Raw genomic sequence first — 57,671 nt, forward strand, 5'->3', positions numbered from 1 at the left:
CCGATAGATGGATAACCAATTGAACATTCAGGATACCATTTTTCTGGATGAAACGGCTTTAGCCGCTCTAATGAATCCTGACGACCCGCGCCATTTGAAAGCCCGTTCCCTGTTTCTGGATATGCATGATCTTGAACGTAATTACGTGACGACCAACTCCATTATTTTTGACCTGCACCAGTGGCTTCGAAATGAATACAGCTATCAGCAGGCTCAATATTTTCTGAATGCAATTGATAAAGCAGTGAGCAAGGGCAAGCTGGAGATCATCTCATGCGGACCCGAATTTGAGGGGGAATCGCGCAGACTGCTGATCGACAGGCCCGAGCTCCGTTTCTCGCTCAGCGAAGCCTTCACTGCTGTAACGATGTCCTATTATCAGGTAAAACGCATTTTCACTTTTAATCGTAATTTTATGATGCTTGTTAATTTGGACAAAGAGATCCGGATCATCCCATCCAATTAATAGCTTGCATATGCATTTGTACCCATTTACAAAAAACGGCGCAATCGATCATAATATATAGGGTTCCAACTATTACCAAGGAGTGAGTCCATGTCGAAAAAAATTCTATTTCTGACTGGTGATGCTGCAGAGGTTTTGGAAATCTATTATCCGTATTACCGCATTTTGGAGGAAGGTTATGAGGCCGTAATCGCGGCTCCTTCAAAAAAAGTGCTGCATACCGTCGTTCACGATTTCGTGGACGGCTGGGAGACGTATACAGAGAAGCCGGCGCATCAGCTGCAGGCCCATGTCGCGTTCGAGAACGTCGATCCCGCTGAATTTGACGGGCTGATCATCCCGGGAGGCCGGGCGCCGGAGTATATCCGGACCAATGAGCATTTGCCGCGTATTCTCCTCCATTTTCTGGAGTCGGACAAGCCGGTCGGCGCAATCTGCCACGCCGCTCAGGTGTTCGCCGCGCTTAAAGACAAGCGATTTTTCGAAGGGCGCACGATGACGGCATACACGGCATGCAAGCTTGATGTGGAGCAGCTTGGCGCGCGTTATGCGCCGGATACGCTTCATGTGGACGGCAAGCTGGTAACCGGACACGCGTGGCCGGATTTGCCTGGCTTTATGAGAGAGTTTCTGAAGCTTCTCCGCTAAGCGGAAGAAGAGAGAAGCGGAGGTCTGCGTCAATCGCAGACCTCCGCTTTTTAGTTTTTAAATTGATGCTGCTTTCGACCGAGATACGAAGCGGCTGCTCATCTTACTCCTGTTTCCGTTTCAGCCATTTCTGGAATTGCCTTATGTCGCCGTTTTGCCATTCGTGTCCGTTTGCGGCTTTATCGCTGGTTCCAGTGCCATTATTGGCGCCCGCTGGAGCCGGAACGAGGGAAGCATCGATCCCCTTGATGCCGTTATCAAGTTTTTTGCCTTTTGTATCCTCGGAAGGCACCCAAACCCCGAGATAACCGCGTACCAAAGGATCGGTTTTGCCAAGAACAGGCACAGTCAATATTCCGTTTTCGTCTGTTTTCAACGCATCTCCGCTCAAGCCGGTTGCGTCTACGAAAGTTTGATTGGCATGCTGTTTGCCCATATCGACGCTGATAATTGTGTTAACGTTCGGGTTGTTCGCGATAACGGTCGCGACGCCCGTATTGCGGCTCGTTCCGAAGCGTACGCTGGCGAGCAGATCTTTTCCTGCTTCAGACGACGTATTGCTTGGGTAGTACGTCAATTTCTGATCGCCGGAAACGAACTTTTGACGTGCTTCAAGAAGCTTGACAATCGTATCGTAGTAAGGCGTCTTCTCCGACATGTAGGCTTTGTTTCCTTCATACATATCTCCATAGAAAACGGTAGGAACGGTGTCTTTATTCGTCAAAATATAAGCATATTGGCTTGGCACGTTATGAGGAGCAAACTGCTTATCCGCTTTCTCTCTGTCCTTGGCATATTTTTCGAACTGGATTTTCTCATAGGCCAGCGTTTTCGGCTTCACTCCGTTTGCTTCTTCTTCCGTAAGCGGAATCGGCTTAATCGCATTGTGCTCCTGGTCATGGTTGTTGACGAAAGACCAGTTCGGCGTTTTAAAGCCGTCCGGATTAGTGCGGTCGACGTAGGAGGAGCTTACGATATCTCTAAGCGGACGCCAGCTCCAGGAATTGCCCAGTACATCCCGCATCGCGCCAAACATACGGTGATCATATACGAGCTGGCCATTGCTATTGGCGTTTTCGAAATCCACTTGATTATCGGTGTAGGATTCAATGTAGCTTAAATGATTGTTCAAATCTTTGCCATAACGCGAGCTCATCAAATCCCGCATTTTGGTCAGGATATCCGTGTTTAAGTGTGACGCCGCATCAATACGGAAGCCGTCGAAGCCATATTCATCCATCAGGAATTTGGCCCAGTTCAGCTGTTCTTCCTGTACGACAGGATGCGAATTATCGATATCATTTCCGATCAAAAATTCGTACTGCAGCACGTTTTTATTCAGGTGGTCGTTATGGCCGTTGTTAAACCGAAGGTTTCCGTGCGGATCGGTTGCCGCCGTATATCCTGGTTGGGAGAAAATATATTTATCCGTTATTTCGGATACAGTCTCGGCATCCGCTTCGATGATTTTCTTTCTGACTTCGTCGTCGCTGCTGCCGTCAAAACCGTTTGCCCGCATAAAATCAAGGTAGGTCTGGTTAGTCGACCCCTGCTGCGGATCGATATAGAAGAGCAGCATCGGTCTCCACACTTGGTCGTTTTCCGTAGCCGCCCCTTCGACGGCGAAGTAGGAATCAACGGTCAGATAAGTGTCTGTCGCATTGATTTTTCCATATTTTTGAGCATCGGAGTTTGCCAGCCATTGCGGGAGATGATTATTTGCGTCATCCGGCCCGAAATAACGGTACGGCTTCAAGTTTTCATCGACCATGACACGGTACAATCCAAGCTGCTGCGGAGTTGCTCCGTTGTAGTACGTATGATTCCATTCCTTGATCACGCCGTATTTGGCCTGGCCTGGACCGCCGCCTCTGCTGTATACTTGAACCAGTCTGTCTTTCACATTCGGATCGTTTTCGTTACCGAAGCTATCGACCGAAGTAATGCTTACGACTTCCGGTGTCGGCAGCCCCATCATCTGATTGGGAACAAGATCTTCCTGAACTTTAAGACCGCCGGCCTGCATTTTTTTGATCGCTTTCTTAAGCTCATCGCTCGTCCCGTATTTGGTAGCCCGTTCGCCGTTCAAGCCTTGCGGAAACTCGCCCAAATCGTAACGGTCTGCGATCGCATAACCTTCACCGTAGTAAGATTGGGAAAAAGCCCGGTAAGCCGGCGGCATCCACACGTCAGTGACGCCCCAATCCTTCAGTTGTTTACTGTTTTTCTCAAGAATACGGTACATATTTTTGTCATACGGCTGGTACAAGCTAAATGTTTGATAGATGACACGCTTATCCAGTTCACTGTTTGAAACAAATCCTTTTGAAATATCCGTCTGATCAGTCTGCTTTGCCGCTGCCGGAGCTGCGCCAGCTATGACCGAGCCCGATAACAGACTGCAGCATAGCGCAATCGTCGTCCATTTCTTTTTCATCGTCGTCATTCATCTCCTATTTGTCGTTGTGCAAACGTTTGACCCGGGTCTGCTAAAAATTTATCAGCAAATGCCGTCCTCTATCAATGATGAATTATGACTAGACCGTATGCATAAAGGTTGGAACGTCTGAAAACGGAGCCGGGACAACGGTTTGAAGCGAATTTCAAGCAAAAAATAGAGGAATTTATAGTTCTAAAGCATGACATGACTTCAGTCATCGGATGAATTCGTACGAAGCAGTCAACCTTGATTTTTTTATTTCTATCTAAAAAAAGGACACTTCACTCCCGAAAATGCCCATATAATGGATTTTTGGACTAGAAATTCCTGGCTTTTTCCACTGACTTAGATGGTGCATTTCCTTTTGCTGTTTAACAAACATAGGACACTATCCCGCTTTCCAAAACCTTCAATGGTCTAATGAACTCATTAACATGTAAAATAACAGAAACCATACAATAAGGTGTTGAATCATGGTCCGAATGTTAACGAACAGCTTTTCAGCCAAAATCATTCTCGCGCTTGTGCTTGTAATCTTAATCCCGGTTTTTTTTACAAGCTTGTCGTACTATATGGAATCAAATTCGGTTCTGAAAAAAAATGTCCGGGAGTCAATCGTGCAAATCAGCAAACAAACGGCTGACTCTCTGTCTGCAACCCTGAACAGCGGAGTTCATACTTCCGATTTCATTGCCGGCAATCCGAATATTCAGAAGGCTGTCATGCAATTGAACAACAGTCCGTCTTACGAGGAGAGCTGGAACTATCAATTTATTAATAGCTTGCTGAACAATATGGTTTATTCCAATTCTTTTGTGAAAATTGTTTATGTATTCAAAGAGGAGGGCAGAGGCTGGGGCAGCGGCACCTTTGCCGAAACGAAGCTGAGTAATATAAAGCTTTCCGAACTGGAGTGGGTGAAGGAGGTTAAACGAAAGGATGGGGCGCTTCTCTGGCAGGGAATTCAATATGACCGCTTCAACGGAGGCGGTGTGAATACGGATTTGGTCGTTCCTGTCAGCCGGGTATTAAAAAACTTTGACACGCTCGAAAATATCGGACTGGTTCAGGTCCTATTGGACGGCAGCTCCATCCTCGGCACGGTCGACAAGCTTAAGCTGGGGAAAACAGGAACGTTTTTTGTCGTGGATTCCGCGGGGAAAATGATGATCGACAGCGATCTCACCCTGATCAACAAGAAAATAGAGGATCCCGAATTACTCGTAAATATTACAGGTCACGATCGGACGGAATTTGAATACCGCATGAACGGGGTTCCTTATTACGGGGTCAAACAGCTTCTAAGCAACGGGTGGATGCTTGTCGGTACCGTACCGGTCCGTGAAATCACCGGGCAGCTGGATCGTCTCAAATCCCGAGTTTTGATTTCATCGGCCGTGTTCTCGATTCTTGCGATCGCCATTGGACTGCTTATCGCTAAAAAAGTGGTCAAACCTGTTAATCAGCTGACCAGAGATATGCAGAAAATCAAGCAAGGAGATATGAAAGTAAGAACGGCTGTCCGGTCCTCCGATGAAATCGGACTTCTTGGCCAACAATTTAACCGGATGCTTGATGAAATCGAACGGTTAATCCATCAGGTGAACGACGAGCAGAGCCAGAAGCATCATGCAGAATTGCGTGCTGTCACGCACCGGGTCCACCCGCATTTTTTATATAATACGCTAAGCACTTTAGGCTGGTTGATCCAATCGAAGCAAAACGATCGTGCATTCGGGGTGTTGTCGGCTCTGAATCGGCTGCTTGAGGCGAATATGGGCAAAAGCGGGAACATTATAACGGTGGCGGAAGAACTGGACATTATCCGAAAGTATCTCGTTATTCTCGAGCTTCGCTATGAACGAAAATTCCATCTTGAGCTGGACGTTGAACCAGGTATGGAAGGAATCGTTATTCCCCGCATGCTGCTGCAGCCGCTGGTGGAAAACGCCATTTTTCACGGAATCGTCCCGAAAAAAACGGATGGCCGAATCTTGATTCGAATCCGATCGGAAGAAGGAAATGTACAGATTCTAATTTCAGATGACGGACTGGGCGTCGGGGATGGGAGGCTGAAGACATTAAACGATCCGGAGGCGGCTATTGCAGGCGGCCAAATCGGCATCGGTCTGCGCCATCTCTACGATACGCTGCGCCTTTATTATGCCGATCATTCGGAATGGTCCATAACGAACGGGCCGGAACAAGGGGCCGACGTTCGAATTTTGTTGAAAAGGCAATTGGAATTCGATTCAGAATAACAGTAGTTTAGTAGTTCGGGAGGAAAGAGGATGTATCGTGTACTTATTGTGGATGACGAGCCGATTATCAGCAGCGGCATCCATTCGTTTATTGATTGGGAGAAGGAGGGAATGTCGGCGGAGGAAGACTGCGCCAACGGGGAGGAGGCGCTTGCCGCTCTGGAAACCTCTCCTTTTGATATTCTGATTACGGACATCAAAATGCCTTTGTTAAACGGCATAGAGCTTGTCAGGCAGGCGCTGGCACGTTATCCTTCGCTGAAAGTGATTCTGATCAGCAACTACAGCGATTTTGAATACGTGAAAGAGGGGCTTAAGCTGGGCGCTGTCGATTACCTGTTAAAATTGACCTTGAACCGCGATGACCTTCTTGCCGTTCTGAAGCGCTGCATTTCTATGCTTGAAGAAGAGAGGAGAAAGGACGACGAGCAAGTTCGTTTCCGGGAAGACGCTCTGTACCGGACAAGAAAAAGTGTCGAGCAGGAAATCAAAAGAGTGATCGCTCAGGAACAGCTTTCCCTATCCTCGGCCGCTTGGGCTCCCGCTTGGCTGGAGAAGCGTTATATTTGTGCTTATCTTATGCTTGACGGGGCGGAGGAGTGGGCTAACAATCACGGTTATCTTAATCTGCTGATGCTTCTTGAGGATTTGCAGGAAAGCTTTTATGCGGAGTTAAGCGAGGGGGCCGCTATGCCGGTATCCGAGAACGGTATATTTCTGCTGTTTCCGGATCCCGATGGGGAAGAGGAGAACCTTCTGCAGCAATGGAAACGGACTGCGGAAGCGCAATGGGGAATTTCAATATCGGCGGGCTTCGTAATCGAGCAAGGAGCAGGCCGGATTTTGGATGGATTTTTTTGCAGTCGGGAGGCCTGCCAAAGGCGATTTTTCGAAGGGAAAGGCGGTCTGTACCGCGCAAGAGGCTCGGAAGAAGCCGGGGAGCGGACGTTAACGGAACCGGAAGGGAAACGGGATTGGACGCCATTTTATGAAATCATTCGTAACGGCGATCCGATTTCCATCGCCGCTGATTTTGCTTATGAGCAATGGAAGAGCGGAGAGCAAACGCCGGAGCAGGTGAAGCATGAGGCGTGCCGTCTGGTTTCCCTTATCTGTGAAAGGCATGAAGGCGCCGGACCCTTGCTCCCCGAACGGCTTGATCTGCTTCGGCAGGCGGAAACGCTGGAGCAATTGCAATCGGAGCTGGTCATCCTGCTGGAGGAAATCGTAAAGCCGGTCATCCCGGATCTGACGAACAGCGGCTATAGCGGGCAATTGATTATCAAAGCTCTCAATTATATAACCGAGCATTATACGGACAATTTAACTTTACAAAGTGTGGCGGATATCATTCATCTCAATAAAAGCTATTTCAGTCTGTTATTCAAAAAACAAACGGGAAGAAATTTTATCGATTATTTAATTGAGCTTCGGATCCGGGAAGCCAAACGGCTGCTAGCGCAAAGCGAAAGCCGGATTTATGATGTAGCAGGAGCCGCCGGCTTTAAGGATGTCAAATATTTTAGCAAAATGTTCAAAAAAACGACGGGATTCACTCCGGTCGAATACAGGGATAAGCATCGGCCGTCCGGGCCGCCATGCAGCTAGAAGGAGGTATTCCGAAATGGCTCTCCGTTCGATTTTCATAGCTTTTTTGGCTGTTGGTTGGCTATCCGGATGCGGAGGGCAGGCGGTCATCACCGATCCGGAACAGGTTGAAACGCTTCACGGCAAAGACAGCACCGATATTACGTTCTGGCACAGTTACAGCGATGAAGAAACGCGGGTTCTCGAGGAGCAGCTTATTCCCGAATTTGAACGGCTGCACCCGGATATTCGTGTCCATTCCATTAACGTGGCCGTCAATAACGAATTAAGGAATACGTTGATTTCTCTGGCCTCTTCCTATCGGGGGCCTGATGTCGTCCGGATCGAACTCGCTTGGGTACCCGAGTTTACAACCAAAAGACTTCTGGTGCCGCTAAACGAATATTTCGGTGATGACGAAGATATCCTCCCACTTTTTCATAAGGAGGCCATGAGAGTCGGCTTTGACCAGGAACAATTATATTCCCTGCCGCTTGATATTTATGTGAAATCGGCTATTTTTAACCGGGAGCTGCTCGAACAGGCGGGTTATTCGGAGCCGCCGCGAACGCTTCAGGAAGTGATCATGGTCGCCAGGCAAAACCATTATACGATCGGTCTCGGGGGATGGGAGCCATGGGATACGCTTCCTTATATCTACAGCCTCGGTGGAGCAATGATAAATGATGATTTTACCAAATCGAGCGGATTTTTAAACAGCGATAACACGGTTCATGCCGTCAGCCAGTTAAAGTCGCTTTACAAGGAAAAGCTGCTTCATTTTTCGAGCATAAACGACCGCAGCGACAATTGGAGCGGAGTCAAAACAGGAAATGTGCTTATGACGGATGAAGGACCATGGTATTATAGCAAGCTGGAGAGAGCCGAACTGGACCGGGCCTTGAAGCAGACGATTCCAATAACGTTTCCGAGCGGCAGCGGCTCGGCTTCGATTATGGGCGGCAATCATTTGGTCATTATGAAAGGCAGCCAAGCTCCTGCTCAAGCATGGACGTTTATGAAATGGATGACCGGAAAGGAAGCGCAGCTGACAATGGCGGCAACCGGATTGATCCCGACCAACCAGGAAGCGCGTTTTGCTTGGACGGTTAACCGGGATTCTTACCTTTATCCTTTTGTGGAAGCCACGGATGACGCATTTCTGCGTCCGCCGGTTGAAAACTGGGGGAATATCGAACAAATCTATACCGGATACATGAGCAAAATATTTCTTGACGAAATGACCGTTCAAGCAGGGCTGGACCGTGCCGCGGCGGAAATCGACGTCCTTTTGAACGACAATAACTAATTGAACATCTAGGATTTGTCACCGTAATAAATATGTTTGGCAGTTACAGTCCCGCTCGCAAGCTTAAAAATACCGAATGAATACAAGGGCTGCTTTCTCTTATCCGTTGGCGATCCGGGATTAAAGACGAGCAGTCCGGCTGATCGCTTCAGCACTGGAATATGGGAATGGCCGTAGATCAGCACATCCAAAGAAACATTTTTGAAAGCTTCCAACGCACGTGCTTCTGTATCTATTCGTTTCCCGGTGCCATGTCCGTGAACGATACCCATTTTTACACCATCAAGCTCTATGAGCCTCCGGAATCCAAACTTGTGAATAATGTCCGCTCCGTCATTGTTACCTGCGACACCGTAAACCGGAGCGAATGCGGCCAATGACTCGTACACGGAAAGGTTCGTCCAATCCCCCGCGTGAATGATCGCTTTTGCCGTTTTCAGCTCGCGAAGCAGCCGGTCCGGCAGCTTTTTGTTCATTCTGGGCATATGCGTATCCGATACGACGACGATTTTCATATGAACCGACCTCGATTCCTTCTCTTCCTGTTCTTTATACGAACTTCATATTTCATCAACTATAACAATAAGACAAGAAGCCATGCAATGACGAAAATAGCGACCGCCCTGTTGCTTACAGTGAATGTGAACAGCATGCCGATTGAATCGGCAGTTTTTTTATTTGCCGGTACGGTTGGTTAAATTCGCCTATATTAGGGCGGAAATCACCCGTTGAGGTGAAGCGGCAAATCCATTATGTTGGGAACAGCAGCTAATGGAAGCACAGCTGTGATGTATCATTCCAAAATTTCGAGGTGATCCGGAGGTGAATGAATGTCAGAGATCGGCAGCTGAGCCGCCAATCTTGTTGAAAGGAATATACGTGGTGTCTGTCCTTCAAATTTTGTAAGCGCTTTTTATGTAAGCGATGAAACGAAATATCAAATGGAGGTACTGGGAATGACCAAAAAAATGTCGATGAAAAGGTGTCTCGTATTCACTTTGATTATTGCATTAGCGGCTGCATTAACGCCTACAGTATTTGCCAATGACGCACCCGGAAGTGCCGATCCTGCACCGCCCGCTGCCCGTGTCTCCGATAAGATCATTATTCATGATGCCGATAAAATAGATCGAACGAAAGATTCTATCCAAAAAAGGTATGCCCAAGCCAAACGAATCAATGTTCTGCAAATTCTGGATCTTGTGAAATATGACGAAGGCATTAAACGAATTGGACAGACATTTAAAAATACGTTAGAGGCGCCAGGCGGGGCAAGCAATCGTTATCTCCGCATTGGGATTAAAGATGGGAAAGGGCTGCTGGATCTGACGGCTCTAAATGGTTCTTCCGGCCAAATCGGGGTGCATATCAATGCCGGTGTCGATGTAAGCAAAACGACAAACGGGATGTACTATACGATGAAGAACGAAATTACCGACGAAAGGGATATCGGCCATGTAGCTCCTTTACATTTGATCGACTGGCGGAATTACACGGCGGATACCGCTTCTTTTGATACGATGCTCCGGCTGGAAACTACATTATGGGATGTTGATGATGCCTTTATTGAAATCCTGCTTCCTTACCAAGCCGAAATTAACATTCATGAGATCTACCTGTTTGTAGAAAAGGAAGTGCCGGGATTCAGCGATATGCATGAAAGGATTACCGGAGGTGCCGGAGCGGCAGCGGACAATATTCATGTCATTCATAATGCTGCTGAATTTGTAGAAGCAATAAATCAAGTAACAGCAGCAGGAAAAGAACCTTCCATTATTTACATCGATGGAACCGTTAAATATGAAGATTGGGTCGCAGCAACCGGAAAAACGGAGCGTGCGATTTCGATCGGTTCCTCGGTTCAAAACTTGTCCATTATCGGTGTTGCCGATCGGGGAATATTGGACGGCTCAGGCTTAAAAATTCATGGGCACAATATTATCGTCGAAAACTTGACGATTCAATACGTGAAAGCAAAAGACGGCATTGAAATTAACAATGCTACCGACATATGGGTCAGACACAATAGCTTTATTGACGGCGGCAGACAGCTTCCCGAAGGGGAAAGATTTGATGAATTAATGTCGATTAAAAATAATGCGCAGCATGTCATTGTTTCCTGGAATCATTTTAAAGACAGCAATCGGGTGCTCTTGGTCGGAAGCAATGACGAAGTGGATGCTTTACCGGACCGCAGACTCATTTTCCACCATAACTTTGTAGAAAATGTAACACAGCGTGTACCGCTTTATCGCGGCGGACATGCTCATATTTACAACAACTATATTAAAAACGTTAATCTTTCCGCATCCAATGTTCGCAGCAACGCAAAAATGAGATTTGAAAACAATTATTATCAAGATGTGAAAGACCCAATCGGCGATTTCCATGGTTTAATTCCAGGCCGTTATGAACTGAGCGGTAACATCTTCAGCCATTCAACGGGCAGTCAGCCGACGGAATCCACGATAACCATTAACTTCAAAGATTACCAGTATCATCTGGATCCTGCTGAAGAAGTGCCTGCAATTGTAACGGAGGGGGCAGGAGCCGGGAAAATCGGGCAGGACTTGGAGTTTATTGAGAGCTTGGTTCAAAGCTGACAAAATAGCAATCGAGAAGAAATGCAGTTAGAATTTTCTGGTATAATTGATTTTGGAATATCCACATTAAGGAGGTTATGGAATGGGAGCGGCAAAGCCGGTAGTACTGACAGTAGAAACGATTGTTCATTCCCCGGTTGAAAGCGTATGGGAATATTGGACGGATCCAAAGCATATTACGCAATGGAGCAAGGCGTCCGATGACTGGCACACGCCACACGCCGAGAACGATTTAAGGCCCGGCGGTAAATTTTTATCAAGAATGGAAGCGAAGGACGGCAGTTTCGGCTTTGATTTCGGCGGAGAGTACGACGAAGTAATTATTAACGAGAGCATCTCTTATACGCTCGGCGACGGCAGAAAAGTGAAGATTGATTTTCTTCGCAAAGACAATGATACGCAGATCATCGAATCGTTCGAAGCGGAAGAAACCAATGCCATCGAGATGCAGCAGGCCGGATGGCAGGCGATTTTGGACAACTTCAAGAAGTATGCGGAAACCGCTACAGTAAGATAAAATAATCTATCGGACATTTAGCAGCGCATGCCGGCATCGGCATGCGCTTTACTTATATAGAAAGATTTAGTCGGCACAAATATTATGGCGAATTTCCGGGAGTTTGCTCGTACCTTGACTAGTTTTGGAGAGATCGCTTACGGCAGAAACATTTTCCTCCGAGGCAACGTTATTAGGTTACATTCGCTGGCCCGCTTCCGCATACGCTCTATTTCTTCTTACGCGGTTCCGGCAGAAATCCTATAGGAGGACTGCAAAGATGAGGAAAATCGCACTAACATTGCTCGCATTATCGTTGCTGCTTGGAATTGTCATCCCGGCCGCGGCAGCGGCGACGCTCACGACGGAGCAGAAGTTTCAAGTGCTCAAACAGCATGGAATTATGACCGGATTCGAGGACGGGTCATCCCGGCTGAACGAATCCATGTCCCGCGAACAGTTCGCTGCCGTACTCTACAAGCTTCTCGAATTGCCCCGTTCCAATTCTACGCCCGGCTTCGTTGATGTACTGAAAACACGCTGGTCGTTTACTGCAGTCCAAGCGGTGCGCAGTGCGGGTCTTATGGTCGGCAAAGGGAATAACCGGTTCGAGCCGACCGCCCCGGTGAAGGTCGAAGAGTTGGCCGCCGTGCTGCTGAAGGTCAACAATGTCCCCGCTAATCCGAACATCGGCTTCGAAGGTAAAGTTTCAGCCTGGGCAAAGGCGGCGGTAGGAACCGCTCTAAGCAAAGGCTGGATCTCCACTCGGAACGACTATACGGTTAACGCCACGCGAGGCGTGCTCGTGGAAGCAGTCTACGCCGTCTATACCGGCTGGGACAGTGCGCTCGATGTGAAGTCAGTTGAAGGAGTAGGCGTCCAAACGGTGCGAGTGAACCTGAAAGCGAAGACCGACTCGGCGGATATCGGCCGTTTCAATCTGCGGGACGATCTCGGCAACGTTGTGCCGATCCTTCTCTCGACTGTAGGCGGAGACGGGATGTCGGTATTTCTCACGACGGGTGTCCAGCTTGAGAACCGAACGCATTATTTATCCATCGACGGTAAGACTTGGACATACACTTCGGCGCGTTCGGACATGACGAAGCCGACGATAACTGCGTTCGACCGGGTATCGGCTCGCGTCTATATCCTGACATTCTCCGAGCCGCTCGATAACGGAACGGCTACTAATCCCGCGAACTACTCGTTCTCCGGCGGGTTGAAGCTAACGACGCTGCAGCTCTCATCGGACAAGAGACTAGTCACGTTCACTACGTCGAGCCAGTCGGATAACGCCCGGTACTGGCTGACCGTCAAGAACATCAAGGATCTCGCCGGCAACGTTATGGACACGCGATCGGATTTGTCCATCGTTGGCAGCGATGACGCAACAAAACCGACGATCATCGATTTTAAGGTAAATGCGGATGCGTCATTGACGGTCAAATTCAGCGAGAAAGTGAATCGGGACTTTGCCGTGCAGACCGGACGGTACAGCATTGGCGGCTTGGCGGTCGTGTCGGCGAGTCTGGACAGCGAGGGACGTACCGTCACGCTGCGGACATCCGCCCAACAGGACAAAACCGTATACAGCCTTACGGTGACGGGGATACCCGATCTGGCTGGCAACGTGATGGATACGAAAACAGGTCTTCTGTTCGGGGGGATCTCCAATCCGATTCTGCCGGTGAAGCTCCAGAGCATAGCCGCGGTAAACGAGAACACGATCGAGGTCACGTTCGATAGAGACATCAAGGACACGGACATCGGTTCGTTAGCCGTAACGATTCTCAAGGACAACGGCGCCAACGTCTCCATGTCCGGCTGGAGCAAATATGCCGTCCGCAAGGCAGGAACAAATAGAGCCGTTACCGTCCAATTCCGCACGGGAACCGCTTCAAACCCCAGCTTGTTCCAACCAGGCCACGTATACACGGCGAGAGTAACGGGCGTCTCGTCACTCCTCACACAGGATGGGGCGAACGAAACTGCGTTTGCAGGAACTATAGCCGCCAACGAGGCTCCGTATGCGAAACAAGTGATTGTCCCCAGCCGGACAACGATAAAGGTTATATTTAGCGAACCGGTAAAAAATGTGAACGAGACGTACTTCGCGGTGAAGGAACAGGGAGGAGATGCCGTCGTCATTTCCCACGACGAGTTGAACAACACGGGCGCAGTTGTCACCGAAGTGACGCTGAAGCTGTCCAAGGACATGACTCCCGGCCAGGTGTATTATCTCACGTTCAAACCGGGCATTACCGACGCGGCAGGTTTTAACGGTTGGACGACAAAAAACGGGAACGAGGATATCAGCATCCTTTTCACCGGAATTTAAAACGCAAATGAATGAATCGGGTACCCATACCTTGGACACTTAACAAAGTGTTTAGGGATGGGTACCTTTTTTGGGGACAGCGGCGGCGTGTAAGTAGCTAAGCAGGAGTGTTCTAGAGCGAAAGATCCGCATAAACTAGATAAATGTGAATAAGGAGGGCGAATTACCTATGAGATTTACGGTAAGGTATATACCTCTGAACCGAATTAAAGCCGGCGGCATTTCTGTCAAAATAACTCAACGGATTAAGGATTTGCGTAAAAAAGCTCACGATTGCATGAACTTGCTCATTGTTCGCAAGAGCAGGGCGGAAGGCGGTTATATTGTCATAAGCGGTCATAATCATTTTGATTTCCTCAAAAAGCATACAAAGAAAAAAACCGTAGCCTGTCTGGTGGATGAAAGCAAGGTTTCCGCAAAAATATCTTCGTTTATTTACCATATCCGGAAGCCAAAACTGCCAAGTTATGTCCCTTATGTTAAACCTGAAAGGTTGGTCGGAAGCAGCTGGTCCATTATAAAAAGATACCTTAAACAAGATCCGCGTTTCAAACGCTTATCCCGGTCTCAACAAATAAAAGTTCTCCGAATAGGACTCCAATATAAAAGGACGACGATCACCTCAATGAAAGCCAAAGTTGACGAGTTTCTCGGAAAGCCTTAACCGATTGCCGAAATTCTGATATTCTATTGAAAGCAGGAAACAAGACAACCAGGAGAAGAGGGCGCATCTCATGAAGCTTATTTTTCCACAAGTAAACACAGCAGAAGAAATCGCAGAGATTGCCCGACTGGCGTCACAAATTTGGCGGGAATATTATGTATCCATCATTACAATCGAGCAAATTGATTATATGATCGACAAGTTCCAATCGGTTCCAGCGATCCATGATCAGATTCATCACCAGGGCTACGAATATTATTTGATCCGTCATGAAGGAGCCGCGGCCGGATATCTGTCGGTCAGACAAGAAGAAGGGAAGCTCTTCCTGAGCAAGTTTTATATCAGCAAGGAGTACCGGGGACGCGGTTATGCCAGCCAAGCGATGGTTTTCCTCGAGCAGCTTTGCAAAGACCGAAACCTGACCCATATCTGGCTGACGGTCAATCGTCATAACGAATCCAGTATTGCGGTATATGAGAAAAAAGGCTTCCGGATCGTAAGGGAGCATATTGCGGATATCGGAAATGGGTTAGTTATGGATGATTACATGATGGAAAAAGAAATTTCGGTCTAAAGCTGAAAATTCATAAACTGCATCAAAAAAACAGCCCCATGAACCGCCTGTATAGGTGTTCATGGGGCTTTCCGTTCCTATGAAGCATCAAGCTTAACGATTGTTCAAAACAGGGCTTCCGCCTCTGATGTAAACGATAGAACAAACAATGGACAATAGGACTACAACAGACAAGCCCCAATAAATATTGCCGTACGCATGGGCGAGCGACCATTGCTGCTGCCAGGACAAGGCGGCAGCCGACAACGCTACGCCAAAGGCGCCGCTGAAAAACTGCAGCAGTTGGAACAAGCCGAGTCCGGAGCCGATCTGCGAAGGCTCCAAAATGCGGGACATTTCATTTGAAACGCTGCTCTGCAGAATCGTAAAGCTGACGCTGAGCAGAATATAGATGAACAGGATCGCCCAGAACGAGATGCTTTCGAACAAGGCGAATAGAACGACGGATGCCAGCAGGAGCTGCGGAACGAAGCGGATGATGGTGCCGTTGCCTCGCGTATCGATAAATTTTCCGACGCTTCTGGAAACCAGCATGGCAAGTATGGATCCCGGGAAAATGACGAGTCCGGCTTCAATAGCGCTTAGTCCGTATTGCTTCACAAGTATTTGCGGCATCAGGAACAGTGTTGAGAAGCTGCACATATATCCGGCGATGCCGACCGCACCTAAGACCAGATAAGGGCGGTTGCGGAACAGGGAAGGGAGCACGAACGGCTCCTTCGCTGTTCTTATTCGCGCGGTGAACAGAATAAGCGCAATAACACCTGCGACGAGTGCAATCCAGGAGCCGGTTGTCAGGAACAGCAGCAGCCCCGTTGTACCGACGCCGATGAGCAGCGCTCCCAGTGCGTCAAAGGAACCTTTCTTCGGCGACTCCTTTGGCAGGTAAACCGCAAACAGCGGGACGAGCAGAACGGTTAATGCCGTGAGGACAAACAGGAAATGCCAGCCCATATATTCAACGACCGCGCCGCCAACGACGGGACCAAGCCCAAGTCCAAGCGATACGGAGGACATAATAAATGCCATCGCTTTGCCTCTGCGCTCGATGGGAATATATCGCGAGATAAACACGAGGGACAATGCAGGGATCGCCCCTGCGCCGGATGCCTGCACGATGCGGACTGCAATCAGCATCAGGAAGCTGCTGCTGAATATTCCGGCAATAGCGGCGAAGCTGAGTGATATAAGTCCAATTACAAATAATCTGCGAATCGGAATGAAGTCGGCCAGCCGGCTATACGTAATAGATGAAATCGCGAAGACGATGGAATACCCTGTGACAATCCACGAAGTGGAAGAAGTCGATAGCCGATAGGCTTCGGCTACATCCGGCAAAGCCAAGTTAAACATCATCGTATTCATAATGACAAGCACGATCGTAACACCAAGCAGGCCGATAACAAGACCTTCTTTAAGAGCCATGTTATTTTGGGCCGGCTGCTGCCGGATGAAACTGGATGATTGTTGATTCATGGGGCACCACCTTCAAGTTCAATATTTCGATTGTAATCGAACAATAGGATAATAGCATGGTTTATGGTATAATGCAATATAAAACCATGCCTCATGAAGGAGGTCCTCCGATGAAGGTATTATTCCATCCTGACCGTGAAGACATTCACTTATCTTCCGTTTTATATGCGTTAAGCGACCCGCTTAGACTTGAGGTCGTTTCCCAGCTTAGCCGGTCGGCAGAGAGGAGCTGCGGCGAATTCGAAGTGCCGATTGCCAAATCCACCATGTCGCATCATGTGCGAACGTTAAGGGAATCTGGAGTCGTCCAAGTCAGAAGCGTCGGCACGCAGAGGCTTATTTCCTTGCGGACGGAAGATTTGGAAGCCCGTTTCCCGGGCTTGCTGACTTCCGTGCTGGATGCTTATGAAGCTTCCGAGAGGAAGAAGGAAGAGGGGGCGGCCGACCCGTCTTGATCAGGGGGCGGCCGGTATTCAACTGAAAGCTGTTTACCGCATAACTAAAATCATTTTCTCATAATCATAGTAAGAACTGCGTTTGGACTCTGAAATAAAGGGATAGTGGGCATTCAGTACCGTTCTGAGAGGAGTGCTCGAAGTCATGATCACTTTATCCGCCTTTGGGGATGAGATTTCGCCTGACTTGGATACTCAGTTGGATGTAATGCAGTCAGAAGGCATTCAATACCTGGATCTGCGAAGCGTGGAACATAAAAATGTGATCGATCTGACCGATGAAGAAGCTTCAGAAATTAAAAAGAGGTTGGATGACCGCGGAATCAAAGTCGCTTCCATCGCTTCGCCGGTTGCAAAAGTGTCCATCTCCGAACCATTGGCAGCTGAAGTGACAAAGCTCAGGCGTGCGATTAAGCTGGCCAAATTTTTCGGCACCCCCTACGTTCGCATATTCACATTTGTAACACCAAAAGAAGATGGTCCTTATCTGTACAGGGATGAAGTTCACAGAAGGATGAAAGAGCTAGCGCGCATTGCCGAGCAAGAGGATATCACTTTGCTTATCGATAACGAAGGATACGGGGATAACGGAGAGCGGCTCAAGGACATTTTTGAATACGTGAACTCCCCGAACCTGCGGCTGGCTTTTGATCCGGCCAATTTCATTGTGTCCATGGTACTGCCGATGACGGATGCCTATCCGATAGTGGAGCCTTATATCTCATACTTTCATATTAAGGATGCCAGAGTAAATACCGGCGAAATTGTTCCAGCAGGTGAGGGAGACGCTCAAATCCGGGAACTTCTTGCGAGGTTAAAGCAAACAGGCTACTCCGGTTTTATGTCGATTGAACCTAAAGGGGGCGGCGAACACCCTGATTTTTTCATAAAAGCGGCCGGCGCATTTAAAAGGCTGCTTGATGAAGCAGATATAGAGTGGAGAAATTCGAATGCAGCAGCATACACCTATCAAGATTTGATCCAGACAGTCATTCCGCCATGTCCATCCCCTATGCCAGCTGAAAACGATAAGACGTGGATTCCGCTTACCCCTCTGGAGAAAATGGCGGAGGAAAACTATGACGTCCTTATTGTCGGAACCGGCGCAGGCGGAGGAGCCGCATTGTGGCGATTGTGCGAGCAGTGGGGAAACAAGGGTAAAAAAATCGGGGTCATAGAAGCAGGCGATCTTTTGCTCCCTACACATGCCTCTAATCTTGACATTTTATCGCATGGACGAGCAAGCCGATTTATCTCATCAAATGCAAGACATATCGGAGAGGACCTGCCCGAATTTCCCGGTGCGAAACAATTGATCGCCCTAGGGGGAAGAACGCTCCAATGGAGTGCGCTGGCTCTGCGCATGCCCCGTTTTGTAACGGATACATGGCCCATCCCGCCGGAAGAAATGGAAATATACTACAAAATTGCAGAGCATATGATGAATGTAAATTCAAATTATGCGATGAGAAATGGGTCCGCGTCATGGATCATTCTGCAGAGGCTTTGGGAGAATGGTTATCCCGAAGCCGCTTATATGCCTTTTGCCGTCGATCTCGCCCCCGTCCAAAATGGTGAAATTCATACTGATCTTTGGTTTAGCTCGATTGATTTTCTGTCAAAAGCACGAAATCGGATGCCATTTGATTTGGCCGCTAATGCGAGAGCAGTAAAAATTGCTGCAAATGACGGAAACGTAACGGGTATAACGGTTATGTCGCAAGACAAAAGAGCTTATGAGCTTCATGCAAAGGCGGTTATCTTGTCAGCCAGTACGTTTGAAACCCCGAGGCTGCTGCTTCATTCGGGTATTCCCGGGAAGACGATCGGCCATTATTTGACGGATAATATTTCAACAAGAAGCTCGGCAGAGCTGCTTCGCAAGGAGATGCCGGAGAATATAGGCCCGCTGGATGTCTATATTCCCAAAAGATTGGACAGTCCCGTTCAAATTCAATTTAGCTGGCAAGCTGAAGCAGAAAAGATTTTGCTGGGCGCTAACGGGTACGGTTTAATGGAACCTCGTTATGAAAATATGGTCTTTCTGAACCCCGACAAAATCGATGAATATGGTGTTCCGGAAATTCAGGTTCAGTTCACCTTCAGTCCGAAAGATCTGCAAATGCTTCGGGGCATGGCAGAAGATGTCCAAAGGGCGTTCTCGGCAATTGGAGCAGCAGTCACTGATATGGACGGTGGGTCTATCATTTGTTTGAGGCCGCCGGGAGAAAGCAATCATGAATCGGGTACATGCCGAATGGGAACGGATCCTTCCACTTCGGCTGCCGATCCGTACGGGCAAATTCATGGGATTCACGGACTTTTTGTAGCCGATAACAGCATTTTGCCCGATCTATGGTCCAATCCAACATTAACGACGGTTGCGTTAGCTATCCGGACCGCCGATTACATCGTTAGTCAGCTGCGCAAGTAACCCTAAAGCGTCTCCACTGAACCGACAAACAGCAGTATGCCGCTCTGCAGATCTTGGATAGCGAATAGGAATGGCCGGTCGGCCGTCATTTCGAAATGTCCCAAAGGCGCGGCGCTTCCACCGTCCATTCCGATCATAGTTACGGCTGCTGCTTCGGTGCCTCGTTCGGACACATCGACTAACGTTTTATGCAATACCTGATTAATAGAAAGCCGTTTGCCTCCGCTTGTGTCCGCCATTTCATTAAATTCGGCTTTTATAGCGCTGAACGGTAAGGTCATGCCCATGGCGCTTAATATTTCAACCAACTCCAGACTGCTTTCCATTCGGAATTTCGGCAGCGCCAGTTTGCCGTGGGAATGGGTCAAACGCTTGCTCCAGAAATCAGGATCCTCGAGCAGCTCCGCGTACAGAGAAGTGCGGTCCGCATTATGACGCGGCAGCACGACGAGCATTCCCATTTGACCGTCGCCGTAAGGCAGCCGCACTGCCTGGTAGGCATCGGTCTCCTCATATTCAAAGTCGCCTCCTTGATGCATGAATGGAACGCGCTTAACCTTTCCGTCAGATTGCGTAAAATCACCGTCTTTCGTGTTTTCCGGATCGAACGGCGTCTTCCAAGTCCCGTTAAAGTAGAGTGCGTTCAATAACATCAGCTTTGTCAACTCGGGTACGGGCTCATCTAAAATCGTCGGTATAAGGCCGTTCGTCTGCTTATCGACCCATTTATTGATCTCCTTCCGCACAGCTGGATCCGCCAGCTTACGTTCGTTTAATTCGGCCCCGTATGCAGCCTTTACGAGGTCGAGGTATGGCTTTCGGAACGGCCAACCTTGCTGCAGCCACAGCGAGTTGGCCATTTGCATCTTGACGCCAGGTCCAGGCTGCAGCATAAGCTCCCGCAGCTTTCGCTGTCCTTCATTCAGTTCTTCCAAGGACAATCCTTCCAGATGCATCGTCTTTGCCATCTGGTCCCGTGTCGGACCTGCCGCCCCGTTCATCGTCATCGTTAGCGCTTGTACAATGCTAATAGGGGATATCACGATGTTTTGCCCCGGCTTCTGCTGTAAAATTTCGCCGGTTAGCTCGAGGCCGAACTCATTCGTCGCCTGTACCACGTGCGGGCCGGTTTGCTTCGACAGACGTGCTCGTTCTGACACGGAAATCGCCTTTTTATCGGGTTGACCGCAAGATGTCAACAACATCACAGCCGCAATCGAAACGATTATTGATTTACGCAACATCGAACCCCCTCTTTTTGTATCATTTATATCCATACCAACGATGAACATATAGAGAAGGTTGCAGTAATGTGGTAGAATATTCCACAAACGACAAATCGAGAGGGGATTTGGAATGAGTGTAAACAACATCCACGAAACCCATCAAGAAAAAGAACATTTATACTATAACGATAATTATGTCGATGAGAACCTTCGCTCTATGCAAATCATTGAGGGAGAAGGACCAATGAAAAAAATAGATTTAAACACAATGCCGCGTCCTCTGAAGATTTTCGGTTACTTTTTCTTTTCAGTTTTAGCATTGATGGGAGCCGCATCAATTGTAGTCAGTTTTTTTCGTTAATTGCAGAGCGTCTTTCATAATCATGTTATAGCCGCGGAGGTCAAGAGAGGTAGATTTATTAATTAGCTAAGATCATAATCGAATATTTTTCTGCGGCTTTGTTGTCGGAACCTTATTGGAAAGATAATGCATGATGAACCACGTAAATCGTGATTATTTTTTTCGCTTAAACGTAAAACATTCTAATTTTGTTAAGGAGAAGAGACGAAATGGAATTTGTCATTCTGATTTTAATTATTGGATTCATTATCATAATAAGTTATCTTCGGGCAATACATATCTCTCTTCAGAAATTGATCGAAATGAATTCTATTGATTAAGTGAATACGTTGTTCCGAATGGTGGGATGGAATTATTGAGGGTGAGGTGCTGGCCGTGGACGAGCCAAACCGGTTGTCCTACACGTTTGCCAGCGGAGGTGAGCAACATACCGTCACCTGGACGTTACAGGATTTAGGGGACGGAAAGCTTAACCTTCATCTTGAACAAACCGGATTCTCCAATGCACAAGGTCTCGAAGGTGCCAGATATGGCTGGAATAATTGGTTCGGCGGGTTTGAGCAAGCGTTGGAACAATAACTGCATTCTGAACGGAAATATCTCCTTCACAAATTCTATTTTTATGGATACAATAGTTAACTCTGCATGAACCGAATCGACATAAACCGGCTGCACATGACATGCAGCCGGTTTATGTCGATTTAGTCAATCAGAACATGCCATTTTCCTCTTGTTATTCAGTCGATTTTACAATTAACAATAGAAGGGATGTAAAGTATGAACGAATCAAATCAGGAATATATCGTAATCTCGGGTGCGAGGGAAAACAATCTCAAAAACGTATCCTTGCGCATTCCCAAACGAAAGATCACGATATTCACCGGGGTATCCGGATCCGGCAAGTCATCGATCGTGTTCGATACGATCGCCGCAGAATCTACGCGATTGCTGAATGAGAATTTCAGCATGTTCGTACGTAATTTCCTGCCCCGAGTTCCGCAGCCGGATACGGACGCAATCGAGAACCTGAGCATGGCTGTTATTGTCGATCAGAAGCGGCTCGGCGGCGGATCCCATTCCACAATGGGCACGATTACCGATATTTCTCCCATTCTCCGTCTGCTTTTCTCCCGAGTGGGTCAGCCCTATGTTGGACAAGCGCATATGTTCTCTTTTAACGATCCGCAAGGGATGTGTCCCGAGTGCAACGGGATCGGCCGCAGGCTTGGCGTAGACATGAGCAAGGCGCTGGACATGTCAAAGTCGTTGAATGAAGGGGCTATTATGCTGCCGGACTATTCGGTGAGCGGCTGGGAATGGAATATGATCATGCAGTCGGGAGACTTCGATCTCGACAAGAAGCTGAGCGATTATTCGGAAGAAGAACTGGAACAACTGCTGTACGCCAAGGCAAGGAAAGTCCAGATGGATTTTGCCGGCAAGGCAATGAATATTACAGTGGAAGGCGTCATTGAGAAATTCACCAACAAATACATCAAGCAGGATGTGAAGACAAAGTCCGAACGTACGCAAAAAATGGTTGCGCCATACATAACCGAGGGTTCATGCTCCGGCTGCCGCGGCGCGAGGCTCAGTCAGGCAACACTCAGCTGCAGGATCAATGGACTCAACATTGCGGAGATGTCCTCCATGGAGGTCGGCCAGCTCATCCGAGTCGTTCGCGAAATTAACGATCCCGTCGCCGCGCCGGTCGTCAAGTCGCTGACGGAGCGGCTGCAGCACCTGGTGGACATCGGACTTGACTACTTGACGCTGGACCGTGAGACGGATACATTGTCGGGCGGCGAGTCACAACGCGTCAAGATGGTGAAGCATCTGAGCGGAAGTCTGGTGGATGTAACTTACATCTTCGATGAGCCCAGCGTTGGCCTGCACCCCCGTGATGTACACCGTTTGAATGAATTGCTTCAGAAGCTGCGCGACAAAGGCAATACCGTAATTGTCGTCGAGCATGATCCCGATGTAATCAAAGTGGCCGATCATATTGTTGACGTCGGTCCTCATGCCGGCAGCCGCGGCGGTACTATCGTCTATGAAGGGAGTTACCAAGGGCTGTTGGAGTCAGACACGCTGACGGGCAACCATATGAAGCGTCCGCTCCGGCTGAAGCAAGAATGCAGGCAGCCATCCGGTACGCTGTCCATCCAAAATGCCACACTGCATAACCTGCGGAACGTGAGCGTAGATATACCGACTGGAGTGCTGTCAGTCGTTACAGGTGTTGCCGGCTCGGGCAAAAGCACGCTCATTAACGATGTATTTCTCAGCCGGCATCCGGATTCGATCGTCATCGACCAATCCGCGATCGGCGTGTCAACACGCTCCAATCCCGCAACCTATACGGGCATTATGGATGATGTGCGCAAGGCGTTTGCATCGGCAAACAAGGTGAATCAAGGTTTGTTCAGCTTCAACTCCAAGGGAGCTTGCGAGAACTGCCAAGGGCTAGGCGTCGTGTATACGGACCTTGCCTTTCTCGACAGCGTCAAGCTGCCGTGCGATGTATGCGGAGGTAAACGGTTTAAGGAGGAAGTGCTTGAATACAAGCTGAACGGCAAATCGATCGCAGAGGTGCTGGGGATGACGGTGGAGCAGGCACTGGATTTTTTCCAGCTTAAAGAAGTTGTTCGCAAGCTCCAGGCGATGAGTGATGTAGGGCTCAACTATATTACGCTTGGCCAGCCGCTCAGTACACTTTCGGGCGGTGAATGCCAGCGCATCAAGCTGGCAAGCGAGCTGCATAAAAAAGGCAGCATCTATGTGATGGACGAGCCGACGACCGGCCTTCATATGTCGGATATCGGTCAGCTTATGGGCATTATGAACCGCCTCGTCGATTCCGGGAATACGGTAATCGTTATCGAGCACAACCTCGATGTGATCAGCCAAGCGGACTGGATCATCGACATGGGACCGGATGGAGGCAGCAAGGGCGGTCAAGTGGTATTCGAAGGCCTGCCATCGCAGATCGTCCATGCGGAGCAGTCGATTACAGGGAAATACCTGGTGTAATGATCGAAATTCGCATAAGCATGCTCAATAAGGCTGCCGGCAACCGGCAGCCTTTCGCATAAGCCACGGGCAGCATTCCAATCAGGAAGCAATTCGAAGCTTCATATTATTATCCGGGGGAGACCGATTCCTTCAAAACGTCCGTGCCGGAAGGCGTAGTCTCGTAGTTTTCCCACCGGACGATCTTTTCCATCACAATGGCCAAAATGACGCCTACGACTAACCCGTTTGAAGCAATGGGCGTCAATAATGGGGGGAAGTCCGCAAACGCGGAGACTGGAACATTCATGATCCCGATTCCCGTCAATATCGGAAGGGCGACTCGATAAATGGTTTTGGCATTAAAGGCCGTTCCATTAAAGGAGCGGATCGCCGTGCCGAACATTTGCAGGTAAGCGACAAATAATACGGCGCTGCCGACCGATATCGGGAGCCCTGTGAGCCAGCCGCTTAAAGCCGGGACGATGCCGACCAGGATTAGCATCGCGGCTCCCGTTATGAGCGCAGAGCGGCTCAGTACTTTCGTGTTTTCCAAAAAGCCGACGGAGGACGCAAACGTGCCGAACGGAATTAAGCCGAAGCATCCACCGATGATCGAAAAGACATTGGTAAACAACAGTGAGCGCACGAATTGTTTTTCCTCCGCGTTCTCCTGATACAGCCTGCCCGCGGCAATAAGACTCGTTATTGTGTTGGTCATATTAACTAGTCCGGCAAGGAGACCAACCAATACGATGCCTGGATCGAAAACAGGCTTTCCCCAAGGCAGCCATAGCCCAATCAACGTTGTCCCCGCTTCCGCAACAGTTTTGGAAACGCCTCCGCTGCCGAAAAAAGCCGTATAAGCGATCCAGCCGACGATCATACCTCCCAGCAGCGAAAATTGACCGAGCTTTCCTTTGCCTTTCATATGAATAAAGGAGACGACCGAGATGATGAACATGGATAACCCGGCAAGCTGCAAATCCCACTTCCCGTCGGCATTGTAGCCGATCATACCTTTAAAAAACGTGTTGGCCAGCTGGAAGGTAAGCAACAGTAAATAAACGCCCATGACGATCGGCGTAAAAACACGCTGCAGCAGCTTGAGAAATCCGAGCAGCGTCAGCGCGACGGCAACGACGCCAGACAGGAGGAATCCGCCGGTCAGGCTGGCGGCAGCCGCAGATGCGTCCATTCCCATGGCCGGGGCGGAGGAGCAGATGCCGAGCACAAGTCCCCACCAGACGCCGGCCGGTCCATCCATTAGTGCGAAGCGGTGTCCCCACAACGCCTGAACGATACACAGCAGGCCCGTCAATATAAACGAGCGCTGCATGGATGCGGCGATGTCCGGGTCTGCCAGTCCAAGCGCATGGCCGACCGACAGCGGCACCAGCACCGTGTTCGTAAACAAAAAGAAAAGCCACTGCATGCCTGCGAGCAGTATGCTTATTGAATGACTAGACTTCTTCCATTGCATTTCATCTTACCCAGCTTTCCGTTTTGCGTTGTTCATCCTTTCAAAGGGATGAATTAGCTCCCGCACGCTTAAGTATCGCAGCAATTTCGGCATATCCGCGCTTCTCCGCGTGCGCCAGCGGTGTAACTCCATCATTGTCGGCCAGATTGACGTCGGCTCCGTGCTCGACCAATAAATGGACAATCCGCGTATGCCTGCTTCCGCCGTCACCCAAAATAACGGCTTCCAGCAGAGCAGTCCACCCCAAATTGTTGACATGGTCGACAGAAACATCCGAATGCTTCAGCAAATAGTCCACAATATCCGCATGACCGCGGTCGGCCGCCGGAATAAGCGACGTGCCGCCGAACCGGTTCGTCAGCTTCGTGTCCGCTCCCGCTTCGACCGCAAGCTTGACAATGTCGAGCATGCCTTCCGCCCCCGCGTAAAGAAGAGGGTTGTCGGAACGGCGGTCCCGTAAGTTTATGTCCGCCCCCGCATCAATTAATGCTTTGACCGTCTCCGGCCGATTGCCGTGCGTTGCGGCCATTGCAGCGGTTCGTCCGCGCTCGTCCGTGCCGTTTATGTCGGCGCCTGCTTGGAGCAAGGCAATTACCTTGTCCGTATCGCCTCGTTCGGCAGCCGCAATTAATTCATTTACCATCTGATCATCCCCCCTCGGATTTTCCGCGCAACCTGCCAGCATAAGGACAGTAACAAATAGAAAACAGCGGAATAAATAGCCCACATTATCCCTCCATATTTACGTAACGTATTTTATGGTAACATGGGAGAAACTATATGAAAAATATCTATTTCATTGCAAAAGTATATGAAAATCATATATAACAAACAGTAAATGGCACACGATTTCCGGCGAGGGCAAGGAGGAATGCCAATGGATTTGAAGCAGCTGCGTTATTTCATCGCGTTGGCGGAAGAAAGGCAGGTCACTTCCGCGGCGCAAAAGCTGCATATGTCGCAGCCGCCGCTCAGCCAGCAGCTGAAGCTAATGGAAAGCGAGCTCGGCGTACAGCTATTTCTGCGGAATGGCCGTCAGCTGGAGCTGACGGCTTCCGGCAATACATTGTACGAATATGCATTGACGATTACCAATTTAATGGACGAAGCGAAAGTGGAGGTACAAGAGTCCGGACTCGGCATAAGAGGGAAACTGTCCATCGGAGTCAATACGTTATCCGATTCGCGGCTTCCCAAGGCGCTAAGCGGATTTCGGACGCTTTATCCGAAGGTAACGTTTAAAATCCAGCAGAATGAGACGAATACGCTTGTCAAGCTGATCCGCGAGAAAACGCTTGATATGGCTATCGTACGACTTCCTATCGATTTGAACGACTTGGATTACGCATTGCTGGGCGAAGAACCGTTGTATTTTATGATGGGGGATGCCGGACCGGGAGCGGTGCCGAAAGCGGGCGAAACCGTATCCTACGAAACGATAGCCGATTATCCGCTCCTCCTGCCAAGTACCGAAGGTTTGGGACTCTATAACCTGCTGCTCGAGCAATTCCATTCCAGAGGGCTGTTCCCGGCTATTATCGGGGAATGCTCAGATATCGGCATGCTGGCGGAGCTTGTCGCCTCCGGCTTCGGCGCTTCCATTTTGCCTGAAACATCACTTGCAAGATTTAAAAGAGGGAACATCCATTCTTATCGGATCGACGATCCACAAGCTGTTTCAAGCTCTGCCGTTATCTGGCTGAAGCGGCATTCTTTGAGCAGGGCGATGGTTTTGCTGATTGAGATGATATCTGAAGGAGAAGGGATAGAACTGCCGAAATAGCAAACCCGGTTTGCCATAAATGGCTAACCGGATTTGTTATTTTTATAAGGCTATTAGATCGTAACCGCCGCATCGTGAATTTGCTTCAATCCCGGTTTGCCTTTTTCCATCAGGAAGGAAGCGCGTGTCGAAATAGGAGCGCCCGGGCGCGTGACGTACGGAACAACCTTGTAATCCGCTTGAAAGCTTTCATGCGTAGCGGTGCAGCGTACATAGCCGCGCTGATTGTTATAAAATTTGATATGCGGATTTTCCGCCAGGATCGCCTTTTGGTTGTCGTTAATGTCATAACCGTCACCGCCCGAGGTGATGGAGGTGCCCACAAACTCGGCTCCAAGAATTTCGGAATTCGGGTTTTCGAAGTCAGCCTTAATCTCGCAAGCCCAATTCGAGTGAACGTCTCCCGTCAGGATGACAAGATTGGAGAGACCCTGTTCCTTGGCAAAGTTAGTGATACGCTCGCGGTTGGCAGTATAACCGTCCCAGCCGTCCATGCTATACTCAACTCCGTCGCCAATCAGAAAATCTCTCTTACAGAAGAAGACCTGCTGCGGAATAATGTTCCAGCTTGCCTGCGATTGATACAGGCCGGAAAGCAGCCATTGCTCCTGCTCTTCCCCCATAATGGACCGGTCAACACTTGTCGATTCCGGAGTCGGCGGCTTGCGGCCGTCGCCGCTCGCCTGATCGTCGCGGAATTGGCGGGTGTCAAGAACATGAATATTTGCCAGATTTCCGTAATGGAACTGCCTGTACAGCTGCATGGTGAACCCGCTTGGCAGGGAAGAGCTCCTTAATGGCATGTTCTCGTAGTAAGCCTGGAATGCTGCCGCTTTGCGGGCCAGGAACGGTCCGACCGGCTGATTATTTTCCGGAATCAAGCCGGCATGATTGTTTTCAATCTCGTGATCGTCCATCGCCACAACCCACGGGAACTGTGCATGAGCGGCCTGCAGGTCGCTATCGCTTTTATATAACGCATAACGGTTGCGGTAGTCTTCCAGCGTTATGATCTCAGGACCGTTATGGTACCGGGGGCTCGGGGTGGTCGCAGCAGGTCCCGGACCTTCATAAATGTAATCGCCCAGATGGAAGACGAGGTCCAAATCCTGTTCCTCCGCCATATGGCGGTATGCGTTAAAGTATCCCGTCGGATAGTTCTGGCAGGAAGCGAAGGCAAAGCTCAGCTTGTCCACCTGCGATCCATAAACTGGAAGCGTTTTTGTCCGGCCGGTCGGACTTATTTCTTTTCCGGCTTTAAAGCGGTAGTAATAAACCTGATTCGGCTTCAGCTTGTCTACTTCGACATGCACGGAGTGCCCCAGTTGGGCTCTGGCAAAAGCCGTGCCTTCACGAACGACTTTGCGGAAATTCTCGTCGGATGCCACTTCCCATTTGACCGGAACGTCACTGCCGGACATGCCTCCGCCATTCAAAGGATCGGGTGCAAGCCTTGTCCAAAGCACAACGCTCTCCGGCCAAGGGTCGCCGGACGTTACGCCTAAAGTGAATGGATAAGAACTAAACTTCGGTGCAGCGTCAATCGTTCCTCCCTTTAGAGAGGCCATGACCGTCAAGCCCAGTGAGGCGATGGCAAGTTTACCTGCGCCCTGGAGGAAATCCCGGCGGTCCATCTTGCCTTCCCGCAGCCTTTTCTCAAAATCTTTGAATAATTGATCCTTGTCCATTATTTCACTCCTATGCTTTTAAATTCTTTTCAATTAGAGCATTGGTGTGTAAATGGAGTATCAATTCGGTTTTAAGAAATAGCAAAACAAGATGTCAGTGCCATTCAAGTCGTCTATTCGAAATCTCCCAATATCAACTGATCTAATGTCGTCCCGCTGAGAACCATCGGATATACATTCTCATCTCGCTGGATAACAAACTCTACAAGCACAGGGCCAGGTGTATCCAGAGCCTCTTGCCAAATTCGGCTTGCCTCTGCTTCGGAGCTTGTTCTTAATCCTTTTATTCCTAACCCTTTCATCCTCAGTCGACAGTAAAAAATCGCCGCGTCTGAAGGGACGAAAGGGGAACATTTCGTGGTACCACCCTGATTTGCCGAAAATCTTACGATTTCAGCCTCATGAGGTAAGGTTTGCCTTACCTGCAGCACAGTAACGTGTGCCATTCCGTTTGAGTCTACTCATCGAACCCCATAACCATCCGATTTTCCTTCAATAATTTTCAATTGGATTGTTGCTGCAAACTTGAGATGACTCCATATTGGGATAGGGTATAATGAATCTAGAATGAATCTAGACGGTTGAAAACATGCAATAAGGAGGATCTCAATGTTTACTTCTAACAAAGAGAAGGCGGTAGCGTTTTTGCAATTGGTGGCGTCGGGAGAAGTGCGTGAGGCATACCAAAGGTATATTGGTCCGGATTTCCTCCACCATAATCCTTTTTTCCGCGGAGACGCTGATTCACTAATGCTCGCAATGGAAGAGAATGCTGCAAAAAATCCCCACAAAACCCTTGAGATTAAACGTGTCATGGAAGAGGGGGATATCGTTGCGGTTCACTCCCATGTAAAGCAAAAACAAGAGGACATCGGAGCAGCTGTGGTACATATCTTCCGCTTTAATAACGATCTTATCGTCGAATTATGGGATGTGGGTCAGCCCATTCCGGAGCAGTCTCCTAATGAGAATGGAGTGTTTTGATAACGGAAAACCTACAGAATATGAAATTATTTTTGAACGGGCTATTCAAAATGAGTAACTGGTAACAAACACTTATATTCTTATTTGTAGAGTAAACATTAAGGCCTCCTATCCGTAGATAGGAGGCGCCTTAATCTGCTGCAAAATAAGCAATTAGTCCGCTTAGGTTACGAATACAAATGATCTGCCTTCGGTTTTAGGGGGTGACGAACGTTAGACATTTCTAATGTATAAATGCAGCCTGCAACATCAAACGAACAAACTGAAAAATCAGACTTTTAAATATTTTATTAATGCATGTTTTCAACGGTTAGCCTGCCAGTTTTAAAACAAATTTGACATTAATATCAATTATAAAAAACTACATAATTGGACCTTAAGGATTTTATTGCATAATGATTAGGTAAGTATCAACCATATATAATTTTTTTACCAAATCTTTAAATATATATATAAACTGAATATAAGCGGCAATACTGATAGTTCTTACATCCACAACCAGTTTATTAACAATGACAAATAAGCTGACATCCTTTATATTTTGAATTGTGAACGAGATGCTGCATCGAGTTCACTTCATAACCTTTTTACTCCTCCGGTGTTTGAGAGTCATCAGAGGAAACCTTGGTCCCAGCTTTCGAGCTGGGGCTCTTTTTTTGCTAATTTTTAAGTCTACAAATATATCGGTTTTATTCTCATAAAAATGAATAGGCTTAACCGAATTTTTAAAAATAAGTTGATCTGCCATCTGTTCCACTTTATTAAACGTCTCTTAAGGCCAAATTGTTTCATACTCCACAACGAAAATTGGCTGGTGCCGAATTGGTTACGTGAAAATGAAACTCCACAAAGTAAAGTATATGGAACTAAATAATACTTTATTCTTCAGAGCAACTCCATTTCGATTGAACGTCCACATGAAGATATAATCCCGAGCTATCCAAAAGGGCAATTTAATCGAGGGGCCGCAGAGTTACACACTCTACGGCCTTTTGTTTTTCGTGATGGGCTAAATAAACAAGTCGTTAGGGCCTCAGAGAAAAGCGATTGCACCAAAAGTACGTTAAAGTTAACTCAACAGCAGGAAATCACAAATAACACGATTATGTTAAAAACAAAGCGGCCTAAAAATACGAATTCAGCAAATGGGAGGAGATAGCTTGAAAACATTGGTGCTCGTCGCTCATCCGAATTTGAACAACTCTCGAGTGAACAAGTCGTGGTTAAGGGAAATAAAGAATTATCCGGATCAGATCACCGTGCATGATTTGTATGCAGCCTATCCGGATTGGCGGATCAATGTTCAAAACGAGCAAGAACTCGCTATGAAGCATGACCGGATTATTTTCCAATTTCCTTTCTATTGGTATAGTTCACCTCCACTTCTCAAGAAGTGGTTGGACGATGTCCTGACTTACGGCTGGGGTTATACGTCAAAGGGCGGCAGGCTCCGGGGCAAGGAGCTTGGGCTGGCGATTTCTATTGGTGGTTCAGAAATCGATTATCACCCTGAAGGCGGCGATCTTTATACGATCCATGAGCTCCTTAGCCCTTTCCACGCTACGAGCAATTTAATCGGAACACAATTGTTGATGCCGTTCACGATCTTCGATACGGATGATAAAAGCGAGGAAGAATTAGTTTCGAGTGCTCGGCAATATTCGGAGTATCTGCTTGCCGATAAGATTGCAAGCTTTCAAAGTCGATATCGTACAAATTAATCAAAAAGGATGGGATTCAATATGACAAATCAAAATAAAGTTTGGTTCATTACCGGGGCAGCAAGAGGCATTGGTTTGGAAATTTTGAAGGCTGTGCTGGAAACGGGAGATCACGTTGTTGCGACGGTGCGGAGCTCGGCACAGTCCTTAGCCGATAAACTGGGAAATCCGGAAAATCTTGAAGTTGTTCTTCTGGACATTACGGATGAGCAGCAGGCGATTGCAGCTGCCAATCAAGCCGTACAGAAATTCGGAAAAATCGATGTTCTGGTGAATAATGCAGGTTATGGGCTGCTAAGTGCAGTTGAAGAAGCTACAGCTGATGAGGTGCGCAAAAACTTCGAAACGAACGTCTTCGGCTTATTGAATGTGACCCGGGCGATACTGCCTCATATGCGTCACAAACGTTCCGGACACATCATCAATATCTCGTCCGTAGGAGGCTTGAGCGGTTATATCGGATGGGGCGTGTACGGTTCTACCAAATTTGCTGTAGAAGGATTGACAGAGTCACTAGCCTTGGAATTGGCGCCGCTTGGAATTCATGCGACCGTAGTATCTCCCGGCTTCTTCCGTACGGAATTTCTGGATGCCTCATCGCTGACACGTTCAGATAACATCATTTCTGATTATGCGGAAACAGTAGGAGAGATGAGATTATTCGCTGCCCAAGCGAATAAAAAACAACCAGGCGATCCCGTGAAATTGGCCAAAGCGATCGTGAAGGTTGCGTACGCAAAGAAACCGCCGGTCCATTTACCGCTAGGTAAGGACTCGCTGCAAAGATACCGGGAAAAGACGGCAAATTTTGAAAAGGATATCGAAGCTTGGTATGGCGTAATTACGGGTACCGATCATGATGATGTCTGATTTGAAAAAAGCAGGATTACGGAACGAAGGAGGGAATAGTATGATGATGATCCAGTTTCAGTAGAGGAGGAGGACAGATTGCTTTTGCGAACCGAAAAAGTGGCTAAGGTTCCTCACGATCTGGCCAGAGAACCGGTCAATCAAAGGGCTTTGAAGATGAAAGGCTTGACCGTTGTTGAGTCTTGTACCTTTAACAAAGGCTTAAAGGGATCCATGTTTTTGGAGGACCATCTGCTTTTGTTTGTCCTGGAGGGAGTTTATACGGTAAGATTCGGCAGTCAGGAGCATATCGTACGGAAAAATGAGATGGTCATGCTGCAGAAATCGATCGTAGTTGAATATGAGAAGTCGGGAGACGCAGGCTCTGATTATGTTTTGGATTACATGATGTTTTTTCTTAAAGAAGAGCTGCTCACCGAATTTATAAAAATGGCCGATCTGGAAAGTAACTTTCCATCGGCCTTAGTGCCGATAACCGTCAATCCGGTCAATGATCGATTAAACAATTATGTCCAATCCTTGAAACCGTATTTCAATGAGCCCGATACCATAAGGGACGGATTGATTAAGATAAAATTGTTGGAATTATTGTATGATGTTGCAGATGCTGACGAGCAGTTCTTATATCAGTTTTTGCAGCTCAAACGTACAAGCAGGAAAAGCATTACAGAGGTGATGGAGCAGAATATAACGAGTCCAGTCTCTCTCAATGATCTTGCATACCTGTCAGGCAGAAGCTTATCCGCCTTCAAACGTGATTTTCAAGCCATATACAATACATCGCCGTTAAGATGGATCCGAAATCGACGGTTGGATATCGCAAAAGAAATGCTGGTACACTCCACTTTATCCGTTACGGATGTTTGTTTTTCGACAGGCTTTGAGAATGTGGCTCATTTTTCAAAAGTGTTTAAAGAGAGGTTTGGTATGTCTCCATCTGCATGTAAGCCACCTAAGCAAGAGCCTAGCCTGGAGAATGGATTGTGATCATTATCTTATCGAGCAGCTGTAATGGAAAGGTTTTCTGCAGATGGACAATGAGGTATACTGGGGGAGGCAGGAAGTAAGCAGACCAAAGGAGGCATTGCAACGTGGGCACGAATAACAAAATCGGCGGCGGCGGCTTTCACCATGTCGCGCTGAGAGCAAATGATTTTGATGCGACGGTCAAATTTTATACAGAGGGCTTAGGCTTTGAACTGCGCCAGGCATGGGGCGAAGGCGACAAGCGCATTGTACTGCTGGATACCGGAGACGGCAACTATTTGGAGGTATTTGCGGGCGGCTCCGGTGAACCGAAGCCGGAAGGGTACTACTTTCACGTAGCGTTCCGCACCGATAACGTGGACGCCGCTGTCGAAGTAGCTGTTGCGGCTGGCGCTGTAGTGACGGTAGCACCGAAGGATGCCGTGCTCGGTAACACACCGCCGACACCGGTACGCATCGCTTTTGTAGAGGGACTGAACGGTGAGATTATTGAGTTTTTCCAAAGCACAGGAGACCATCAACTGTAATAAACTTACATAAGTTGAAAGGGGAATGGCAATGGCGGAAACCTTTACGTTATCGATCGGGGATGCAGCACCTGATTTTAACCTGCCGGCTACGGATGGGGAGAATTACGAGCTGAACGATTTTCGCGATGCGAAAACGCTTGTCATTTTTTTTACTTGCAATCATTGTCCTTTTGTCATCGGTTCAAATGAAATGACTCGCGAAACCGCAAAGCGTTATATTGATAAAGGTGTGCAGTTTGTCGGCATCAACTCGAACAGCGTGAATACGAAGCCGGAAGATTCCTTTGAACATATGGTCGCTCATATGGATGAGCATGAATTCCCATGGGTGTATCTGCGTGATGAATCGCAGGAAATCGCCCTTGCGTACGGCGCGCTGCGGACGCCGCATTTTTACGTGTTCAATGAAGAGCGCAAGCTGGTTTACACCGGCCGCGGCGTCGATCAACCGCGGGATGTCAGCAAGATGACCGTCAACGATCTTGACAACGCCCTCTCAGAACTCACTTCAGGTCAAGAAGTTACCGTGAAGGTGACAAACCCTATCGGCTGCAATGTCAAATGGGACGGCAAGGACGCGCACTGGATGCCGGCGGAAGCCTGCGATCTGGTGTAATGCGGCGTAAGGATCAACCTTATCGTCAACAAAAATACATAAGCCTCATTTATGGACGAATGTCGATAAATGAGGCTTTTTTCATTTTGTGAAAGCCTTACTCCTGAACTCGTTCTATTCCGCATGTTCTTTGGCCCATCATATCACACGGCAAAGGATACGGTACCATAGCGGTGTAAGACTAAATATACGCCCGGTCAGTTCCCCTGAGACTGTGAGAGACTGGATAAGGCAGATATATCGCGGATTATGAAGGGTGAGGTTTCCATGTCGGTTTGTTAGTATTGGGGTTACGACCAAATGGAGGAGGTTAAAGATGCCTGAGGTTAATCAACGCGACCATTATTTCGATAATGTGAAGTTTGTCTTGATTACATTCGTGGTTATCGGCCATGTGCTGGAACCTCTTTATTCTACAAGCGAGTTCGCGAAGGCCTTGTACAACTTCATTTACTTTTTCCATATCCCGCTTTTTGTTTTTATTACGGGTTACTTTTCCAAGAAATCGGGAAAGCTCGGTCCTTATCTCGTTTTGTATATCATATTTGAAACGCTGTATACGCTGCTGGATTATTACCTGAACGACCGGACAACCCTGAAATTCACGTTTTTTCTGCCCTATTGGGTAACCTGGTACCTGCTTGCGGTTATTTTATGGAAAGTCGCTCTGCCGTATTTTACGAAATTAAGGTATCCGATTTTGTTTGCAAGCTGCCTTGCGGTATTGGCCGGCTATGCTTCAACGGAACTGGGGTATACACTGTCATCGCTTAGGGCGATCAATTTCTTTCCGTTCTTCCTGGCAGGTTACTATATGAAGAGGGAATACTTCGATTTTTTATTTAAATGGCCGGTCAAATTGACATCTGCGTTTATTATGATGATCACACTGTGGCTATTATTTCGTTATGGCCAGAGCCTCAATTGCGAATGGCTTTGGGGCAGCTACAGTTACTCGAAACTGGGCAGCCCGGAATGGTATGCCGGCGGATACAGGGTCGCAGTTGCAGCCGTATCGGTTATTTTGTCGCTATGCATTCTCTCCTTAATCCCAACGGGGCAGACGCGGATCAGCGAGCCCGGCATTCGGACGATGTATCCGTTTTTGCTGCACGGATTCGTGTTGAAAATAATGGAGCATCAAGGCTTCTACCGGTATATCGACACATGGGCGGATCAATTGCTGTTGATTCTGTTTGCCATCGTTATAACCTTCGTCTTTTCCATGAAATGGGCCGAAAAAATTTGCCGGCTGCTATTCAGTCCTAACTTATCATTTTTGTATAAAAAGAAAAGCATGCCTTTATCTCGAACGCAATGATCGCCGTCTTCAGACTTCGGCATTCCGTCACCATTAAGTTATGCCAATAAGCCCTATAATAATTGTTAAAATAACCTACATCGGTAGGTTATTTTTATTTTAGTATAAGAAAAAATGATTCCTAATACATTCTCAATCAAATAAGAGGTTTGTTTCCGAGTGGGTGGATTAATATGCTTTATTCGGATAATTAACAAAGTGGGTGCTTTCTGTGAAAGGTGAATTATTTAAAACCGGAATTTTAAAATGGACCTTAGTACTAGCATGCCTGTTATTCTTAATGTTTTGGTATGTGAAAGCAGATCAGAAAATTACTGTGGTGGAAGGGGCGTCGTCGCAGGCATGGTTAATCCCATATGAAGACGCAGAGAGTTTGACAAACGATGTCGATCTGGTCGTTACCGGAACAGTAATGCCGGGGATGAGTCAAACAATTAGTATACCGAGTGTAGCAGGTGGTTCAAGACATTACACAGCAACAGAAATAAAAGTTGAACAAGTGTTGAAAAACAATGGACAAGCAGCAGAGAATCAAACGTTACCTATTGTGGAACCAACTTATATCATAGATAAAGGTTTGGTGCCAGGTAAAATTGAATTTCCTTTGGAACATTATCGTAAAGCTTTACCTGGTGGCAAATACTTATTGTTCCTGAAATGGAGTGATAATTTACAAAAATATTGGGTTCATGCCGGATACCAAGGTAAATATAATCTTGACGGAAAAGATGTACGCGAAATGGAACTATCTGTAGAAATCCCTAAATATGTACAATTGAAGGAAAAAGTAAAGCAAAAATATAATCAGGTCTGGGGAATGGATCATTAAGCAAAACTTTTTCTATCCTTCTGATTTTCGCCTAAAACATGGACGCGTTTACTCCGCATTTTTTGATCCAATGGACCTAATACGGCGATCCATAGCTGAATTTCTGGAAATGAATGAATCGACTACAACACTTGGTCAATCCTTCCTATAGGAAAATTGAGGGAGAAAATGTATACTCGTACGTGTTATGTATTCTAACTTGGGAAGGAGGAATGAATGACGTAACCATACTGCAGGATTTTCGGTATGTCACTAAGATTGGATTAGGAGGGAATTATGAGTAACGAAGGTTCTAATTTGATGCAGATTTTTGAGTCGAACAAACAAATGCCGGCCAGCCAACCGTATAAGTCGGAGAATGCGATATGAAGGTGTTGATCGATAGCAGATTTCAAGGTTATTCGTTCGGCCATCTCCAGAAGGATTTGACTGCCGGTCTCATTGTAGGAATCGTTGCTATTCCGCTCGCCTTGGCCTTCGCCATTGCCTCAGGCGTTAAGCCGGAGTACGGGTTATACACGGCCATTATTGCCGGTTTCCTCACGTCGCTGCTCGGAGGCTCCAGATTCTCCATAAGCGGCCCAACCGGCGCTTTCATACCGGTATTATTCGCCATCGTCATGCAGTACGGCTATGAAAATCTGCTCATTGCCGGATTCATGGCAGGGATTATTATTTTATTAATGGGCATCTTGCGGTTAGGTGCGGTTATTCAATATTTCCCGAAACCGGTTACAATCGGATTTACAGCCGGAATCGCAGTCATTATTTTTTCAGGGCAGATCTCCGATTTTTTCGGATTGAGCGAAGTAAAAAAACGCGAGTTATTTCATGAAAATATGATTGAAATCTACATTTCGATGGGCAGCGTGAACATTTACAGTTTACTGACCGCAGCCATCTGTCTAGCGACGATTCTGCTGGCCAACAGGTTTATGCCAAAAATTCCCGGCGCACTGCTTGGTCTGCTTGCATCGACTTTAATCGCCGCTTTCCTGTATCCTGACCAAGTTGCGACTATCGGATCAAAGTTTGGAGGCATTCCTAGTGCTTTGCCGCAGTTTCAAATCCCGGAGCTATCGTTGAACAAGGTCTTTGAGCTTATGGCTCCGGCCTTCATGATCGCTATGCTTGGCTCGGTCGAATCGCTGCTGTGCGCCGTCGTTGCCGACGGAATGGCCGGAAGCAAGCATAACAGTAATCGCGAGCTCGTCGGGCAAGGCATTGCCAACATGGTCACGCCGCTGTTCGGAGGAATTCCAGCCACTGGAGCAATAGCCAGGACGGCTACCAATATTAAAAATGGCGCAGTATCGCCTATATCGGGCCTGGTGCATAGTCTGGTCCTTCTGGCCGTACTCCTGTTCCTTACCCCGTATGCGTCGAAAATTCCGATGGCAAGCCTGGCACCCATACTGATGGTAGTCGCATGGAACATGAGCGAGCGTAAAGAATTTACCCATATCCTAAAAACCAAATCGTACGATTCCGTCATTATGCTGGCAACATTTTTGCTAACTGTATTGATGGACTTAACGACCGGCGTAATATTCGGACTGCTTATCTCCTTCATCCTGTTTGTCAAGCAAATGAAAACGATTCATTCGGTAAAAAAAGTCACAACGGATTCCATCAGCAAGAAAGTAACTCCGGACCGATTGCGTGAGGGAGCCGATTGTCCGCAAATCAGCATGTTCACTCTTGAGGGCCCCTTATTCTTTGCGACCACACAGACACTTGAGGAATCGGTAGAGGCCGAAATCCGCATTGGATCTAAGGTAATCCTTCTGCGTATGAGCAAAGTTCCTTACCTGGATACGAGCGGGGAAGCCGTTATGGAGAGCCTCATCATTCGTATTCGTAGAGAAGGTGGGGAACTGCTTATCTCGGGAATTCGAAAGCAGCCGATAAACATTTTAAAGAAAACAGGACTTTACGAGCAAATCGGCAGGAAAAATTTTTTCGAGCATACGGGACAAGCCATCGGGTACGCCCTGACCCGGCTTGACGAAAATAAATGTAAGGGCTGCACCAAGTTTGCATTCCGGGAATGCTCGGGACTGTCAGGAGTAGAGACAAGAAGTTCCACGAACGGAAAGCTGATGATAAAAACGGCCCATTCCGCCGATTAAGGTTAAAATGAGTTACGGTGAAACAAACATTGATTGATCGAAGTCCGCGTATGCCGCGGGCTTTATTCATTATTCAAGCGGAAATTAAAACACGATATTGACACGACACCAAACGGTGTCTTATAATCAAAATGTCACCAAATGGTGTCCTATCAGAGAATGAACATGATGCTTAGGAGAGGGTGTTGTGAGCGAGAACAACCAGCTGCGGGATGTGTTTGACGCGATTGCAGATCCAACCAGACGCCAACTGATTCGTCTGCTGGCAGAGGCAGAGGAATTACCACTTCATGAATTAACGTCACAGTTTCAAATGGGCCGGACGGCGGTATCCAAACATTTGACTATCCTTAAAGAGGCCGGACTGGTACTTGACCGAAAAGTCGGCAGAGAAACGCGATTCAGGCTAAATGCCTCTCCGCTCAGAGAAGTACAAGATTGGCTGGCTTTCTACAGCAAGTTCTGGCATGCAAATATGGTGCGCTTGAACCAACTATTAGAGGAGGATGAAACATGAGTTTAACATTATCCCTGGATTTTCAGTTCACGACATCGATCGAGAAGCTTTGGTCCGCTTTAACCGATTCCGGCAAACTGGCCAAATGGGTGGCCAATATCCAAACAGGTCAGCCGATGGATAATAATTTTGAACCCGTCGTAGGACACCGTTTTCAATTTCGTACGGAGCCGAACGAATATTGGAATGGTATTATTGAAGGCGAAGTGCTGATCGTGGAGGAACCACACCGTCTTTCCTACACTTGGGCGAGCGGCGAGAAGCACACGGTTACCTGGACGCTGCAAGATCTAGGAAACGGAAAGGTTAACCTTCATCTCGAACAAACCGGAATTTCAAATGCTGCGGCACTGGGCGGCGCTAAATATGGCTGGAGTAAATGGTGCGGCGAGCTTGAGAAGGTATTGGCCTAAAACAAATAAGGAAGGGGCTCCTTCATGACTAAAGGTGAAAGGAATACTATGATTGATCCTTATTTTAACAAGCTTAAGCAGTGGAAGGAAGAATTCGAGCTGTTGAGAGAAATCGTTCTTGACTGCGGGCTGACCGAGGATTTTAAGTGGATGCATCCTTGTTACACGTTTGACAATAAAAACATCGTTTTGATTCATGGTTTTAAAGACTACTGCGCGCTTCTGTTTCACAAAGGCGCTTTGTTAAAAGATCCCCATGGGATCCTGATCCAGCAAACGGAAAACGTTCAGGCAGCGCGCCAGATTCGGTTCACCAATGTTCAAGCTATTGATGAAATGCAGCTGATCTTGAAAAGTTATATTGATGAAGCCGTTAAAGTCGAGAAAGCCGGTTTGCAAGTGGACTTTAAAAAGACTACGGAATTCGACATTCCTGAAGAATTAAAAAATAAATTTTTTGAAATCCCCGACTTAAAAACGGCTTTTGAAGCATTGACGCCGGGACGGCAAAGAGCATACATTCTGTATTTTTCCGCACCTAAGCAATCCAAAACCCGAGAATCAAGGGTTGAAAAATATATCCCTCATATCCTTGATGGAAAGGGGATAAACGATTAGCATTTTTCAATGGCGATGGAATGTCGATGGAATGTCAATCATCTGTGAAAATGTCACCCTAACTATGCTATGAAAATGTCACTTGTTCGAAATGGAGGGCCCTTCACCAGGAGGCCTCAGTATAATGGTTGTGCTGCGAATACATCGCATCTTGGAAGGTGCTGTGTTTTGTGTTACGCTTAGAAACGTTGAACGTGGTTTTCCACGGATGATCTTTGGCGGGTTTGCGTTGGGGCGCAGAACTCGCCTTTTTCTTTTGCTGTGGCTTCATTCTTTCTGTTTTCTTGAGCAGATGTGCCTGTTCGCGATGCCAGATGAACACCTGCCCCGAAAGGGTTTGACGAACCTCAACGACTGTCTTTGCATTCAAGCGCTGTGGTAATGGTTCTTCAAACGTGTAAATCACGCCGGCGTAAGAGAGCGTGTTACCTTGCCCTAACATTCTGAACTCGCGAATCGTAAATATATGATCAAGATTTACGTCGTTACGAAGCGGCATATAGGCGCTCTCGTCCGAACGCGGTGCAACAGCGAATTGTTGATTATGTTTTTGAATGAGACGTGGTAATGCCTCGTTAGCGGCTTCCATTGTGGTAATGCCAAGCAGCCGAAGTTCAATGACCAGGCGATCCTGTAAGGTTAACCAAAGGCGTTCAACGCGGCCTTTCGCTTGAGGCGTGACAGCCTTAATATGCTCGATGTTTAAGTCGGCCATTGCTTTACCAAAATGAGAGAGCGGCCTGGTTTCGCCAGCGAGTTCTTGTTCTATGGTTAACTTCTCATTCGGAGATCGGAAGATCGTATGTCGATCGCTGTACAGGCCAAGCGGTATCCCGTATTTCAGAATGCCCTGCTGCATCACAAGTGAATAACCTTCACGACATTCGTTTTGCCGGAAAATGGCACCAACGACCTCTCCCGTAGCATCATCAATAGCTGCGTGTAAGGAGAAGCGAGGCGCGCGATCTTCAAGCCAAGCGTAAGGAGTGGCATCGATCTGCCACAGCATGCCGGCTTGTGACCTGCGCTGGCGGGGCTGATGAGCTTTCGTACGGCGTCGTTGTTTCGCTTGCTTGAGACCTTTTGCGATCAAGATGCGCCTCACGCTGGAACTGCTCAATTCAATCTTTTCGTGTTCTTGTAGCAACTCAGCAAAATGACAACTGTTACTGCCATGATATTGATCTGCATATAGAGCAGCAGTCCGATTCTTGGTCTCTTCGCTTAATGCATGTGCAGGCTTCCTTCCCCGGTTCTTGTGAGCGATGCCCTGTGCTCCTTCTGCTTCATATTTTCGTTTCAACCGGATGATTTGCCGGGCGGTAATCCCTAGTGCAATGGCTCCTTCGTTGTTTGTCATATGTCCATTCATGATTTTCTCTACGACGATTAGCTTTTTCATTTCTTGTCTGCTCAAAGTGATTGTCTCCTGTCCCATGGTGACATTATCTCAGAACAGTTATGGGATGACATTATCACAGCAGAACAACAATGGAATGTCGATGGAATTGACACTATCAATCGTCGATGGTAAGATACGACTACTAAAGATGAGGAGGATTGCGATCAATGGTTCACTCTATGCGTTTAAGGTAAGTACTCGACAAAAAAGCGGATTTCACCACTATGGTGGGCTTTTTTTGACTTGCTTATTTTTACGCATGAGAACATCGAACGCGATCCAATCGGCTTTTTTCTATGCCTTGTTTCGTGCTGTTCTGACGCGTATTTTATGCAGACCCAAGCCCGCATGTGGACATGGGTCTGCATTTTTTATTGTATCCAATAAGAAAGAGAAAGGAGCAATGACGATGCGCAGCATACACTGGTACTTCTTTACCTGATCCTCCCTTCGCAAATCGCAGGTCAGCCTGCGATAGGGACAATTCTGCGATTTATGAAGGAGGATCATTCATGTTATTGATAAAAGCAAAAGATATTTATGTGGAATATTTGGGACGTGATGTCCTCGATATCGGCCAGCTGGAATTGTATGATTACGACCGGATCGGTCTGGTTGGTGCGAACGGAGCCGGAAAGAGCACGCTGCTTAAAGCATTACTGGGTGAAATCCCACTGCAGAGTGGCAAGATCGACAGAGAAGGGACGTTTACCTATATCCCTCAGTTGGAAGAAGCGAACGATAAAGGAATGCAAGATTATGCCATAGCGTGCAAATTAGGCGTCAACCGGGTACAAGCGGATACGATGAGCGGCGGGGAAGAGACGCGGCTAAAAATAGCTCAAGCGCTGTCAGGAGAGGTGCACGGCATTTTTGCCGACGAACCGACATGCCATCTGGACCGCGAAGGCATAGACTTCCTTGTAAATCGCCTTAAGCATTATACCGGAGCCCTGCTCATCATCAGTCATGATCGATATTTCTTGGACCAAGTAGTTGATAAGATCTGGGAGCTGAAGGATGGGAGGATCACCGAATATTGGGGGAGCTATACGGATTATTTCGCCCAGAAGGAAGAGGAACGAAAAAGTCAGGTTTCCCAATTTAAACAATACGCGGCGGAACGAGATCGGCTGGAACTGGCTATTGAGGAGAAGAAAAACCAGGCTCGGAAGCTTGACCAGAAGGAAAAGAAAGCAGACAAAAAAAACAGTACGGAAAGCGGCGGACGCCTCGGCCATCAAAAATCTCAGGGCAGCAAGCAGAGGAAGCTTCATAACGCAGCCAAAAATATGGAACGGCGAATCGAAGCACTAGGCAAAGTTACCGCGCCTGAATCCATACGAAACGTTCAGTTTCGGCAGAGCAAAACGCTGGAATTGCACAATCCATTTCCGATTACAGGAAACGGGATTAACAAACGTTTCGGAGACAAGGTGATTTTCGACAATGTGTCATTCCAGTTCCCACTCGGGGGCAAGATTGCGATAACCGGTACAAACGGAGCTGGAAAAACCACATTGTTCAACATGATTAGCGATCGTGAGCACGGTATTACGTTATCGCCCAAAGCGGAAATCGGCTATTTTGTCCAAACCGGTTACAAGCTCGATCACAATCAGAACATGATGGCATATATGCAGGAAAACTGCGAATACCCCGTTTCGGACATTCGAGCGGTACTTGCGTCCATGGGTTTCACGCATCAAGATGTTCGCAAAGAGCTATCGGTATTAAGCGGCGGTGAGATGATCAAGCTCCAGCTGGCCAAATTGCTGCTGGGGCGCTACAACATCCTGCTTATGGATGAACCGAGCAACTTTCTGGACATTCCCGCTGTAGAAGCGCTTGAAAACATGATGCGTAAATACGCAGGCACCATCGTATTTATATCGCATGATGCCCGTCTGCTCGAGAGTGTAGCCGATCAGGTGTATGAGGTAAAGAATAGACAGCTTATACGATTAAAATAAAGACAAATAAGGGGATAGACCATACCTTTCTCTTTTATTGTGAGTACGGAAAGAAGCGGCCGCATGATGGCGCCGCTCCAGCCGTGCTCTTTTTTCGGGTTAAAAGACCCATTCGAATGCGCGTTCCGACCAAAATTTCGTCAAGACGGTATGATCTGTAAAAAATATAAAGATCCCCAAAAATGATGAAGTTTTCGGACAAGCCAGTTTTGGTATGCTTACAACATGATTGCGATAGCGCATCGTAAGTGAACATTTTTTGCCAATCATAACCTAGGGGGAAAACGAATGAAAATCCGAAGGCTAATCAGCTCGATACTGATTACGGCCATGCTGTTCGCCCTGCTGCCTGCTGTTCATGTAAGCAATACCTATGCATCCGGAACACTTTATTTTTTTGACGACTTTGAAGGCGGCTTGTCCGACAAATGGGACATCGGCGATCCAGCGCGGTGGACGCAAGTGACGGATACGTCCCGAAACTCGCAAGTGCTTAGAGGAAACGCGTCCGTCACGCCCAAGACAGCTATTGTCAAAGCCGCTCAGATGCCCAGAACAAGCACCGACTATATTGTAGAGTATTGGGCAAAATCCGATGACCGTTATCGAACCTATTTCCGTTATGCCGACGCTTTCAATTTTTATTTTCTGGAATTCAGGAAAGATACGACTACAGGAAAAGTATGGGTGAGCTGTTGGAAGCAGCAGCCGCTGGGCACGCAGGCGGTCGGAAGCAGCGTGGATATAACGGCCGCAGTCGGAGTGCTGGACGATTGGAAGGCATATAAGCTTGCAGTCGTCGGCAATGCATTCACCCTTTATATCGATCATCAGCAGGTTGCGAATTATACGGACAGCAGCGTGCCGGCGGGCGGCGCAGGCTTCGGATTGAAGGCGCTTTCATCCAGTGCGACCACCAATGTTTGGCTGGATCAAGTGCGCATCTACGAACACGATATAGAGCCTCCTGCCGCGCCGGCCAATTTGACTGCAAGCGAGATTACGGATATTAGCGCCCGGCTTGATTGGGATCCCGCTGTGGACAATATCGGAATCGACGGCTACGAAATTTGGAAAAACGGTGTCCTGACAGATACCGTGCCTGGCGCCGCGTCCGGCTACACAGCTGGCGGTTTGGCACCGGAGACCTCTTACAGCTTCACGGTCAGAGCTTTGGATATAGCCGGCAATGCCTCACCTTACAGCGGCGAGGCGGTCGTCACGACGCTTGTCACCACGGATCTGACACCGCCGACGGCACCCGGCAATCTGACCGTCACCGGCCAGTCGTCGACGTCCGCCGCGCTGAGCTGGCAGCCGGCATCCGACAATGTAGGCGTTACCGGCTACGAGATCTATAAGAACGATATGCTGCTGACAACGGTTGCCGGCAATGTGCACGACTACTCCGCCGTCGGCCTGTTGCCTGCAACGGCCTATCAGTTCGTTGTGAAAGCAAGAGATGCCGTTGGACAGGTGTCCGAACCGAGTAATCCGGTAACGGTGACGACCGACGAAGTCCCCTTGACGATCGCGCATACTCCCATAACGGAAACGTATTATTACAAGGATGTGCCGTTGCAGTTTGCAGTAAGCGAGACGGGTTCGCCGGTCAGCGGGATTTTGTATTACAGATACGGCAATCGTGCCTATCAAGAGGCGGTTCTTACCGAAGAACCCGGCAAGCTGTTGAAGCATGTGGTGCCGGGCTCCAATTCGACAAGCACAATAAGCTATTATATCGAGGCCTCCGACGCGGAAGGCAGGCATGCCCGTTATCCGGAATCCGGAACTGTAACGATAAACGTTCATCCTTTCGAAAGCTACTTTAACAGCTTTGACGAGCAGGCTCCGGGAACGATTCCCGCAGGATGGACGTTCAGCGATCCGTCTCGGATCAAGGTGGTCGACCTCGGGGACGGTAACCAGGCTTTGCATATGCCCGGAGCGCCGGGATTGGCCAATTTAACCGCCAGGTTATCCGATCCCGCATACGGCAGCATCGACAGCTTTACGATCAAGTTCAAAGCCAAATATGCCAAAGTCGGCAATGAATATTTGAATATTTGGAGAATGAGATACAGAGCGCAGGATGCCAATAACAACAACTCCCTGGAATGGGGAAGCCATAACAGCAAATATTTTATTATGCGCAAAACGACCCTGGGCGGCAACTATTACGTCGCCAATTACATCAATTCTCTGGAGAACACCTGGCATGACTACGAGCTTCAGGTGTCGGGGATTACCCATCGCCTGCTGATTGACGGCCTGGTGGTGATGGAAGCCGATGACGCGGATGCGGAAAATCTGCTCAAAGGATATTTGGAATTCGGCACCGTCATCGGTATCGATCTGTATATTGACGATTTCAGCGTCGAGAAGCTTGCCGTTCCCTATATATACAAGATCCAACCCGCAGGGGATTATTCAGGCATTTATTCGTCTATCCAAACCCCGGGACTGGACATTACGATCGACAGCAAGGATGAAGGACACGTCTACAAGGTCGATTACAACGTATACAACGCCCAAGGAGAAAAGGAGCTGCTCCGTTCCGGCAGCAAAAGCTATACGCTCAATCCATATGAATCCGCAACGGACACGTTGTTGTTTGATCCTCCGCTGCAGACGACGGGCACGTACGAGATTGTCGCGGATTTTTTTGTAGATGATATTAAAATTGCGGATAAAACAAAACGGATGAGATTTTCCGTAGTTGACAAACATGCGGATGTTGCGGCGATTGACCTGGATATGGAGAGCAAGTTCGGCTTCAACACCCATTACAGCCTGAACTGGCGGGACGATATTATCGACGGCATGCGCAAGGCCGGTGCGAGGCATCACCGGAGCCATATGATCTGGCAGGCGATCGAAAAGGCAAAAGGGGTATACGACTTCAGCGAATTTGATGTCTATCTGAACAAGCTGAGCAGCTTCGGCTTCAACAGCATTCAGCTGCTGGACATGAAATCCAATCCGGTGTACCAGAACGATCTGGCCACCTCCAGGGAAGCGCTGCAGGGGATGTCCAACTTTGTCGAGACGACCGCGAACCGTTACAAAGGAAGCATCCGGCATTGGGAAATGCCCAACGAGCCGGAGCTGACGTTCCATCCAGGTTCCTTCTACATTCCGGAGGAGCTGGTAGACATGCAACGGGCCGCCTATATCGGGTTAAAAAAGGCGGATCCGGACGCTGTACTGATTGCCGGTGACCACACGTCAAGCGTGCTCAGCGTACTTCCGCGGGAGCTTGCTGTCGGCTCTTACTATTACAGCGACGCTTATTCCTATCATCCTTACATTTATGACGCGATGCCGGAGACCAAGCTGAGAAGCTTTATTGACGGGGTCAAAAATCTGGTCAACGAATATGGGGGATGGAAGGATTATTATATTACGGAGGGCGGGTGGCCGACGGCCAAATCCGGATATCCCAATGTGACGGAGGAGTTCCAGCGGGACTACATTATCCGATCATTCCTCATCGATATGATCAGCGATCAAGTAAAAGTATGGGAGTACTACGACTACAAAAACGACGGCAGCGACGAGAGTCATTACGATATATTCTGGGGCATCACCGACACGGACGGCAGGCCGAAGCTGGCGTACAATGGCGTACACACTTTGATGACAACGCTGGACCGGGTTCATTACGCAGGCAGGCTGAATACGGGCGACGATCAAGTGGAGGCGCATGTCTTCATCAAGGACTACGAGCCGATTGTTGTGGCGTGGAAGCATGTCAGCCATAAGGATAATCCCGCCGTCGTATCACCGACCGCCGTGCTCACGATTCCGGTATCGACGGACCAGGTCACAGTCAAGGACGTCAACGGCAACGAAAGCGCGGTCCAGACGCAGAACGGGACGGTCAACGTTACCGTGTCCGGCTCACCCGTGTATATCACCGGCACAGGCCGTGAACTGGTTTACAGCTCCGCGCAAGTGCTGCTGGCCGATAAATACGCCGAGTCTGCAGCTAAAATAACGGCCATGCAGACAGCGGACAACGGAGCGGCGATCGAAAGCGATCTGCAGCAGCTTGCAGCGATCAAATCCAGCGTGGACGGCGGACTGGCGCATCATACGTTGGGCGGCAAAGCCGGTCGACTGAAGCAAGCTATTGTCGATGTTTACGCTTTGATGAGCGAATTGGCCACCCAGATCAAACAAGGAGAAGCTGCCGATGCCAAAGCATACGTGGCCATGGAAGCGTTGTACAACTACGCGGAAGCGGTATCCAAAGCGCTGATTCAGGTGAAAGGCTCCGAGGACATACAATCGGTCGAGCTCGATTTCTCGGATAAAGCCCAGGCCGCAACAACCGCTTACTCAATAAAAAAAGGGCAGAGCGGCCTCATGCCGGTGTCAACCGCCGCCGTTATGCGCATGAACCGCTACGGAAGATTGGCCGGGACGAACAACAGCCGGGGGGACTTCGCCGAAGCATATGTTTACAATTTTCTGGCGAGAGAGTTTGCTGCTGCTGCTGAAGCTATAGTCGGCGCGGAGCAGGTCAAGCCGATTCCGGTTCTGCTGTACGTATCATCCTATCTGATGAGCGGGGAAGCAGGTTTCACCAGCAATCTCGACGTATCGTTAACAAATCATTCGGCCGCCGCTCAAGAGGTCGTCACTGCCATTACGCTTCCGGACGGCTGGGATGACGTACAGACACAATCCATGCAGTGGACGGAGCAGCTGCAAGCCGGCAGTTACACGGACCGCCAGGTGCCGATCCAAATCCCCGGAAGCGCGGAAAAAGGGACTTATGAAGTAACGGTCGAGACGACGGTTGACGGAGTGCCTATTGAAAGCAAAGTGGTCAAAATCACCGTCGACGACGCGATTGCAGCCAAGATTTTGCCTGTGACCAAGTCGATTGACCAGCTGACGGAGGTTACCGTCCAATTGACGGGAATATCGCCGCACGGTAAAAACGGCAAGGTCGTACTGACGGGACCTGACGGAACGCCGCTTGAGCCGGTCGACACGGATACGTTCACGAATCTGCAACAGGGGCAGACAATCACCCGGGCGTTCAAATGGACTTACGGAAGCATAAACGACTTTAACAGCTACCGTAACCAGCTCAGAATTATCGACAGCGGCACGGGCGAGGACATGTTCAGCGACAATGAGGCGCTGCTTGACTTTACCATCGTCCAGAAAGCAGGAACGATCGTTATCGACGGGGAGCTTGACGACTGGAAGGACGCATACCCGATCCATTTGCGGGGTGCGGCGCGCAATAACAACGGAGTGTACGACAAGTCTAATTTAAGCGCCGTCGCTTATCAGAAATGGGATGAAGAGAACTATTACATTGCCGTTGAAGTAACCGACAATATACACAAAAATTCCGAGGACGCTTCGAACATGTGGAAAAACGATTCGCTGCAAGTTTCATTTGATCCGCTAAACGACAAGGGCGGCTCGTATGGCAGCGACGATATGGAATGGGGCTTTTCGATGAACGACACGGGAGCACTCCATACCATCATTTTCAAATCCAACTCTCCGAATCCAAACGGAAACGTCACGGGTCAGGTCCCTTTCCAGGCCGTACGGGATGAAAACAGCAAAAAAACGTTTTATGAAATCCGCATTCCGAAAACGATGATTCATGATTTGCAGCCGCAGTTGGATCGGGTAATCGGCATAAACTTCGCCATTAACGACGCGGACTTCCAGAACGGAAGGGACAATTTCCTCCAGTGGACCTTGGGGCTGGCGGATTCGAAAAACCCCGGTTTGTACGACAGCTTTACGATGATAAACGTAGAGGTTTCCCCCGATCCGGGGGAAACCGGCATCATCCAGCTGCCCAAGCCGACAATCGGTACGAACGGAGCGTTGATCGCAGAGGTGAGCAGGGCAGTGTTGGAGAAGGCCATTGAAGGCGCGGGACGCAACCGGTCACCGGTTGTGATCAACATCCCGGAGACGGATGGAGCGGCGCGTCTGATCGTAAAAATGCCTGCCCAGCCGCTCCGGTCGGCGAAAGCCCGGGAGGTCGGGAAGCTTGAAATCGTGAGCGGCATGGCTAAGCCGTCGATTGCGATCGATTCTCTCCGAAACGCCATTAAAACAAAGTCGCAGCAGCTGGAGCTTTCGATCGAGATGCTGGATCCGGAGCAGCTAGAGGATCCGTTGCAAGACCGGCTTCAGAACAAACCCGTTTACCAGTTCCAATTCTCGGTAGACGGAAAAGAAACGGGCAATTTAGCCGGAAAGGCTCCGATAAACATTGCGGTTCCTTATACCCTGCAACCTGGGGAACAGCCGGGCCGGCTCGTCATGTACAATATCAGACGCGGCAGCGGAGGCAAGGCCGAGCTGAAGCTTGTGAAGGATAGCTCCTATAATACCGAAACCGGCGAACTGACGTTTATAGTGAAACAATTCGGCATATATACAGGCTTCCATCGCTAAGTCGGCAAGAAATGCAGCATACAGCAACAGTGCCGCTGCCCGGCAGCGGCACTGTTTGCATACTTATTGTTGACCCGGCAAATACGCGGACAGCAGTTCCAGCATCAGCCCTTGCCCATAAAGCGTCGGCGTCAGTTCGATCCGGTTGTAAGCTTCCAGGGTAGGCATGACGGGCGTTCCGGTCGATACTTGACGGACGGCACCGCTAAGATTAATCAGGGAGATCAGGGACTGTAAGGTGAGCTGATTTCCGTCCGCAGCGGTAGGCTCCAGGCAGCCGATTCGTACGCCATGGTAGAGACCGGCCGCGATGCCGGCACTTCCCGAAGCTTCTTTATAGAAATCTGGACGGTCCAGCACGGTGTGCCATAAGCCGTCTGCGGCACGGAAACCGATCAGACCACGCATAAGTTTGCCATATGCGTCGAAGATTTCTTGGGGTACACTGACAACGTCCCGCACCTGTTCGATAATCAGCGGCGCGGCAAGCGCGACCCAAGCGTTGGCGCGGGCCCATTTGGCTCCCGACATATGGTTCCGGTTGACGGTATCCCAGCCGTGATAGAGAACTCCCGTCTCCGGGTCCTGCAGCGCCTTGAAATGGACGTCCAACTGATGCAGCGCTTCGTATGCATACGTTTTGTTGCCGGTCAGGGCCGCGATGCGGGACAGAAACAGAACGGCCATATAAATCGTATCGGCCCATATCTGCTTCGGGTACGATGCGTCGTCTTCGGTGAACGTGTGCTCGAAAGCGCCTTCTCCGGCTCGCGGCGCTTGCTCAATCATCCAATCGGCGATTTCGATCGCCTGATCGAGGTACAGACGTTCTCCGGTCAGCCTGTGCAAATCGGGGAAAATCGCAAACGGCGCCATCGAGTTGACGACCCGGACTTGAAACGCTTTGGATTTGTTCCGGTCTACCCAATCCAGGAGCTGATATTTGACCGCTTCGTTACCGGTTGCCTTGTAATAGGTCAGGATCGATGCGGCGCCGACTCCGGGCACCCAGTCCCAGGCGTTCATGTCCATGGCCCAATTTCCCGTGTGGTCCAACACCATATAACGGTAAACAGCATCCGCCTTGCTTGCCAATAACTTATTGAACTGTTCTTGAGCCGCTTCGTTCATCCTATTTTCCTCCCGCATTTTTATGTCGTGCCTATAATAAAAATAAACGTGCCGCGGCTGCGCGGGCTAGGGGAATTTACCGGAATGGTTGGGGTATCGTCCATAATGGTCTGCCGATCCGGCAGCAAGCCGAAATAGAGAGGAGAGAATTGCTTATGATACAAACAGATGATCGGACCAATCAAATGCTGGCCGTTTATCCTGTCCATTGTCAATTTCGGGATAAACCGATCGAGCAGCGGCATGTTCATTCTCATGAAGGGTTTGAGCTGTATTTTTGCACCTCGGGCACAGGTATATTTGTCGTTCAGGATCGGATGATGCCTCTTCGTCCCGGCACGGTTTTCCTGATTCCGCCGCATATCCGCCACGCGCCGCGACAGAAGGAGGGGCACCGTCTGGATCGATGGGTCGTGTCCGTTTCGCAAAATTATATGTATCGTATGCTTGAAGCGCATTCCGAACTGGCAGCCGCTTATCGTGACGCGATGCCGGGCGGCAAAACTCCCGAATGCCGGATGCTTCAGCTTGGACCGGGTTCCGCGGTCAGGCTTCAGGAAATATTCCGCACCTTGGCCGGCGAGCTGACGATGGAGCTGGCTTTAAAAAACACGGCGGTGCAGGCCAAGCTCGTTCTGGCGCTAACCGAGCTCGAACGGGAAAAGGAGGCTCCGGAAACGGGAGGACGAAAAATGTCGGATGAGATGACCGGCATTGCTGAACGCATACTCATCTATATATCCGAACACTTTGAAAAGGAGATTAAGCTGGAGCATTTATGCGCTGCTTTTCATATTTCCAGATCCCACTTGTCGCAATTGTTTAAGCGGACGACCGGCCTGACGGTGAACCGTTATTTGGTGACGTGCCGGATCAACAAAGCGAAGGAGCTGCTGACGGCAACGGGGTTGAACGTGATGGACATCTGCGAGCTGTCGGGGTTCCAGGATATTTCCCATTTTTGCAGTACCTTTAAGAAAGAGACGGGAATGACGCCAAGCGTATACCGCGAGCTGTATTCCGCCAATCTGCGCCTGCCCTGACAAGCAAACTACTATTACCGTCCCCTGGCGGCAAAAGCCAAGGGCCTGCGCTACGTACGCAAGCCCTTACGGTATTCATTGGGGGTCATTCCCGTCATCCGTTTAAATACGGTACAGAAATGGGGGTAGTTTGTAAAACCGACACGTTCCGCCAGCTCGTAATTTTTCAACTGCTTATCCGTCAGCAATTGTTTGGCTTTCTCAATTCGCTTCAGCGTGACAAAGTCCAGGAAGTTATTGCCTGTTTCCTGCTTGAACAGATGGCTCAAGTAGCTGGCGTTCATATGGATATGGTCGGCAACAGTGGCCAGCGTGATCGTTTCCGACAAATTTTCGTAAATGTATTCGATCGCTTTTCGAATTTCGGCGTGCTGGGACCCAAGCTTATTGTGCTGGTGATCTGAACGCGATCGGAGCAATATGTCCTCTACCGTCTCGAACCAATCGGCTGAATGGCATGTATCCTCAAGCAGCTGGAAGTCCTTACGCGACAGCGGGAGATTCGCATCCTCCATCATGACGACGGTGCGCCGCTTCAGAACGGCAGGGGACGGATGCATGGCAAGAGTCCAGTCACGCAAAATACCCATTCCGTTCATACGGGCGCCGGTATCAACCGACGACCAATAAGGAAGCACACGTTCCGCCAGATGTTTCCATTCGGACTCGGGGATACGGTGCGTCACATATTGCTTGTAATCATGCGGAAAGTAACAGGTCCGGTGTTCGGTGTAGAAGACAACACCCGAGGCGTCCCTGGCCGCTTTGGCAAGCACGGACAGCTGATCGGGATCGCCGGAAGCGTCACTGAAACCGCAGACGGTGGGGACATCCAAATATTTGGACATCCATTGTGCAAGCCGCCGGATGAAATGCTGCAGCAGGCCTTCCGAACGGGATTTGCTTTTATGATCGGGAATAGCCAGCATCACCCAGCATTCGCATGCCTGGCCGGCCGGAAACACCTCCGCGGCTGTCAGTTCGCCGGCAATTTCGTACACCGCCTGATGAAAGGCGAAGTCGACAAGCGAAACATCCCGTTCCGGATATTTGGCCAAAAAGCGGCAGCGGTTGATCAAGCCGACATACCCCATCCTGACTTGTATGTTAGGGTCTGCGTAAACACTATCCAGCGCATTCATCCAGAACGGATTGGAATGCTGCTGACCGCGCATTAAATCTTCCATGGCCCGTTTGCGGATTTCCCAGCGATGCGTCAATTGCAGGCGGTTGGCGTCGTTCATGCGGGTTTGCGCCTCTTTCTCGGCGTTAATCCGAATCCTGGCTTTATGGAGGGTCGCTTCTATATCAGGCTTGTTCATTGGAGCCTTCACCAGGTAATCAAGGGCGCCAAGCGCAACGGCATGCTGCGCATAACCGAATTCCTTGTGCGCCGTCAGAATAATAAAACGGATTCCCGGGAAATCATGGCCCACCGTTTCCATTAACGCAAGTCCGTCCATGACCGGCATCGTAATATCCGTGACGATCAAATCGGGTTTGTAAACAGCGCATTTCTCCAGAGCCTGCTGTCCGTTCTCGGAGGTGGCCACAACCTCCATCCCGCAGGAGGCCCAGTCGATTTCGGTGCATAACGTTTGGACGACCATATATTCGTCATCTACAATCAGAACGCGCAAGTGCGCCGGATTTGTGGTGCTGCTCATTGCTATCGCTCCTTTTGATAGGGGTAATGGGGAATCGTCAACCGGATGGCGGTGCCTTCTCCCGGCGTGCTGTTGATATGCAGGGAGGCTTCGCTCCCAAAGTACAATCGCAGCCGTTCATGGACGTTGCGCACACCCATGTGATAGTAGCTGCGGCTCGAGGAGGTGGAGGAGTGCGAGGAGGAATGAACGGACAGCGCTTCGGCTTGCTCCCGGCTCATGCCGATTCCGTCATCGGCCACCTCGATGTCGACGACCTGCCCGCCTTGCCGGAGCATTCCGACAATGACGACGGTTCCTGCGGTTTCCGCAGGCAAAATGCCGTGAAAAATCGCGTTTTCGACCAGCGGCTGCAAGGTAAGCTTCGGTATACGGAAATCAGCCAGCGCCTCATCCACCTCGATCTCCACCGTGAACCGTCCGGGAAATCGAACTCCCAGCAGGTAGGCGTAATGTTTGACTCCTTCCAGCTCTTCGCCAAGCGGAACAAGCTCATCCACTTTGTCCAGGTGAAAATGCATCAAGTTGATCAGGCTGACGATCATCCGGTCTACTTCGTCGCTTTGTCCCCGCTTGGCCAGATAGCTGATCGAATTAAGCGTATTGTACAAAAAATGAGGCTGAATTTGCGCTTGCAGCACTTTGAGCTCGTAATGCTTCTTCGACGTTTCCGTCTGCACGAGATTGTCCATCAGATCACGAATTTTATACACCATCGTGTTGAAGCTTTGGGCAAGTACGCCGAATTCATCCGTTGTGTTCATCAGCACGCGCGTATGGAAATTGCCGGCGCTGACCCTGCCCATTTGCTTTACCAGCAGAGCGACCGGCCCCGCGATATAGCGCGTCACATAGAAGGAAATAACGGCGGACAGCGCAATGCCAAGGAAGGCGATAACAAAGGCATACCGCTTCAAATCGTCCAAAAAACGATAATAGCTTTCGGTCTGTACGATAGATAATATTTTCCAATTCCAACGGTTGTTTTTTTGCATCGTCACGATAATCCCGTTGCCCTGATCATCAGACATATTCCATTCTTTGGAATTAGAGGAGAGCAGGCGGTCCAGCGGGAGATTGTGAATGCTGTACGTTTTGCTGTACACGTCGTATTGGACATAGCGGTTTTGTACGGAGACGGGAACATTGCCGGCACTGAGAACGAGCAGTTCCTTTTCCGTTGTCGCGTCCCATACGCCATAGGAGCTGAGGATGCTCTGCAGATCGACATCCAGGGCGAGGACAAGGTTACCTTCGGAATGAGCGATGGCCGTTGCAAGCGTGACGGTGTAGTCCGAAACCTCGGACACATAGGGCTCCGATATGAATATGCCGGGCGTTTGGTTGGCCGCGTGAAACAATTCGCCGGCGCGGGAATGTCCCCGAATGCTCCACAAAAAGGAGGAGGACCCGACAATTTCGTGATCGGGTTTGATGATATACAGATTTCGCACATCAGGCGACCAATACAGCTTGTAGCTCTCCAGCAGCGCCTGTATATCCTCCTCGCGGTCCGACAGCAGCCTGGCATCTCTGGACAGCACAAGCAGGTTGCCATGAATATTTTTGGCAAACTGATTAAGCAGCGCTTCCGTGCGGCCGAGCAATTGGGACGTATATTTCGTTTGCTGTTCGGAGAACTGGTCGATAATAATCCGTTGCGATATATATCCAAGCAGAAGCAGCAGCCCGAGCGTCGAAAGGAAGGTCAGGATAAATATTTTTTCCCGCAAACCGTACCGGAACATTCTCTTCATGGGCTTCGTCTCCTTTTAATACAATACTATATGCGAACGCTTGCTTTTTTTCGAAATCTTGTGATCTTGTTTTGAATCTTTTGGTATGATGATGGAACGAGGAGGTTGTACCGTTATGGACAGACTCAAACAAGCGCTGGCCGTTGCGCTGCTCCTTGCGTGCACAGGCTGCATGGGAATATCCGAGCCCTCCCGGACGCTTGTCCCGCTTGAGGTGGAAAGATGGTATCCTTCGGATGTGGTGTTTCCGAAGCCGGATCAGGACCCGGTGCTTCAGGCGATCCGCTCGGAGCTGAGGATTGACCTCAGGCTTACGTTTTCGACCGGCCGTTCCAACGATTGGAGGTCGAAGATGGGATCTCGCATCGCTGCAGGCGATTATCCGGATCTGGTTTATTTTTTCAATATGATGGATTACCGCAGCGCGCGCACCGAGGGCTGGCTGGCACCGCTTAATAATATTGTAAATGAAAGGAACTATCCTGCAAATCTTGATTATTTGACCCGCTCCCTGCTGCAGAATATTGCGGACGAAAACGGCGTCTATTACGGCATTCCGAATCGGCCCCCCCTTCTGTTGGAAGGCATGTTTATCCGTAAGGATTGGCTGGATAAGCTTGGTTTGCCCGTTCCCCGTACGACGGAGCAGTTTGCCGAAACGGCGATCGCTTTTGCTGTCAGCGATCCCGACGGCAACGGCAAACGTGATACATACGGTTTTACATCGGGGGGCGGAGGATGTATGAGCTGCCAGGATTTCTGGGAGCTGACGTCGGCTTTCATAGGGGCACCCGGCATGGACGAAAATTTGGCTCCCGACGGTTCCGTTCGGGGCGGCTGGACCAGCCCGGAATATCGCTCTTACCTCGTCTATATGCGCGGGCTGATGGAGAAGGGGGCGCTCGACCCGGATCTTATCACCAACGATTTGAACCGCAAGGAGCAGAAAATCAAACAAGGACAAGTCGGCATTTTCCACAGCACGGGATATCCGAAGGAGCTGATTGCCGAGTTAAAAAAGAACGATCCGAGTGCGGAAGTCATTTATATGGAGCCGATTGCCGGTCCGGCAGGCAAAGGTACCCACGGACCCAAAATCGTCAACTCCACCGCCATCGGCATCAGCATTAAGGCGGCCCGGGATCCTGTCAAGCTGGCCAAAGTGCTGGAGCTGATCAACTGGATGAACGGCCCCGGCGGGGAGAAGCTTCTCACAGAGGGACACAAACGCGAATCGGCGGATTATTTGAATGTATATAACATAGCGGGCGAAAATCCGATCCGGAGGCCGGACATGCTGCTTAAGCTGTTTCCGGACGCCGGGGAAGCGGCGATTATGCGCAAGATGCTGTTATATACCGGAAACGCCGGAACGCTGTACGGGCTGGGCATTGCTGCGGAGCGTC

The 57,671-nt window shown here is 49.0% G+C and carries 42 protein-coding genes and 2 pseudogenes (1 of these 44 running past the window's edge); 32 read left to right on the forward strand and 12 right to left on the reverse strand.

The genetic code is table 11. From position 1 onward, the window contains the following. Positions 1-7: 7 nt before the first annotated feature. A complete protein-coding gene (locus KP806_RS04120) occupies positions 8-466 on the forward strand; it encodes a type II toxin-antitoxin system VapC family toxin (protein ID WP_224722264.1) in 459 nt (152 codons plus the stop codon). Positions 467-556: 90 nt separating this feature from the next. Beyond that, positions 557-1,114 (forward strand): DJ-1/PfpI family protein, encoded by a 558-nt coding sequence (locus KP806_RS04125; protein WP_224722265.1) that lies wholly within the window; start codon positions 557-559, stop codon positions 1,112-1,114. A 103-nt stretch (positions 1,115-1,217) separates the two neighbouring features. Here KP806_RS04125 and KP806_RS04130 read toward each other — a convergent pair whose 3' ends face one another. Continuing rightward, on the reverse strand, positions 1,218-3,551 hold the full coding sequence (locus KP806_RS04130) for a glycoside hydrolase family 70 protein (protein ID WP_224722266.1): 2,334 nt from the start codon (positions 3,549-3,551) through the stop codon (positions 1,218-1,220). 476 nt (positions 3,552-4,027) lie between these two features. Between KP806_RS04130 and KP806_RS04135 the strand changes: the two genes are divergently transcribed. The 3 genes from KP806_RS04135 to KP806_RS04145 are packed head-to-tail and all read left to right on the forward strand — an operon-like array spanning position 4,028 to position 8,711. Then, positions 4,028-5,815 (forward strand): cache domain-containing sensor histidine kinase, encoded by a 1,788-nt coding sequence (locus KP806_RS04135; RefSeq protein WP_224722267.1) that lies wholly within the window; start codon positions 4,028-4,030, stop codon positions 5,813-5,815. A 30-nt stretch (positions 5,816-5,845) separates the two neighbouring features. After that, positions 5,846-7,423 carry a response regulator transcription factor gene (locus tag KP806_RS04140; protein WP_224722268.1) on the forward strand — a complete coding sequence of 526 codons (1,578 nt, stop codon included), beginning with the start codon at positions 5,846-5,848 and terminating at the stop codon, positions 7,421-7,423. Positions 7,424-7,439: 16 nt separating this feature from the next. After that, a complete protein-coding gene (locus tag KP806_RS04145) occupies positions 7,440-8,711 on the forward strand; it encodes an extracellular solute-binding protein (protein WP_224722269.1) in 1,272 nt (423 codons plus the stop codon). A gap of 8 nt (positions 8,712-8,719) precedes the next feature. On the opposite strand, the gene KP806_RS04150 is transcribed toward KP806_RS04145, so the two are convergent. Further along, a complete protein-coding gene (locus KP806_RS04150; RefSeq protein WP_224722270.1) occupies positions 8,720-9,226 on the reverse strand; it encodes a metallophosphoesterase family protein in 507 nt (168 codons plus the stop codon). 441 nt (positions 9,227-9,667) lie between these two features. On the opposite strand from KP806_RS04150, the gene KP806_RS04155 reads away from it, so the two are divergent. The 5 genes from KP806_RS04155 to KP806_RS04175 all read left to right on the forward strand — a co-directional run bounded on the left by KP806_RS04155 (position 9,668) and on the right by KP806_RS04175 (position 15,389). Then, entirely contained in the window at positions 9,668-11,314 is a 1,647-nt protein-coding gene (locus tag KP806_RS04155) for a pectate lyase family protein (RefSeq protein ID WP_224722271.1), read from the forward strand. Between the two features lie 82 nt (positions 11,315-11,396). Next, positions 11,397-11,831, forward strand: coding sequence for an SRPBCC family protein (locus tag KP806_RS04160; RefSeq protein ID WP_224722272.1), 435 nt, complete (start codon positions 11,397-11,399; stop codon positions 11,829-11,831). 259 nt (positions 11,832-12,090) lie between these two features. Further along, the gene (locus KP806_RS04165; RefSeq protein ID WP_224722273.1) at positions 12,091-14,151 is read left to right on the forward strand and encodes an Ig-like domain-containing protein; all 2,061 of its coding nucleotides are present in this window, start codon (positions 12,091-12,093) and stop codon (positions 14,149-14,151) included. Positions 14,152-14,320: 169 nt separating this feature from the next. Next, complete coding sequence (locus KP806_RS04170) at positions 14,321-14,815, forward strand: hypothetical protein (RefSeq protein WP_224722274.1); 495 nt, start codon at positions 14,321-14,323, stop codon at positions 14,813-14,815. Between the two features lie 70 nt (positions 14,816-14,885). After that, entirely contained in the window at positions 14,886-15,389 is a 504-nt protein-coding gene (locus KP806_RS04175) for a GNAT family N-acetyltransferase (RefSeq protein ID WP_224722275.1), read from the forward strand. Between the two features lie 93 nt (positions 15,390-15,482). On the opposite strand, the gene KP806_RS04180 is transcribed toward KP806_RS04175, so the two are convergent. Next, complete coding sequence (locus tag KP806_RS04180; protein WP_224722276.1) at positions 15,483-16,865, reverse strand: MFS transporter; 1,383 nt, start codon at positions 16,863-16,865, stop codon at positions 15,483-15,485. A gap of 110 nt (positions 16,866-16,975) precedes the next feature. Between KP806_RS04180 and KP806_RS04185 the strand changes: the two genes are divergently transcribed. Together KP806_RS04185 and KP806_RS04190 are read left to right on the forward strand one after the other, a co-directional pair. After that, entirely contained in the window at positions 16,976-17,320 is a 345-nt protein-coding gene (locus KP806_RS04185; protein WP_224722277.1) for an ArsR/SmtB family transcription factor, read from the forward strand. A gap of 145 nt (positions 17,321-17,465) precedes the next feature. Next, complete coding sequence (locus tag KP806_RS04190; protein WP_224722278.1) at positions 17,466-19,754, forward strand: TIM barrel protein; 2,289 nt, start codon at positions 17,466-17,468, stop codon at positions 19,752-19,754. Positions 19,755-19,756: 2 nt separating this feature from the next. Here the strand turns inward: KP806_RS04190 and KP806_RS04195 are convergent, their stop codons facing one another. Further along, complete coding sequence (locus KP806_RS04195; protein ID WP_224722279.1) at positions 19,757-20,914, reverse strand: serpin family protein; 1,158 nt, start codon at positions 20,912-20,914, stop codon at positions 19,757-19,759. A gap of 196 nt (positions 20,915-21,110) precedes the next feature. Between KP806_RS04195 and KP806_RS04200 the strand changes: the two genes are divergently transcribed. The 3 genes and pseudogenes from KP806_RS04200 (at position 21,111) to KP806_RS04210 (ending at position 24,374) form a co-directional block, all read left to right on the forward strand. Continuing rightward, complete coding sequence (locus KP806_RS04200) at positions 21,111-21,341, forward strand: hypothetical protein (protein ID WP_224722280.1); 231 nt, start codon at positions 21,111-21,113, stop codon at positions 21,339-21,341. Between the two features lie 333 nt (positions 21,342-21,674). After that, positions 21,675-21,920, forward strand: a pseudogene (locus tag KP806_RS04205) (SRPBCC family protein); the annotation flags it as partial. A 198-nt stretch (positions 21,921-22,118) separates the two neighbouring features. After that, on the forward strand, positions 22,119-24,374 hold the full coding sequence (locus KP806_RS04210) for an ATP-binding cassette domain-containing protein (RefSeq protein WP_224722281.1): 2,256 nt from the start codon (positions 22,119-22,121) through the stop codon (positions 24,372-24,374). A 109-nt stretch (positions 24,375-24,483) separates the two neighbouring features. Here the strand turns inward: KP806_RS04210 and KP806_RS04215 are convergent, their stop codons facing one another. Together KP806_RS04215 and KP806_RS04220 are read right to left on the reverse strand one after the other, a co-directional pair. Further along, complete coding sequence (locus tag KP806_RS04215) at positions 24,484-25,836, reverse strand: uracil/xanthine transporter (RefSeq protein WP_224722282.1); 1,353 nt, start codon at positions 25,834-25,836, stop codon at positions 24,484-24,486. Positions 25,837-25,876: 40 nt separating this feature from the next. Further along, entirely contained in the window at positions 25,877-26,479 is a 603-nt protein-coding gene (locus tag KP806_RS04220) for an ankyrin repeat domain-containing protein (RefSeq protein WP_397376347.1), read from the reverse strand. Positions 26,480-26,713: 234 nt separating this feature from the next. On the opposite strand from KP806_RS04220, the gene KP806_RS04225 reads away from it, so the two are divergent. After that, complete coding sequence (locus KP806_RS04225; protein WP_224722283.1) at positions 26,714-27,619, forward strand: LysR family transcriptional regulator; 906 nt, start codon at positions 26,714-26,716, stop codon at positions 27,617-27,619. A gap of 53 nt (positions 27,620-27,672) precedes the next feature. On the opposite strand, the gene KP806_RS04230 is transcribed toward KP806_RS04225, so the two are convergent. Then, on the reverse strand, positions 27,673-29,307 hold the full coding sequence (locus KP806_RS04230; protein WP_224722284.1) for an alkaline phosphatase D family protein: 1,635 nt from the start codon (positions 29,305-29,307) through the stop codon (positions 27,673-27,675). Positions 29,308-29,420: 113 nt separating this feature from the next. Continuing rightward, positions 29,421-29,597: pseudogene (locus KP806_RS04235) on the reverse strand (acetolactate synthase large subunit); the annotation flags it as partial. Positions 29,598-29,916: 319 nt separating this feature from the next. Here KP806_RS04235 and KP806_RS04240 point away from each other — a divergent pair. From KP806_RS04240 to KP806_RS04295, 12 genes are all read left to right on the forward strand, one after another. Next, the gene (locus KP806_RS04240) at positions 29,917-30,291 is read left to right on the forward strand and encodes a nuclear transport factor 2 family protein (protein WP_224722285.1); all 375 of its coding nucleotides are present in this window, start codon (positions 29,917-29,919) and stop codon (positions 30,289-30,291) included. A gap of 1,160 nt (positions 30,292-31,451) precedes the next feature. Then, a complete protein-coding gene (locus tag KP806_RS04245; protein WP_224722286.1) occupies positions 31,452-32,012 on the forward strand; it encodes an NAD(P)H-dependent oxidoreductase in 561 nt (186 codons plus the stop codon). 21 nt (positions 32,013-32,033) lie between these two features. Further along, positions 32,034-32,882, forward strand: a complete 849-nt coding sequence (locus tag KP806_RS04250) for an oxidoreductase (RefSeq protein ID WP_224722287.1) — start codon at positions 32,034-32,036, stop codon at positions 32,880-32,882. Between the two features lie 84 nt (positions 32,883-32,966). Continuing rightward, the gene (locus KP806_RS04255) at positions 32,967-33,869 is read left to right on the forward strand and encodes a helix-turn-helix domain-containing protein (RefSeq protein WP_224722288.1); all 903 of its coding nucleotides are present in this window, start codon (positions 32,967-32,969) and stop codon (positions 33,867-33,869) included. A 104-nt stretch (positions 33,870-33,973) separates the two neighbouring features. Beyond that, positions 33,974-34,396: a VOC family protein gene (locus KP806_RS04260; RefSeq protein ID WP_224722289.1), complete on the forward strand. Its 423-nt coding sequence runs from the start codon at positions 33,974-33,976 to the stop codon at positions 34,394-34,396. A 31-nt stretch (positions 34,397-34,427) separates the two neighbouring features. Next, on the forward strand, positions 34,428-35,015 hold the full coding sequence (locus tag KP806_RS04265) for a thioredoxin family protein (protein ID WP_224722290.1): 588 nt from the start codon (positions 34,428-34,430) through the stop codon (positions 35,013-35,015). Positions 35,016-35,331: 316 nt separating this feature from the next. After that, on the forward strand, positions 35,332-36,336 hold the full coding sequence (locus KP806_RS04270; RefSeq protein WP_224722291.1) for an acyltransferase family protein: 1,005 nt from the start codon (positions 35,332-35,334) through the stop codon (positions 36,334-36,336). A gap of 211 nt (positions 36,337-36,547) precedes the next feature. Beyond that, positions 36,548-37,165, forward strand: a complete 618-nt coding sequence (locus KP806_RS04275; protein ID WP_224722292.1) for a hypothetical protein — start codon at positions 36,548-36,550, stop codon at positions 37,163-37,165. Between the two features lie 365 nt (positions 37,166-37,530). Continuing rightward, the gene (locus KP806_RS04280; RefSeq protein ID WP_224722293.1) at positions 37,531-39,297 is read left to right on the forward strand and encodes a SulP family inorganic anion transporter; all 1,767 of its coding nucleotides are present in this window, start codon (positions 37,531-37,533) and stop codon (positions 39,295-39,297) included. Positions 39,298-39,484: 187 nt separating this feature from the next. Continuing rightward, positions 39,485-39,814, forward strand: coding sequence for an ArsR/SmtB family transcription factor (locus tag KP806_RS04285; RefSeq protein WP_224722294.1), 330 nt, complete (start codon positions 39,485-39,487; stop codon positions 39,812-39,814). Then, positions 39,811-40,227, forward strand: a complete 417-nt coding sequence (locus KP806_RS04290; RefSeq protein ID WP_224722295.1) for an SRPBCC family protein — start codon at positions 39,811-39,813, stop codon at positions 40,225-40,227. Before KP806_RS04285 ends, KP806_RS04290 begins: the two co-directional genes overlap by 4 nt. Positions 40,228-40,251: 24 nt before the next feature. Further along, complete coding sequence (locus KP806_RS04295; protein ID WP_224722296.1) at positions 40,252-40,845, forward strand: YdeI/OmpD-associated family protein; 594 nt, start codon at positions 40,252-40,254, stop codon at positions 40,843-40,845. Positions 40,846-40,948: 103 nt separating this feature from the next. On the opposite strand, the gene KP806_RS04300 is transcribed toward KP806_RS04295, so the two are convergent. Then, on the reverse strand, positions 40,949-42,262 hold the full coding sequence (locus KP806_RS04300) for an ISNCY family transposase (RefSeq protein WP_224722297.1): 1,314 nt from the start codon (positions 42,260-42,262) through the stop codon (positions 40,949-40,951). A 497-nt stretch (positions 42,263-42,759) separates the two neighbouring features. Between KP806_RS04300 and KP806_RS04305 the strand changes: the two genes are divergently transcribed. After that, a complete protein-coding gene (locus tag KP806_RS04305; RefSeq protein WP_224722298.1) occupies positions 42,760-44,220 on the forward strand; it encodes an Msr family ABC-F type ribosomal protection protein in 1,461 nt (486 codons plus the stop codon). A 288-nt stretch (positions 44,221-44,508) separates the two neighbouring features. Continuing rightward, positions 44,509-50,667: a fibronectin type III domain-containing protein gene (locus KP806_RS04310; RefSeq protein WP_224722299.1), complete on the forward strand. Its 6,159-nt coding sequence runs from the start codon at positions 44,509-44,511 to the stop codon at positions 50,665-50,667. Positions 50,668-50,730: 63 nt separating this feature from the next. Here the strand turns inward: KP806_RS04310 and KP806_RS04315 are convergent, their stop codons facing one another. Next, a complete protein-coding gene (locus KP806_RS04315; RefSeq protein WP_224722300.1) occupies positions 50,731-51,798 on the reverse strand; it encodes a glycoside hydrolase family 88 protein in 1,068 nt (355 codons plus the stop codon). Between the two features lie 155 nt (positions 51,799-51,953). On the opposite strand from KP806_RS04315, the gene KP806_RS04320 reads away from it, so the two are divergent. Next, the gene (locus tag KP806_RS04320; RefSeq protein ID WP_224722301.1) at positions 51,954-52,841 is read left to right on the forward strand and encodes an AraC family transcriptional regulator; all 888 of its coding nucleotides are present in this window, start codon (positions 51,954-51,956) and stop codon (positions 52,839-52,841) included. Positions 52,842-52,891: 50 nt separating this feature from the next. On the opposite strand, the gene KP806_RS04325 is transcribed toward KP806_RS04320, so the two are convergent. Beyond that, positions 52,892-54,508 carry a response regulator transcription factor gene (locus KP806_RS04325; RefSeq protein ID WP_224722302.1) on the reverse strand — a complete coding sequence of 539 codons (1,617 nt, stop codon included), beginning with the start codon at positions 54,506-54,508 and terminating at the stop codon, positions 52,892-52,894. 2 nt (positions 54,509-54,510) lie between these two features. Continuing rightward, positions 54,511-56,265 (reverse strand): sensor histidine kinase, encoded by a 1,755-nt coding sequence (locus KP806_RS04330; protein WP_224722303.1) that lies wholly within the window; start codon positions 56,263-56,265, stop codon positions 54,511-54,513. A 115-nt stretch (positions 56,266-56,380) separates the two neighbouring features. On the opposite strand from KP806_RS04330, the gene KP806_RS04335 reads away from it, so the two are divergent. Further along, positions 56,381-57,671 carry the 5' portion of an extracellular solute-binding protein gene (locus tag KP806_RS04335; protein WP_224722304.1) on the forward strand. 200 nt of this gene lie beyond the right edge of the window, so 1,291 of the gene's 1,491 nt are visible here — the first part of the coding sequence; its start codon is at positions 56,381-56,383; its stop codon lies off the right edge, out of view.

The sequence above is a fragment of the Paenibacillus vietnamensis genome (assembly GCF_020169515.1).
Classification (GTDB): Bacteria; Bacillota; Bacilli; order Paenibacillales; family Paenibacillaceae; genus Pristimantibacillus; species Pristimantibacillus vietnamensis.

What these genes read in the sequence shown, in the direction of transcription:
- KP806_RS04120 (WP_224722264.1), top strand. Translation starts at nt 8, where the DNA reads ATGGATAACCAATTGAACATTCAGGATACCATTTTTCTGGATGAAACG.
- KP806_RS04125 (WP_224722265.1), top strand. Translation starts at nt 557, where the DNA reads ATGTCGAAAAAAATTCTATTTCTGACTGGTGATGCTGCAGAGGTTTTG.
- KP806_RS04130 (WP_224722266.1), bottom strand. Translation starts at nt 3,551, where the DNA reads ATGAAAAAGAAATGGACGACGATTGCGCTATGCTGCAGTCTGTTATCG.
- KP806_RS04135 (WP_224722267.1), top strand. Translation starts at nt 4,028, where the DNA reads ATGGTCCGAATGTTAACGAACAGCTTTTCAGCCAAAATCATTCTCGCG.
- KP806_RS04140 (WP_224722268.1), top strand. Translation starts at nt 5,846, where the DNA reads ATGTATCGTGTACTTATTGTGGATGACGAGCCGATTATCAGCAGCGGC.
- KP806_RS04145 (WP_224722269.1), top strand. Translation starts at nt 7,440, where the DNA reads ATGGCTCTCCGTTCGATTTTCATAGCTTTTTTGGCTGTTGGTTGGCTA.
- KP806_RS04150 (WP_224722270.1), bottom strand. Translation starts at nt 9,226, where the DNA reads ATGAAAATCGTCGTCGTATCGGATACGCATATGCCCAGAATGAACAAA.
- KP806_RS04155 (WP_224722271.1), top strand. Translation starts at nt 9,668, where the DNA reads ATGACCAAAAAAATGTCGATGAAAAGGTGTCTCGTATTCACTTTGATT.
- KP806_RS04160 (WP_224722272.1), top strand. Translation starts at nt 11,397, where the DNA reads ATGGGAGCGGCAAAGCCGGTAGTACTGACAGTAGAAACGATTGTTCAT.
- KP806_RS04165 (WP_224722273.1), top strand. Translation starts at nt 12,091, where the DNA reads ATGAGGAAAATCGCACTAACATTGCTCGCATTATCGTTGCTGCTTGGA.
- KP806_RS04170 (WP_224722274.1), top strand. Translation starts at nt 14,321, where the DNA reads ATGAGATTTACGGTAAGGTATATACCTCTGAACCGAATTAAAGCCGGC.
- KP806_RS04175 (WP_224722275.1), top strand. Translation starts at nt 14,886, where the DNA reads ATGAAGCTTATTTTTCCACAAGTAAACACAGCAGAAGAAATCGCAGAG.
- KP806_RS04180 (WP_224722276.1), bottom strand. Translation starts at nt 16,865, where the DNA reads ATGAATCAACAATCATCCAGTTTCATCCGGCAGCAGCCGGCCCAAAAT.
- KP806_RS04185 (WP_224722277.1), top strand. Translation starts at nt 16,976, where the DNA reads ATGAAGGTATTATTCCATCCTGACCGTGAAGACATTCACTTATCTTCC.
- KP806_RS04190 (WP_224722278.1), top strand. Translation starts at nt 17,466, where the DNA reads ATGATCACTTTATCCGCCTTTGGGGATGAGATTTCGCCTGACTTGGAT.
- KP806_RS04200 (WP_224722280.1), top strand. Translation starts at nt 21,111, where the DNA reads ATGAGTGTAAACAACATCCACGAAACCCATCAAGAAAAAGAACATTTA.
- KP806_RS04210 (WP_224722281.1), top strand. Translation starts at nt 22,119, where the DNA reads ATGAACGAATCAAATCAGGAATATATCGTAATCTCGGGTGCGAGGGAA.
- KP806_RS04215 (WP_224722282.1), bottom strand. Translation starts at nt 25,836, where the DNA reads ATGCAATGGAAGAAGTCTAGTCATTCAATAAGCATACTGCTCGCAGGC.
- KP806_RS04220 (WP_397376347.1), bottom strand. Translation starts at nt 26,479, where the DNA reads ATGGTAAATGAATTAATTGCGGCTGCCGAACGAGGCGATACGGACAAG.
- KP806_RS04225 (WP_224722283.1), top strand. Translation starts at nt 26,714, where the DNA reads ATGGATTTGAAGCAGCTGCGTTATTTCATCGCGTTGGCGGAAGAAAGG.
- KP806_RS04230 (WP_224722284.1), bottom strand. Translation starts at nt 29,307, where the DNA reads ATGGACAAGGATCAATTATTCAAAGATTTTGAGAAAAGGCTGCGGGAA.
- KP806_RS04240 (WP_224722285.1), top strand. Translation starts at nt 29,917, where the DNA reads ATGTTTACTTCTAACAAAGAGAAGGCGGTAGCGTTTTTGCAATTGGTG.
- KP806_RS04250 (WP_224722287.1), top strand. Translation starts at nt 32,034, where the DNA reads ATGACAAATCAAAATAAAGTTTGGTTCATTACCGGGGCAGCAAGAGGC.
- KP806_RS04265 (WP_224722290.1), top strand. Translation starts at nt 34,428, where the DNA reads ATGGCGGAAACCTTTACGTTATCGATCGGGGATGCAGCACCTGATTTT.
- KP806_RS04270 (WP_224722291.1), top strand. Translation starts at nt 35,332, where the DNA reads ATGCCTGAGGTTAATCAACGCGACCATTATTTCGATAATGTGAAGTTT.
- KP806_RS04280 (WP_224722293.1), top strand. Translation starts at nt 37,531, where the DNA reads ATGAAGGTGTTGATCGATAGCAGATTTCAAGGTTATTCGTTCGGCCAT.
- KP806_RS04290 (WP_224722295.1), top strand. Translation starts at nt 39,811, where the DNA reads ATGAGTTTAACATTATCCCTGGATTTTCAGTTCACGACATCGATCGAG.
- KP806_RS04295 (WP_224722296.1), top strand. Translation starts at nt 40,252, where the DNA reads ATGACTAAAGGTGAAAGGAATACTATGATTGATCCTTATTTTAACAAG.
- KP806_RS04305 (WP_224722298.1), top strand. Translation starts at nt 42,760, where the DNA reads ATGTTATTGATAAAAGCAAAAGATATTTATGTGGAATATTTGGGACGT.
- KP806_RS04310 (WP_224722299.1), top strand. Translation starts at nt 44,509, where the DNA reads ATGAAAATCCGAAGGCTAATCAGCTCGATACTGATTACGGCCATGCTG.
- KP806_RS04315 (WP_224722300.1), bottom strand. Translation starts at nt 51,798, where the DNA reads ATGAACGAAGCGGCTCAAGAACAGTTCAATAAGTTATTGGCAAGCAAG.
- KP806_RS04320 (WP_224722301.1), top strand. Translation starts at nt 51,954, where the DNA reads ATGATACAAACAGATGATCGGACCAATCAAATGCTGGCCGTTTATCCT.
- KP806_RS04325 (WP_224722302.1), bottom strand. Translation starts at nt 54,508, where the DNA reads ATGAGCAGCACCACAAATCCGGCGCACTTGCGCGTTCTGATTGTAGAT.
- KP806_RS04330 (WP_224722303.1), bottom strand. Translation starts at nt 56,265, where the DNA reads ATGAAGAGAATGTTCCGGTACGGTTTGCGGGAAAAAATATTTATCCTG.